Source organism: Gimesia fumaroli (genome assembly GCF_007754425.1).
In the GTDB taxonomy this organism is placed as follows: domain Bacteria; phylum Planctomycetota; class Planctomycetia; order Planctomycetales; family Planctomycetaceae; genus Gimesia; species Gimesia fumaroli.
In genome coordinates this window covers 173,014-230,684 of record NZ_CP037452.1, presented here as the reverse complement: position 1 = coordinate 230,684, position 57,671 = coordinate 173,014, and the positions used below count along the sequence as shown (strand labels likewise).

General features: G+C 52.0%; 41 protein-coding genes (2 of these 41 only partly in view). 30 read left to right on the top strand and 11 right to left on the bottom strand.

Annotation, left to right across the window (positions count from 1 at the left end):
- The 4 genes from Enr17x_RS00900 to Enr17x_RS00885 form a co-directional block, all read left to right on the top strand.
- Window positions 1-3,090, top strand: partial view of a CARDB domain-containing protein gene (locus Enr17x_RS00900; RefSeq protein WP_198000894.1) — the 3' portion only. 138 nt of this gene lie to the left of the window's left edge; only the last 3,090 of its 3,228 coding nucleotides appear in the window; its start codon lies beyond the left edge, outside the window; it ends in the stop codon at window positions 3,088-3,090.
- A gap of 372 nt (window positions 3,091-3,462) precedes the next feature.
- Window positions 3,463-5,106, top strand: a complete 1,644-nt coding sequence (locus Enr17x_RS00895; RefSeq protein WP_145305376.1) for a sulfatase family protein — start codon at window positions 3,463-3,465, stop codon at window positions 5,104-5,106.
- 337 nt (window positions 5,107-5,443) lie between these two features.
- Window positions 5,444-8,035, top strand: a complete 2,592-nt coding sequence (locus tag Enr17x_RS00890; RefSeq protein WP_145305375.1) for a PSD1 and planctomycete cytochrome C domain-containing protein — start codon at window positions 5,444-5,446, stop codon at window positions 8,033-8,035.
- A 2-nt stretch (window positions 8,036-8,037) separates the two neighbouring features.
- The gene (locus Enr17x_RS00885; RefSeq protein ID WP_145305374.1) at window positions 8,038-9,462 is read left to right on the top strand and encodes a DUF1501 domain-containing protein; all 1,425 of its coding nucleotides are present in this window, start codon (window positions 8,038-8,040) and stop codon (window positions 9,460-9,462) included.
- A gap of 9 nt (window positions 9,463-9,471) precedes the next feature.
- Here Enr17x_RS00885 and nrdR read toward each other — a convergent pair whose 3' ends face one another.
- From nrdR to Enr17x_RS00870, 3 genes are all read right to left on the bottom strand, one after another.
- On the bottom strand, window positions 9,472-9,927 hold the full coding sequence (nrdR, locus tag Enr17x_RS00880; RefSeq protein WP_145305373.1) for a transcriptional regulator NrdR: 456 nt from the start codon (window positions 9,925-9,927) through the stop codon (window positions 9,472-9,474).
- Between the two features lie 182 nt (window positions 9,928-10,109).
- The gene (locus tag Enr17x_RS00875) at window positions 10,110-10,292 is read right to left on the bottom strand and encodes a hypothetical protein (RefSeq protein WP_145305372.1); all 183 of its coding nucleotides are present in this window, start codon (window positions 10,290-10,292) and stop codon (window positions 10,110-10,112) included.
- 2 nt (window positions 10,293-10,294) lie between these two features.
- On the bottom strand, window positions 10,295-11,839 hold the full coding sequence (locus Enr17x_RS00870) for a sodium:solute symporter family protein (protein WP_198000893.1): 1,545 nt from the start codon (window positions 11,837-11,839) through the stop codon (window positions 10,295-10,297).
- A gap of 298 nt (window positions 11,840-12,137) precedes the next feature.
- On the opposite strand from Enr17x_RS00870, the gene Enr17x_RS00865 reads away from it, so the two are divergent.
- From Enr17x_RS00865 to Enr17x_RS00855, 3 genes are all read left to right on the top strand, one after another.
- Entirely contained in the window at window positions 12,138-12,341 is a 204-nt protein-coding gene (locus Enr17x_RS00865; RefSeq protein WP_145223733.1) for a small basic protein, read from the top strand.
- A 102-nt stretch (window positions 12,342-12,443) separates the two neighbouring features.
- The gene (locus Enr17x_RS00860; protein ID WP_145305370.1) at window positions 12,444-14,132 is read left to right on the top strand and encodes a GH3 auxin-responsive promoter family protein; all 1,689 of its coding nucleotides are present in this window, start codon (window positions 12,444-12,446) and stop codon (window positions 14,130-14,132) included.
- A 398-nt stretch (window positions 14,133-14,530) separates the two neighbouring features.
- Entirely contained in the window at window positions 14,531-15,076 is a 546-nt protein-coding gene (locus tag Enr17x_RS00855) for a GNAT family N-acetyltransferase (protein WP_145305369.1), read from the top strand.
- A gap of 3 nt (window positions 15,077-15,079) precedes the next feature.
- Here Enr17x_RS00855 and Enr17x_RS00850 read toward each other — a convergent pair whose 3' ends face one another.
- Together Enr17x_RS00850 and Enr17x_RS00845 are read right to left on the bottom strand one after the other, a co-directional pair.
- A complete protein-coding gene (locus tag Enr17x_RS00850; RefSeq protein WP_198000892.1) occupies window positions 15,080-16,507 on the bottom strand; it encodes a N,N-dimethylformamidase beta subunit family domain-containing protein in 1,428 nt (475 codons plus the stop codon).
- A gap of 119 nt (window positions 16,508-16,626) precedes the next feature.
- The gene (locus Enr17x_RS00845; protein ID WP_145305368.1) at window positions 16,627-17,811 is read right to left on the bottom strand and encodes an AraC family transcriptional regulator; all 1,185 of its coding nucleotides are present in this window, start codon (window positions 17,809-17,811) and stop codon (window positions 16,627-16,629) included.
- A gap of 326 nt (window positions 17,812-18,137) precedes the next feature.
- Between Enr17x_RS00845 and Enr17x_RS00840 the strand changes: the two genes are divergently transcribed.
- The 6 genes from Enr17x_RS00840 (at window position 18,138) to Enr17x_RS00815 (ending at window position 24,424) form a co-directional block, all read left to right on the top strand.
- Window positions 18,138-19,295, top strand: a complete 1,158-nt coding sequence (locus Enr17x_RS00840) for a TIGR03364 family FAD-dependent oxidoreductase (RefSeq protein ID WP_198000891.1) — start codon at window positions 18,138-18,140, stop codon at window positions 19,293-19,295.
- A 14-nt stretch (window positions 19,296-19,309) separates the two neighbouring features.
- Window positions 19,310-20,662, top strand: a complete 1,353-nt coding sequence (locus Enr17x_RS00835) for an MFS transporter (protein WP_145305366.1) — start codon at window positions 19,310-19,312, stop codon at window positions 20,660-20,662.
- On the top strand, window positions 20,652-21,224 hold the full coding sequence (locus tag Enr17x_RS00830; protein WP_145305365.1) for a phosphonate degradation HD-domain oxygenase: 573 nt from the start codon (window positions 20,652-20,654) through the stop codon (window positions 21,222-21,224). Before Enr17x_RS00835 ends, Enr17x_RS00830 begins: the two co-directional genes overlap by 11 nt.
- Window positions 21,225-22,031 carry a phosphonoacetaldehyde hydrolase gene (phnX, locus tag Enr17x_RS00825; RefSeq protein WP_145305364.1) on the top strand — a complete coding sequence of 269 codons (807 nt, stop codon included), beginning with the start codon at window positions 21,225-21,227 and terminating at the stop codon, window positions 22,029-22,031.
- 1 nt (window position 22,032) lies between these two features.
- Complete coding sequence (gene phnW, locus Enr17x_RS00820) at window positions 22,033-23,157, top strand: 2-aminoethylphosphonate--pyruvate transaminase (RefSeq protein ID WP_145305363.1); 1,125 nt, start codon at window positions 22,033-22,035, stop codon at window positions 23,155-23,157.
- Window positions 23,158-23,323: 166 nt separating this feature from the next.
- The gene (locus tag Enr17x_RS00815; protein ID WP_145305362.1) at window positions 23,324-24,424 is read left to right on the top strand and encodes a zinc-binding dehydrogenase; all 1,101 of its coding nucleotides are present in this window, start codon (window positions 23,324-23,326) and stop codon (window positions 24,422-24,424) included.
- 17 nt (window positions 24,425-24,441) lie between these two features.
- On the opposite strand, the gene Enr17x_RS00810 is transcribed toward Enr17x_RS00815, so the two are convergent.
- From Enr17x_RS00810 to obgE, 3 genes are all read right to left on the bottom strand, one after another.
- Window positions 24,442-25,653: a hypothetical protein gene (locus tag Enr17x_RS00810; RefSeq protein ID WP_145305361.1), complete on the bottom strand. Its 1,212-nt coding sequence runs from the start codon at window positions 25,651-25,653 to the stop codon at window positions 24,442-24,444.
- Window positions 25,654-26,096: 443 nt separating this feature from the next.
- Window positions 26,097-26,363 (bottom strand): hypothetical protein, encoded by a 267-nt coding sequence (locus tag Enr17x_RS00805; protein ID WP_145305360.1) that lies wholly within the window; start codon window positions 26,361-26,363, stop codon window positions 26,097-26,099.
- Window positions 26,364-26,365: 2 nt separating this feature from the next.
- Complete coding sequence (gene obgE / locus Enr17x_RS00800; protein ID WP_145305359.1) at window positions 26,366-27,367, bottom strand: GTPase ObgE; 1,002 nt, start codon at window positions 27,365-27,367, stop codon at window positions 26,366-26,368.
- Between the two features lie 558 nt (window positions 27,368-27,925).
- Between obgE and Enr17x_RS00795 the strand changes: the two genes are divergently transcribed.
- The 7 genes from Enr17x_RS00795 to Enr17x_RS00765 all read left to right on the top strand — a co-directional run bounded on the left by Enr17x_RS00795 (window position 27,926) and on the right by Enr17x_RS00765 (window position 40,152).
- Entirely contained in the window at window positions 27,926-28,966 is a 1,041-nt protein-coding gene (locus Enr17x_RS00795; protein WP_145305358.1) for a KpsF/GutQ family sugar-phosphate isomerase, read from the top strand.
- 62 nt (window positions 28,967-29,028) lie between these two features.
- Window positions 29,029-32,265: a hypothetical protein gene (locus Enr17x_RS00790; RefSeq protein ID WP_145305357.1), complete on the top strand. Its 3,237-nt coding sequence runs from the start codon at window positions 29,029-29,031 to the stop codon at window positions 32,263-32,265.
- Window positions 32,266-32,394: 129 nt separating this feature from the next.
- Window positions 32,395-34,014, top strand: a complete 1,620-nt coding sequence (locus Enr17x_RS00785) for a DUF1570 domain-containing protein (protein WP_145305356.1) — start codon at window positions 32,395-32,397, stop codon at window positions 34,012-34,014.
- A gap of 308 nt (window positions 34,015-34,322) precedes the next feature.
- On the top strand, window positions 34,323-35,285 hold the full coding sequence (locus Enr17x_RS00780; RefSeq protein WP_145305355.1) for a DUF1559 domain-containing protein: 963 nt from the start codon (window positions 34,323-34,325) through the stop codon (window positions 35,283-35,285).
- A gap of 111 nt (window positions 35,286-35,396) precedes the next feature.
- Complete coding sequence (locus tag Enr17x_RS00775; RefSeq protein WP_145305354.1) at window positions 35,397-35,831, top strand: carboxypeptidase-like regulatory domain-containing protein; 435 nt, start codon at window positions 35,397-35,399, stop codon at window positions 35,829-35,831.
- A gap of 311 nt (window positions 35,832-36,142) precedes the next feature.
- Window positions 36,143-38,578 carry a c-type cytochrome gene (locus Enr17x_RS00770; RefSeq protein ID WP_145305353.1) on the top strand — a complete coding sequence of 812 codons (2,436 nt, stop codon included), beginning with the start codon at window positions 36,143-36,145 and terminating at the stop codon, window positions 38,576-38,578.
- Window positions 38,579-38,613: 35 nt separating this feature from the next.
- Window positions 38,614-40,152: a DUF7133 domain-containing protein gene (locus tag Enr17x_RS00765; protein ID WP_390622558.1), complete on the top strand. Its 1,539-nt coding sequence runs from the start codon at window positions 38,614-38,616 to the stop codon at window positions 40,150-40,152.
- 8 nt (window positions 40,153-40,160) lie between these two features.
- Here the strand turns inward: Enr17x_RS00765 and Enr17x_RS00760 are convergent, their stop codons facing one another.
- Window positions 40,161-40,694 (bottom strand): hypothetical protein, encoded by a 534-nt coding sequence (locus Enr17x_RS00760; protein ID WP_145305351.1) that lies wholly within the window; start codon window positions 40,692-40,694, stop codon window positions 40,161-40,163.
- Between the two features lie 62 nt (window positions 40,695-40,756).
- The gene (locus Enr17x_RS00755; protein WP_145305350.1) at window positions 40,757-41,836 is read right to left on the bottom strand and encodes an NHL repeat-containing protein; all 1,080 of its coding nucleotides are present in this window, start codon (window positions 41,834-41,836) and stop codon (window positions 40,757-40,759) included.
- 313 nt (window positions 41,837-42,149) lie between these two features.
- On the opposite strand from Enr17x_RS00755, the gene Enr17x_RS00750 reads away from it, so the two are divergent.
- The 4 genes from Enr17x_RS00750 (at window position 42,150) to Enr17x_RS00735 (ending at window position 47,645) form a co-directional block, all read left to right on the top strand.
- Window positions 42,150-43,052, top strand: a complete 903-nt coding sequence (locus tag Enr17x_RS00750) for an efflux RND transporter periplasmic adaptor subunit (protein WP_145305349.1) — start codon at window positions 42,150-42,152, stop codon at window positions 43,050-43,052.
- A gap of 82 nt (window positions 43,053-43,134) precedes the next feature.
- Entirely contained in the window at window positions 43,135-45,300 is a 2,166-nt protein-coding gene (locus tag Enr17x_RS00745; RefSeq protein ID WP_198000890.1) for an HlyD family efflux transporter periplasmic adaptor subunit, read from the top strand.
- Between the two features lie 171 nt (window positions 45,301-45,471).
- Window positions 45,472-46,434 carry a D-alanine--D-alanine ligase family protein gene (locus Enr17x_RS00740; RefSeq protein ID WP_145305347.1) on the top strand — a complete coding sequence of 321 codons (963 nt, stop codon included), beginning with the start codon at window positions 45,472-45,474 and terminating at the stop codon, window positions 46,432-46,434.
- Between the two features lie 218 nt (window positions 46,435-46,652).
- Window positions 46,653-47,645 carry a cell division protein FtsQ/DivIB gene (locus Enr17x_RS00735; protein WP_145305346.1) on the top strand — a complete coding sequence of 331 codons (993 nt, stop codon included), beginning with the start codon at window positions 46,653-46,655 and terminating at the stop codon, window positions 47,643-47,645.
- A 16-nt stretch (window positions 47,646-47,661) separates the two neighbouring features.
- Here the strand turns inward: Enr17x_RS00735 and Enr17x_RS00730 are convergent, their stop codons facing one another.
- On the bottom strand, window positions 47,662-48,831 hold the full coding sequence (locus Enr17x_RS00730) for an Imm26 family immunity protein (RefSeq protein ID WP_145305345.1): 1,170 nt from the start codon (window positions 48,829-48,831) through the stop codon (window positions 47,662-47,664).
- Between the two features lie 401 nt (window positions 48,832-49,232).
- Here Enr17x_RS00730 and Enr17x_RS00725 point away from each other — a divergent pair, with 401 nt between their 5' ends.
- The 6 genes from Enr17x_RS00725 to Enr17x_RS00700 all read left to right on the top strand — a co-directional run.
- A complete protein-coding gene (locus Enr17x_RS00725; protein ID WP_198000889.1) occupies window positions 49,233-49,751 on the top strand; it encodes a phytanoyl-CoA dioxygenase family protein in 519 nt (172 codons plus the stop codon).
- A gap of 391 nt (window positions 49,752-50,142) precedes the next feature.
- Entirely contained in the window at window positions 50,143-52,098 is a 1,956-nt protein-coding gene (gene acs, locus Enr17x_RS00720; RefSeq protein WP_145305343.1) for an acetate--CoA ligase, read from the top strand.
- Between the two features lie 119 nt (window positions 52,099-52,217).
- Entirely contained in the window at window positions 52,218-53,000 is a 783-nt protein-coding gene (gene larB / locus Enr17x_RS00715) for a nickel pincer cofactor biosynthesis protein LarB (RefSeq protein WP_145305342.1), read from the top strand.
- A gap of 35 nt (window positions 53,001-53,035) precedes the next feature.
- Complete coding sequence (locus Enr17x_RS00710; protein ID WP_145305341.1) at window positions 53,036-54,538, top strand: PKD domain-containing protein; 1,503 nt, start codon at window positions 53,036-53,038, stop codon at window positions 54,536-54,538.
- Window positions 54,539-54,704: 166 nt separating this feature from the next.
- Window positions 54,705-56,564 carry a glycoside hydrolase family 88 protein gene (locus Enr17x_RS00705; protein ID WP_145305340.1) on the top strand — a complete coding sequence of 620 codons (1,860 nt, stop codon included), beginning with the start codon at window positions 54,705-54,707 and terminating at the stop codon, window positions 56,562-56,564.
- A 256-nt stretch (window positions 56,565-56,820) separates the two neighbouring features.
- Window positions 56,821-57,671, top strand: partial view of a neutral/alkaline non-lysosomal ceramidase N-terminal domain-containing protein gene (locus Enr17x_RS00700; protein WP_198000888.1) — the 5' portion only. The gene runs 586 nt beyond the window's last position; the window shows 851 of its 1,437 coding nt (coding positions 1-851); the start codon lies at window positions 56,821-56,823; its stop codon lies beyond the right edge, outside the window.

Here is a 57,671-nt window from a genome sequence, read left to right as displayed (position 1 = left end):
AGTATTGACGTTCCAGCTGAAGTGACACAAGGCGATCCGTTTACAGTTAACGTAATGGTACAAAATACTGGGAATGAAGATGCTGGCGCTTTCTCAGTGAATTTGAAATTGGAAAAAAATGGTAAAGCCATCTGGACGGCAAAAGGATCAAGCGCGGGCTTAGCTCCTGTCTCTGGCTTGGAAGTGGATGAAATAAAGGAAATTGTTTTTTCCGTTTCCTCACCCATAAAAGCATCCGGGAAACATAAACTGATTGTTATTGTTGACTCCCAAAATGACATCAAAGAAGGGAAGCACGGGAAGCAAAGTAAAAAAGAACTCGACAATAAAAAATCGACGACTTTGAAAATCAATGTGAAGAAGCCGGACTTTATAACCAGCTTTCAGAGCGTTCCAAATGGAAAAATTGCTTTAGACACTCCCACTCCGATCTTAGTCACCGTCCACAACAAGGGAGACATCGCAGGAAAGCCTAAATCGGTGAAACTGATCATCAACCAAGGAGCTAAAGAAGTTTATCGAAAAACAAACGCGGTTTCAGAAGAGATCGCCGCTGGAGGTAAATCAGATTCTGATGTTAAATTTGAATACGCGTTTAAGTCAGAAGGCGAATACACAATCATCGCAATTGTCGATCCGGCCAATAAAGTGAAGGAAGCTGATGAAAATAACACCAGCACAACCACAGTCTCGATTAAAGCTGATGTTCCTCTGAAAGATGCAATCAGTAATCGAATCTATAACGCGAATAGCAACGGAGTGATTGATGACAACTCAACCGCAGGACAACATTCTATTACGATTCCGCTGGCAATAGAACCAGGTTGGAAAATTGCCGAAGTCTCGGGTCGTTTGAAATCAGGAGCCTCCGCTCCCAGTAATTTAGTGCAGATTGCACCTGGTAACACAGGGATCATCATCTCTAATTCCGGCTTCTTTTTTGGGATCGTGGATGTTTTCGTAACGTTTAAGAAACAAAATTCTGATCTAACCGTAAACGCAACGGACATCCCTACCTTCTCTGTCAAATTCCAGAGGGTTGGACCAACTCAGACCGAAGGGACTTTTGGACAATTTGTTGCCGCCGATCTGCACGCCCACATGTTCAGCCACTTTGGGAAGGATGGTGAGCAGGGAAATTGGAAGAATTACCTGGCCCCTGAGAAACTGCAGGAAATCTTTCAGGAGATCGCTTTCGATAATATCAGCCACCTCCCCACCGCAGTGGCATTCACAGAACATTGGGGGGAATATTACGGGTATCACAAAGAAGAGCTGGCACAACTCAAACTAGCGATCGAACAATTTGGTACGAACAATAATACGCTGTTCATGGCTGGAGTCGAACATACCCTCGGCGAGAGGAAGCATCAAGGGGCTCCCTTTGACAGTGATGGTTCCAAAGGGTCTGGAAGTAGTGACTTATTAATCTTAAATCATTTTGCTCAATCGCTCATTAAAAAACAAGATAATCCAAAACAACTTTTGAACAACTTGGATTTGGAGAAAGTCTATAAAAAACTCCAATCAATTCACAACATTGATGCTTTCAATACGAAATTATTCGGTACGGAATTCTCTCGTGAGCATATCAATAAATATCAGGTCATTAAAAATCGCTACTCTTTTGCCGTCTATGACACTTTGCTCAATCAAGACTTCGATGTAATGCCTTTGATCTCGGGAGATGATCACAGCGAGTTCAAAAAAGAAACGTTTCCTCAATACCTGGAAGAAAAGAGTCCGAAACAGCATCACGGCGGTACCACGATTTTCCGTTTACTCCCAGGGGAAACACTTTCCAAACAGGCATTGCAGAATGCTGCTGAAGCGCGGCGGGGCTTTATTGTGTATGGCGACTCAGGGATTGTAGTTTCTGCCTTCGCGCTGACAGAAGCAGAGTACAATTCTACTGATTCGGAAGATTCAGAATTACAATTATCAAACATCCCGGCATCAGCCCAACAAATGGGGGCCCATGTTGACTTCAGTGAGATCCAAAACCTTTCCATTTTCCTGGAAGATTTCTCTCCCGCATCCTCCACAAATTTCTCTGATAAGTGGGCCACGCTACGATACTCGGATTCCGCAGGAACGATTTATACCAAATCAGTAAAGATCAACAGTCAGGGGGGGGCCTCTTTGAATGTCAGCGATTTGCCCCTCAATGAAGGTCAACAGCTGGAATGGGCGTATTGGGTGGTCGCTGATTCAGAATTCCCCCAGGATCTTACCGCATTCGATCTCACCGAGACTGCGAATCTGATTGTCACGTCTGCTTTCAAAGCATCAAATCAGAGCCAAACTGAGAGTCAAACTGAAAACTCGAATGAAACACAACCTGCCGAGGAACAACAGGAAACAGAAACGCCTCCTGTTATCAGCGAACCTGAGACGCCGGCAGAAACCTATGCATCCACTTCGGCCGTAAAACTCGATGGCAAAAATGACTACATTGATCTCGGCAATGACGCCAGCCTGCAACTGGCACACGAACAGACAGTCAGTTTCTGGGTCAAACCCGCCAATGGTAACGCACTACAGAAAATCATCTCCAAAGGGGATGGACTCAATTCCTATTCCTGGACGATCGGCGTCAATAACGGACACATCCATTTTGGGATGAGCGAGAATGGCAAAGCGGGATCACCCGGAAAATCGTCGTCCTTTCAGTCGATCGAAACAATACCCGTGGATCAGGTCAGCCACGTGGTCTGGTCGTTCAATCGCGGTGTGAACCGGGTGTTTATTAATGGCGTGGAAGTGGAACTCAAGCTCAACACCCAGAGGAACGGGGGCGCTCAGGCAATTTACACCGGAAATAACTCCGTGCAAATCGGAAAAGAGGCACTGGGGAATCGGTATTTACGTCACTTCGAAGGAGAAGTCGACGAGGTCTCAATCTGGTCGACTGAACTGACAGAATCTGATATTCAAGAAATCTATAACCACGGAATACCCGGCAATCTGTTATCCCATAGCCGGGAAGCATCCCTCGTCAGTTGGTGGGATATGGAAAACATCACAGAGACTTCTCAAGTCTCAGACCGTAAGGGAGATAATCACGGAAAAATGATCGGCATGGTTTAATTACAGCTTTTGCTTACCGGCACCAGAGTATCAAAAACCAGTTGAAACATCTCTCAAATTGAAAGGTGTTTCAACTGGATTAATAAATCCTCTGAAGATCGGACAATTGGACTTCAGCCCTGCCTTCACTCTCCTTTTTATCGAACGAAAGATTCCAGATCGAGTACCTGACTGGAGAGAGTTCTCCGAACCTGAATGCATCCAGTGTAAGACGGGATGGTATGACTCTAGTGAATATGGTCTGTTTGTACTGTTTGATATAAACGCAGTTGTTTCCTACAACACCCAACTTGACCCAGCGGCTCGTCTAGCTGATACTAACAGGAACCAATTTATCAATCGTCAGAACGATACACCTTGAGAGGTTCCATCATGCCAGCTGCAACAGCGCTCTGCCCGTTTGAAGTGAAATCAAGAACAGCATCTCTCGTGCTGACTCTTTCAGTTCTGTCTCTGATCCTCGTTTCACAAACGACGGCCTCTGCCGCGGAAAAGACAGGGGATCCCAATATCATTTATATCCTCGCCGACGATATGGGGTACGGCGACATTCGAGCACTCAACCCGGAGTGTAAAATTGCCACGCCGAACCTGGATCAGCTGGCGCAGGGGGGGATGATTTTTACCGACGCGCATTCCAGTTCGTCGGTCTGCACACCCACCCGTTATGGCATCCTGACGGGCCGCTACAACTGGCGTTCGCGTTTGAAAAGCGGCGTGCTCTGGGGATTGTCTCGGCGTTTGATTGAACCGGATCGGTTAACCGTTCCCGAAATGCTGAAGCAGCACGGTTACTATACTGCCTGTGTGGGCAAGTGGCATCTGGGTATGGACTGGACGCTCAAGCAGGGAGGCATCGCGACCGAACAATCCTTCAACAAAAAAACAAATCCCGGCTGGAAAGTCGATTACTCCAAGCCAATCCAGAACGGGCCCAACAGCGTCGGCTTTGATTATTTCTTCGGCATCAGCGCTTCGCTTGACATGCCCCCTTACGTTTATATTGAAAACAACAAGAGCCAGGGTATTCCAACCGTCACCAAAGCCTTCTTCCGTGAAGGCCCCGCGCATAAAGACTTCGAAGCCATCGATGTCTTGCCGCGTATCACTGAAAAAACGGTAGAGCTTATTGACGAGCACGCTACCGCGGCAAAAAAAGGAAAACCGTTCTTCATTTATTTTCCGCTGAATGCACCGCACACGCCGATTCTTCCTACACCGAAATGGCAGGGAAAAAGCGGCATCAACGCCTACTGTGATTTCGTGATGCAGGTGGATGATACCGTCGGTCAGGTGATACGGGCCCTTAAAGCGCAAGGCATCCACGAGAACACGCTGGTCATTTTCACCGCCGACAATGGCTGTTCGCCGGCTGCCAACTTCAAAGAGATGACCGACAAAGACCATTATCCCAGTTATCAATTCCGCGGACACAAAGCCGACATTTATGAAGGCGGACATCGCGTCCCGTTCATCGCCAACTGGCCCGCCCACATTAAAGCGGGAACTCACTCGGACCAACTGACGTGCCTGACCGATCTCATGGCAACCGCCGCCGACATTGTCGGAGCAAAGCTGCCTGATGCAGCGGGCGTCGACAGTGTCAGCATCCTCCCCGCGATGGAAGGCAAGGCCACCAAACCGCTGCGTGAAGCCGCCGTCCATCATTCGATTCGGGGCGCGTTTTCCATTCGCAAAGATCACTGGAAGCTGGAACTCTGCCCGGGTTCGGGAGGCTGGAGTTTTCCCAAGCCAGGCAAAGATGATCTGAGTGGCCTCCCCGCGATTCAGTTGTATGATCTAAACGCCGATGTGGGAGAACAGAAGAACGTGCAGGCAGAACACCCCGAGGTCGTTAAAGAATTAACAGCGTTGCTGCAGAGTTACGCCGACAAAGGACGTTCGACGCCCGGTAAACCTCAAGAGAACAACGGCGCGGTCGACATCTTCAAAGCGGGGACATCGGCACAAAAAATGAAGAAGCCCACCAAAAAACGCGCCAAAGCGAAATCTTGATCGAGGCCACAGAGCCCCGCACCAACGGGGCTCACCCTATCCTCTTTATAAATAATGCTTTACGCGGATTAAAAGTCGATCACATCAGACTGTTTTGATAGAAAAACTTGAAATTCCTGCGATTTACCGTTATTCTGAATCCTTGATTTTTCTTATGTAGAAAGATCAACCACACAAACTCTCCCAACAAATTTCAGCCCGTCAGACAGTGGTGTCTGGCTACCGTCCCCCGATTTCGGCGGTTCCGACGGACCGGCAAACCTTTCAATTGTCTCACCAGGTACGCCTCGAGATTATTGCAGTCTTTGTGGTACGGCCTGATAGGGATTGAACGCGTATGTATGGTTCTTTCGTTCCACGAACTCTCATCGTCGGGTTCTCGATTTTAAGTATCGTTACTCTGGCAGCGCCCCTTGCCGCGGAGAAGCCGGGAACGGCGCCCCCGATTGATTTTGAAAAATCGGTGCGTCCGCTGTTTGTCAAATATTGCCAGGACTGCCATGGCCCCGATGCCCGCGAAGGGGGACTGCGTTTAACAAACCGCAAAAACATTCTGCTCCGCAACGATTCCGGCGAGCCGGCGATCATCGTTGGTAAAAGCGACCAGAGTGTGCTCATTCATCGCGTTTCGACTCAGGACGAAAAAGAACAGATGCCGCCCGCCGATTTTGGTGAGCGTCTCACCAAACAGGAAATCCAGATTCTGAAACAGTGGATCGATCAGGGCGCAACCTGGCCCACCGAATCAGAAGCCCCCAAACACTGGGCTTACGTGCCACCGGTCAAAAGCCCGGTTCCCACCATCCGGGGATCGGCCCGCATCAACAACCCGATCGATGCCTACGTCATCGAAAAACTGAACCAGCAGACGCCGCCTCTCAAACAGGCGGCACAAGCCAGTCCCGCCCGTCTCTTACGACGCGTCTCCCTCGATCTGATCGGCCTGCCACCCACACCGGAAGAGGTGATCGCATTCGAAAAAGATCCGTCGCCGGCGGCCTATGAAAAGTATGTTGATCGTCTGCTCAAGTCGCCGCGTTATGGAGAAAAGTGGGCCCGCCAATGGCTCGACCTGGCCCGCTATGCCGACTCGAACGGATTTCAGGCGGATCAACTACGTGAGATGTGGCTCTATCGCGACTGGGTAATTAACTCGATCAATCAGGATCTCCCCTTTGATCAGTTTACGATTCAGCAGATCGCCGGCGACCTGATTCCCCAAGCGAAGCTCAGCCAGAAAATTGCCACCGGCTTTCATCGTTGCACCACCTGTAATGTGGAAGCGGGCGTGGACCCGGAAGAGAACCGCGTGAATCAGATCTTTGACCGCGTCAATACCACGGGGCTGGTCTGGCTGGGAACGACGTTTGAGTGTGCCCAGTGCCACAACCATAAATATGATCCCTTCACACAGCAGGATTATTACCAGATCTTTGCGTTCTTCAACAATACGCCGCTGGAAGTTGAACAGGTGGGTAAAAGTGTAACCTTTGATGTCACCGGCCCGAAGCTGGCGTTGCCCTTAAGCAAAGCCGAAGAAAAGACGAAAGACGAACTCAACAGCCAGCGACTCGCCCTGCAGAAGAAGTTGAATGCCCGCGAGAAAGCACTAGCGAAATCGGTGCCCGAATGGGAACAGACGACACTCGCTTTACTGGAGAACAGCGAAGAGAGCAGTAAAGTTCCCGTCGCCATCCAAAAGATTTTACGAACGGAAGCCGAAAAGCGAACGAGCAAACAAAAGAAATCGCTGACGCAGTTTCAGCAGAAGCAGGACTCGGCCTATGCCGATCTGCAAAACGAACTCAACCAGATCCGCAAAGAGTTACAAGCGATTGAGCCCGATTCCACACTGGTGATGGTCGAGATGGAAAAGCCGCGAATGAATAACATTTTCAAGCGTGGCGATTTTCTGAGTAAAGGCGCCGAAGTTGCACCAAACACGCCCGACGCCCTGCATCCTTTGCAGACCAAAGGCACGCCAGGCCGTCTCGAATTTGCGAAATGGCTGGTGGCGAAAGAAAATCCGCTGGTGGCCCGCGTGACCGTTAATCGCTGGTGGTCTCAATTCTTTGGACAGGGAATCGTCGCGACCCAGGAAGACTTCGGCAGTCAGGGAGATCCACCCACGCATCCTGAACTGCTGGACTGGCTGGCGGTCGAATTCATGGAACGCAACTGGTCGATGAAGCAGATTCACAAGTTGATCGTGATGTCGGCCACCTATCAGCAGTCGGCCAAAGTCACGCCCGAGTTGCTCGAAGCCGATCCTTATAACAAACTGTATACGCGCGGCCCCCGACTCCGTTTGTCAGCCGAAACCATTCGCGATAATGCGCTGGCGATCAGCGGGCTGCTTTCAACCAAAATGGGAGGCCCGCCCATTTATCCACCGCAGCCCAAAGGATTCTGGCGGCACGTTGGTCGCAATGCACCCAAGTATCTCACGTCGACTTCCGAAGATCGCTATCGTCGAGGCGTGTATGTCATCTGGCGACGCAGTGCCCCGTATCCCAGTTTTACGAATTTCGACGCCCCGGACCGGGGTGCCTGTGTGATCAATCGTTCGCGCACGAATACGCCGCTCCAGGCGCTCACGCTGTTGAATGACCCCGCGTATGTGGAAATCGGTATCGGCCTGGCGAAACGCCTGGCGACAAAAGGTCTGGGAACCGAGCTGAGTGACCGCGAACGAATGGCCTATGCGTTCCGTCTGTGCGTGGCCCGTGAAGCAAAACAAATGGAACTCGACCACCTGACCAAAGTCTTTCAACAGGAATTAAAATACTTCCAGGAGCACCCACAAGCGGCACAGAAACTGATTTCTGCCGATCATCGCCCGGAAGGCGTCGGTGCCTCGCGAATGGCGGCCTGGCTGTATGTCGCGAATATTCTGCTGAATCTCGATGAAACAATTACGAAGGGATAATCATGAACCAGCGTTTGCAACAACTTCTGAATTATACCCGTCGTGAATTTTTTCAACGGGCTGGCATGGGCGTCGGCGGCGCTGCGTTGACTTCTCTACTGGCGAACGACCTATTGGCAAAAACTCCCAGCGGAGCCAACCCAATGGCAGCCCGCGAATCGCATTTTGCTCCCAAAGCGAAAAATGTGATCTTCCTGCATATGGTCGGGGCGCCGTCTCATCTCGACTTGTACGATGCGAAACCTAAACTGCAGGAGCTGGATGGTGAACTGGTTCCCGACAAACTCTGGGAAGGACTGCGGCTGGCATTCATTCGCGAGCAACCCAAACTGATGGGCAGCCCGTTTGCCTTCAAACGACAGGGAGAGGCCGGCATTCCGATTTCCGAATTGATGCCGCACCTGGGATCGGTTTCGGACGAACTCTGTATGATCCATTCGCTGAAAACCGAGCACTTCAATCATGCGCCCGCCCAACTGTTTTTCCAGACCGGGTTCTCCCGCTTTGGCCGCCCTTCTCTGGGCTCCTGGGTGAATTATGGTCTCGGTTCAGAAAACAGCAATCTCCCCGGCTTTGTGGTTTTGATTACCGGCAACGTCGCAGGCGCCGGCAACAGTCTGTGGGGCAGCGGCTTTCTGCCCAGCATCTACCAGGGTGTCGAATTTCGTTCGTCGGGAGATCCGGTTCTGTTTCTATCCAATCCGAAAGGCATGACGGGCGAAGATCGCAAGCGCATCATCGACAGCGTGAATCACTTAAACAAAGTCCAGTTGGCCGATATTGGTGATCCCGAAATTGCGACGCGGATCAATCAGTATGAAATGGCGTACCGCATGCAGTCAGCGGTTCCCGAGCTGATGGATATTTCGGGCGAGCCAAAGCACATTCACGAACAATACGGCACCCAGCCGGGCAAAGCCAGCTTCGCGAATAACTGTCTGCTCGCCAGACGACTGGTCGAACGCGGCGTGCGATTCGTGCAACTGTTTGATCAGGGCTGGGACCATCATGGCAATCTGGCCAAGGGTCTAAAAAACAAATGCAAGCAAGTGGATCAACCGATCGCCGCGTTAATCCAAGATTTGAAACAGCGCGGACTCCTGGATGACACGCTGGTGGTCTGGGGCGCTGAGTTCGGTCGCACGCCGATGGTTCAGGGAGATCGCAAGACGCCCGGCCGCGATCACCACAAAGATGCCTACACGGTCTGGATGGCAGGCGGCGGTGTGAAACGCGGATTCGCATTCGGCAAAACCGATGAAATCGGATTCAACGTCGCCGAAAATCCGATGCACGTGAATGATTTTCATGCCACGCTGCTGCATCTGCTGGGCATGGATCACGAGCAACTGACGTTCAAGTTCCAGGGACTCGACATGCGGATCACAGGGGTCGCCGGCAATGTCGTGCCCGAGATCATCGCCTGATCGACTCGTTCAGTCTTCCGTTCTCAGCATCGGCTGGATTTCGGTGACGAAATCGTTGGCATCGGTGAAGTTGCGATAGACGGACGCAAATCGCACAAAGGCCACCCCATCGACGTTTTTTAAAACGGACGAAACATGCTCACCGATAAAACGGGAGGGAACTTCGCGATCAAAGTTCTCGTAGATTTCGGCCTCGATCTGTGAAACGATGGATTCAATATCATCGGGGCTGACGGGTCTCTTGTAGCAGGCGGTCTCAATTCCTTTGAGCATCTTGTTGCGATCAAAGGGGACGCGGGCGCCATCTTTTTTGATGACTTTCAGCGGCGACTCTTCGATCTTTTCGTAAGTCGTATAGCGTTTTCCGCAGGCCAGGCACTCTCGTCGTCGGCGCACACTGAAAGGTTGACTCAAACGTGAATCAATTACTTTCGTCTCACCGTCACGACAAAAAGGGCACATCATGAAGACGCGACTCCTGGTACTTAAGCTACAGAACTATCCCTTCACACTCCGGGAAAGTCTGCCTATCAATGTCTAAAAATAGCATGATCGTATCCGATTCACCAGTCAATTGTTCAGAAATCCCGAATTTTTGCGGGTTTACGATGACTGCCTGAGCCGCCGTCTAACTCGGTTTTTCCGCGTTATTCAATGGGTCGATCCAGAATTTCTTCATGCGCCCGCGACTCATCCACGTCGGCTTTCAAGTCGTTTAATGTTTCGTGGAGTTCTGTTTTCACGCCAAATGAAACGTAAATCAGCACCACCAGAAAGGCCAGACCACTGGTCAGCAGCAGGATCGTCCAGATCGTCATCCATACATACATGTTCAACTCTCATTCACATCAGGAGGAGTACCCGAATTCTGGGAATTCAGCTCAGTGGTTTTATCAGGAAATGCCAGTGAACCGGCAATATACAGCAGGGTCGAAAACAGAAACGTCAGCAGCGTGAGATGGGTCCCGTTCACATCCAGCGAGAACCGATGATTGATTCTTTCCACACAAGGCCCCATCGCCGAAAGTCCCAGCAAGCCTCCTAGAATCGCAGCCAATGCACCGGCCTGACTGCCCCGTTTCCAGTATAAGCCACCCACAACGGTGGGAATCGCCCCCGAAAGATAGACGGCACCCGTCACCGCCAGATATCCCCAGAGGTCGCTGCTGACTTCATACCACAGGCCCCAGATCAATAGCATGGCTCCAATGATGAAGATCGCAATACGCGTGACGAGAATCCGCGAACGCTGACTCATCGGACCGGCCAGCGGCGCGACGATGTCCTGTGTAATCACACCGCTCCAGCAGAGCAGGTAGCTGTCGTGCGTCGACATGAAGGCGGCGATCATGCCCGCGGTAACCAGTCCCAGTAACCCGGTCGGCACCACTTTCGCGAGGAAGAGCGGCATCGCCGACAACGAAGTAATCGAACTATTGGTTTCGACCGCCTGTTCAAATTCAGCAAATAGTTGGGGCTGGGAAGCGAAAAACGCGAACGTGCCAATGCCCCAGAATACCGGCAAGGCGCGGCGTGCCAGGAACGAAATCGAGCTTAATGTATAGAGTTTCTGTGCGACCGCGGCACTCTGACAGGAAAGCGTTCGCGCTGCGCTGGTCGGCCAGAGCATGGCCGCCGACCCGATAATGATCGTCATCTGAATGATTTGCAACCAACCAATGCCCGGCCCTTTCCCCGACGGATTCTCAGGGTGGAACGGGTTGAAGTAGCCGTTCTGTTCTGTCGTAATCGCCGCCAGTCCATCCCAGCCGACACTCCAGAAGACAACGCCGGTCACAATCACCATGCCAGTTCCCAGAATCAAAAACTGGATCAGGTCGGTAATCACTACCGAGACCATGCCGCCCAGTACCGTGTAAAACAGCACGAGCAACAACAGCCCCGTCATAATCAGTTTGAGGGACATTTCATCCTGCAGACCCGATATCGCCGTCAGAAACTGGGAGCCCGCTTTCAGAAAGAGCCCCATATTCAACACGCCGGAAACCACCATCACGATCGCCCCGACGACACGCACCTTCTGCGAATAGCGTTTTTCGTAATATTCGGGAATCGTCATGATCGAGGAATCGCGGAGCCGATATACAACAAAGCCGGTCAGACCGATGATTAATACCGATCCCGCTTCCAGAAAAGCGAGGTACAGGGACGCATATTGCTGCATAAAACCGAGTTCGGCCATGTACATCACGGTGACCAGCCCGAGTTCGGTGCCTGTCATCGTGGCCAGAGCCAGCCGTAAACGCAGTTTTCGCCCGGCCACCAGATAATCAGAAAGATTTCCGACGTAACGATTGGCCCACAAACCAATTACGATCGAAGATAACAGGTAGCAACCGACGATCGACCAGTCCACCCAGGTGAAATTTGTATCGTAAAGAGAAATGGTCTGGTCCCCTCGGTCCTGGTTTCGAAGCTGAATTTCCGATTTTCACGGAAAACAGCAGAAAGGTTTCATTTAGCAGCGGTTGCAATCAATGACGATTCCTTTTACCATATGTCGCTTCGCAAATCGTCACGGCTCCATGACCGTTTGACCAGCAGGCTGATTCAGCCCATCTTGCGAACGATACACCACTATGCCAATTTTGACAGTCAATTTCTAGAGTAACTGACTGCCTTCGAAATAACATCTATTATGAGGGGATGACACCGTGTCACTCGACAAAAGCTTGAAGAGTAAAAGTACGCTGGTCCGTGCACGCAACGTTTTGAAGCGCGCCGAGCGTATTGAAAAATTGAAATTCGAAGACCGCTGGGTCGAAGGACAGGGCGCCCTTGGTTTGCCTAAAGTCCGCGTCGAAAAAATTTCGATCGGCAAGAAGAAGAAAAAGAAGAAAGACGAAGACGAAGATTAATCGTCTGGTCTCGTAAGGGGAAGGAGAGTTCTCTGGTTCTGATAACTCTCCTTCACTTCAACCCTTTCTTACGCGCAGCACCATTCAACCGGGGAGCAAGGAATGCACGCCCTGTATCTGCTACGGGCTGCCGGAGGCACATTCACACGACGTCGCTATCGTCGTGCCGCCCATGCTTTTCTCGCTCAAACCCAAGACTGCTGCCAGGTCCAGCGACAGACGCTGCGCCGAATTCTGCGTTTGAACGCCGACAGTGATTTCAGCCGAGAGTGGAAGCTGGACGACTCCTGCACGATCGAAGACTTCCAGTCCCGCTTTCCCGTTTCTGATTACGAACGTTTCCGGCCGTATATTGACCGTGTCAAAAACGGTGAGACGTCCGCTTTACTGGGACCAGACAATCGACTGCTGATGTTTACGCTGAGCAGCGGCACAACATCGGATTCCAAGTTCATTCCGATTACCGAACCGTTTCTCAAAGACTATCGTCAGGGCTGGCAGAACTGGGGCATCCTGGCGTACGACGATTTCCCAACACTCAAATATCAGAACATCGTTCAACTCTCGAGTAATTTCGATAAGTTTCGCACGCCGGGAGGAACACCTTGCGGCAACATCAGCGGGCTCGTCGCCGCCATGCAGAACCCGGTTGTGAAATTGCTTTACACCGTCCCCAGCGAAGTCTCACAAATAGATCAGGCACACCTCAAATATTACACGGCCCTTCGCCTCTCACTGGCCGACCGACACGTGGGCATGATCACAACCGCGAATCCGAGCACGCTACTGCATCTGGCACAATTCACTGACCAGCACCGGGAATCACTGGTCCGCGATATCGCCGACGGCACACTGACGGGAGCCGACGAGCTGGATCAAACAATTTACCAGAAACTAAAACCGCGCTTACAACGCAAGCAGAAGCAGCGAGCCCGGGAACTGGAGTCAATCATCGAACGTACGGGGCACCTTTATCCGCGCGATTTCTGGCCCGGACTGTCTTTACTCGCGGTCTGGATGGGCGGCAGTGCCGGCGCGTATCTGTCCCAACTCACTCCTTATTATGGTGAGTTGCCGATCCGCGATCATGGCCTGTCTGCCAGCGAAGGCCGCATGACAATTCCGCTGGAGTCAGGCACCTCGACCGGCGTACTCGATATCACGTCGCACTTTTTTGAATTCGTGCCGGAAGACGAAGACCCGCTGACGACGACCAACGTACTCACCGCCGATCAGCTGCAGAGCGGCCAGAACTATTTTATTCTCCTCACGACCCCTTCGGGCCTGTATCGATATCATATCTGTGATGTCGTGCGTTGTACGGGCTTTTATCAATCGACGCCGCTCTTGGAATTCCTGCACAAGGGCGCGCACATTTCCAATCTGACAGGCGAGAAAATCACGGAATCCCAAGTCGTCGATTCCGTTCGGCAGGCGGTTCAAACAACATCTCTGGAAATTGGTCAGTATTCACTGATCCCCAAATGGGACGAACCGCCACACTATCAACTGTTGATTGAAGAACCCTCTGCTCTGTCTGCCACAGAACTGCCCGCGTTGTTGAACCAAATCGATGCCTTGCTGCAACGAACCAACTGTGAGTATGAAGAGAAACGCCAGTCCGGTCGCCTCGCACCGCTGCAACTCTGCCCGCTTGCCAAAGGAACCTGGCAACGCTTCGCGCAAGAACGACAGAAAAAACTGGGCGGCAGTATCGAGCAATACAAACATCCCTGCCTGATCCCTGAACTCGATTACGCGGCGCAAATTCTCGACCGCTTTTCAGACTGAAACCGTCGCGACCTTCCGTTCCGATATGCATCAGGAACGTGCGCCCGCTTCATTCCGCTTCCTGAAAGAATCGTGCTTCATCACATCAGCACCAGTGCATATAAGCGGTTTCAAAATGTTGCCTTTTGGCAACATCCTTCGTTTCTGGTTCTCTGAATTCGTCCGTTTTAAAAGTAGAAAAGTTGATTAGAACAACGGAACGTTCTAAGGGCTGATAACTAAATGACGCTTACATATTTAGTCAAATCGCTCAACAAAATTGAATATCGATACAACCCTCACTCTGATTCTGATATTTGTCTGAATTTCCAACAATATTTCTGAGAATTTCACGTTAGGTTCGTAATGAATGGAAACAATACTAAGTAGATACGTTTACCTCCAAAGAGGAACAGCAAGTGGAAACTTCCCGACTCATTCTCAGAAAGTGGCGTGAATCCGATCTGGATCCATTTGCAAAACTGAACGCTGACCCGGAAGTGATGCGATATATGCCGGCCACACTCTCCTACGAACAGAGTGCGCAGATGGTGGAACGTATCAAAACGCATTTTGACGAATATGGCTTCGGCCTCTGGGCGGTGGAACTCAAACAGGATGCCCAGTTCGCCGGTTTCATCGGACTGTCGGTTCCCCAGTTCACAGCGTATTTTACTCCCTGCATCGAAATCGGCTGGCGGTTGGCGGTCCCGTTCTGGAATCAGGGTTATGCCAGTGAAGGCGCACAGGCTGCTCTGGAATTTGGTTTCACAGAATGCTGTCTGAACGAAGTGGTTTCTTTCACGGTTCCCGCGAACAAGGCTTCACGCCGCGTGATGGAAAAAATCGGCATGACTTATATCGACAACTTTGACCACCCTACCCTGGCAGACGGTGATCCGCTCAAACGCCACGTGCTGTATCGAATTTGCAAAACCGACTGGGACAGCAAACAGCACAACTGACGCTTACTTTGACAAGCGATCCAGGATATTCTTTGTCACCTGTTGCACAATCGGATCTTTGCCGCGCAAGCCATGTGCCCAGTCCGTGCTGCCAACCGTGAAGACGGTACCTCCGTTGGTATACATTCCCAGAATCGCAGCGCCCACGCGATCTTTATCAAACCGTTCATACCACAGACTGTCACCCGGTGCCCATTTCGCAGGGCAGGAAGCGAGAATTTGAAACGTGCGTGGCGTACCATCCTTAAACGTGGGTACGGGCAGACCATCCTTCATCTCAAACTGGCAACCATCACACTCATATCCAACGATCGTATCTTTGCCGCCGAATTCGTCCCCCTGTTTGATACCCGTTTTTTCAAACACCCAATGCTCCGGCCGATGCACCTTATAAGCGCCCGAACCATCCATGAACTGGCCATGACTTTTATGATAACCACCATATAGAAAGCCGACGCCCGTTAACTGATTCTCAGGGCGATTGACCAGGTGATGGCTCCAGAGCGTCGATAACAGACGATGATCGCCGTCCGGAAACAACGGGTCCTGGTTATACCATTGCTTCCAGCAAGTCAGCGCACGTCCTTCATCTTCACTGCGCACCTGCCAGCAGACCGAGTTCCCACTGAAGAACGCAACGTTGCCCCCCTGCTTGATATAGTTCTCCAGATGATTACGCATCGGTGCCGACCAGTATTCATCGTGGCCGACACTCAACACCAGCTTATAATGCTGCAGCAGTTCCGGATGAAATTCCAGATCGCTATTCGCGGCGTAGTCGAGCTGGTAATCATTGCTTTCCGCCCAGACGATGAAAGGATATTCCCAGTTTCCAAATTGCCCGGCCAATGGTCGATCAAAGGAAACACGATGCCCCTGCAATTTGGCGCGGCCGTGATAACTGTAAAGGCTGGAGCCCCCCCAGTTGTTGTATGCGTTATACGTATTCGTACTGAGCTGAATCAGAATTTTAGTCTGCGTGCCCGGCAGTTTGGGACGCACGATGAAAAACAGATTTGTTTCCGCCGTGCGGGAATTCCGCTGAACGAACTTGCCGCCCCGATCACGGACCGCCAGGCGGACGTTGTAATAACCACTCTGCCAGGAATCGGGGATCGTCAACTCAAACGCGGCCGGCCAGCCACAACCGTGGGACGAGGCATTCTCCGGAACCGGATACGCGGCACCATTCTTGCGAGATTCCTTGAACACCGTCTTTTTTTCAGGCCCCAGCCGCGTGATCTCCACAGAATATTCCGGCTCGGAACTGGAGAGATGAAAAGCAATATGCTCCCCCGGCTGATAGCTCAACTGATTCGTATAACCTTCGATAAAAATCGAACCGGCATCATCATCCACGGCGAAGGCTGGAGATGCCGACAGCATCACAGAGCAAATAGCCAACAACACCCGGTAGCAGAATTGATTCATGGTCGTCTTCCTCAGTCAGTATGGCCCGTCTTGAATATTTTCTTCTCTTTCTTGATCGTAGCACTGGAGCAGACCCGTTACTATTCAGAATCCGGACAATTCCGGTTTGAAAAGTGGCATTATTCACCCGTCGGCTCTTTCAGTGAATGACTCGACTGCCGGTATTCCCGCGGCGACATTCCAGTCAGTCGGCCAAACATGCGAATCATCGCTTCCTGATGCTGAAAGCCACACCGGTCGGCGATCTGGGAAACGGGCAGATTGGTTTCCTGTAGCAATTTCGTGATGCGTTTTAATTTCTCCTGGCGAATTTCACTGGCTGGCGACCGATGCAGGGCTTTTTGAAAGCGATGTTCCAGAATCCGCCGGGAGACATTCAATTGTTGCGTCAGATCCGAAACCTGGATCGCTTCGTGTGCATGCTGGCGGATGAACTGAATTGCTTCCCGCACCAGATCATCATCGGCAAACAGGGTATCGGTGGAGGCTCGTTCTTGAATCTTTAGCGGAGGAATCAACGTCGGTTCCTCCGGTGCTGGTCTTCCCTGAATCATCTGGTCCAGTAATGAAGCCGCTTCGTAGCCGACCACATGCGGCGCCTGATCAATGCACGACAGCGGAACCGGGGACAGCGCCGACATCAGAGGATCGTGCTCGATACTGAGAATGGCGACCTGATCGGGAATTTCCAAATGATGGTTCACACAAACCGTCGCCACCTCGCGTCCGACTTTACTCGACCAGACCAACAGCGCCACCGGCTTGGGAAGCTCCCAGAGCCACTGTTTCAAGCGCTGCTGCTGTTTCTGATAGTCGGCTTCCTTCGTCAATTCATAATAGGGAAAATCGAAACAGATTCCCTCCGCCTGTTCCACCGCAGTCTGAAATTCCTGCTGGATGGTCTCGGGATAATGCGACGTCGGATCCGCGCCGATATAGCCGAACGAACGGAAGCCTTTCTCCAGAAAAAAGGTGGCCGCCAGACTCGCGCAGGCCCGCTGATCGGAAACGACTTTGGGAATTTTTGTCGAATGCTGTCCCAGCCATGATACATTCACCGCCGGTAAGCGGCGTTTGATAATCGACTGCTGAATCCGAGTATCCGTCAACCGGCAAATGGTGCCATGCCCTTCCCAAGAGGCGGGAAAGCGGAGCCGCTCTTTTAGCCCCCGGAACTCAATCCAGAAATCCCAGCCCCCCTGCTCGAATGCGTAATCGGCAATTCCCTGAATAATCTGTCGACTCCAATCGCTGGAAGTCTGGACTAACAAAGCTATTTTACGCCGTTCGGGAAATCTCACCATTACACCTGTTCTCAATCGGGAATCTGAAAAAGCGGCCTGTTTCTCTACAAATCATCGTATACAAAAACGATTGGCGTTTGTTAAAGAAGCTGTGAAGACCATGTAAATATTGTCAATTTAACTGCGTGTTTTATCATTGTATTCTGGCGTGAATCCTCGATACTTTTCAATGCACAATGAAGTTTGACTGTAGCCTGACGGGAATTTTCCTGGTTTCCGTCAGGCCGCGAACTTCGGTAGTGTGTCACAGCTGCCAGAAGGCAACCCTAAAAACACCACTGTCAAACACCACCACTATTTTCTCCTTCGCTTTTTGTTCACGAACCATGTCATCACCAGCGTCCCCAACAAAATATGATGTGATTGTGATCGGCGGCGGCGTGCTGGGTGCATTTCACGCCTTCTTTGCGATGCGGCGGGGCTTCAAGACTCTGTTGATCGAGCGGAATCTGTTTCCCAAGCAGGCGTCGATTCGGAATTTCGGTCTGATCATTCCGAGTGCGATGCCCGCCGGCATCTGGCGCGACCGGGCGCTGGCCTCGTGTGAGATCTATTCCAAGTTAAGCGAATTACTGGGCGTTCCACTCCGCCGCGTGGGAACACAGTATTTGGCGCATTCGGACGAGGAAGCGACGTTTTTAAAACGACTGGCAAGCGAACAGAACGACGTGCTTTGTCCGTCGGAATTTTTGAACGCGGAAGAAACAATCCGCACGAGCTGTTGCCTGAATCCGGAATTCTGCAAAGGGAGCCTGTTGTTCCCGCAGGATCTGCAATTGGATCCAAGCCAGTTTTTCCGCGCATTCGTGAACTGGCTTACCTGTGCTTCCGACTGTGATTACCTTCCGAAAACCACGGCAGTCTCGATTGAGGAACGGGCTCGGCACAGTCAGATTACCACCGCCGATGGCAAACAGTTTCATGCGAAACAGGTTTTTGTCTGTTCGGGAGCCGACCTGCAAACGCTCTATCCGGAAATCTATGCGACCGCGAATCTGCAGTACTGCAAGCTGCAAATGCTCAAACTGTCGAATCCCGAAAACCGGACACTGGGAACGAACATCGCTTCCCCCATCGCACTGACGCGTTATCCGGCGTTTCTGAACGCCCAGTATTCACAAGGCGTTTCGCTGGAACCACCTGATCAGGAATTACTGGACCAGGGAATTCAAATCTGGATCACGCAAAATGAAAACAACGAATTTATATTAGGCGACTCGCACGAATACACGGACGAGCCGCCGACCGAGTTTCTGTCTGCGGAAATCGAATCGCTGATTATTAATTATGCGCGAAAGATGTTTGTGAATCTGGATTTTCAGGTCACAGATCGCTGGTGTGGTATTTATACTGAGGAAAAGTCAGCAGGACTGTTCCAGCACACCATCAGTGATCGCGTGCAACTTGTCACAGGCATCGGCGGTAAGGGAATGACAACAGGGCCGGGGCTGGCTAAAGATAATATAGGCCAACTCTCTCTTTAACAAAGTAAAACCTGATGTCAAACAAACGCAATCGCAACTGGCAGCTGCTGACCCTGACAAGTCTGTTCCTGGGTTATGTCGGTTATTATATCTGCCGCTCGAATCTGGCAGTCGCAACGCCACTCATATTGAAAGAGTATGGCGGCGTGGGAATTACCAAAATCCAGATCGGCACTGTGGCTTCCGTCGGCGTGATGCTGTATGCGATTGGCAAACTCTTTAACGGATATCTGGCCGACTTCCTCGGCGGCCGTTTGATGTTTCTCGTGGGCATGATTTGCTCGATCATCTTTTCCGTTCTGTTCGGCCTCGCCTCAGGTCTGACCGTATTTATCATTGTCTGGGCCTGTAACCGCTATTTTCAGTCCATGGGCTGGGTCGCCCTGGTGAAGACGGCGTCACGCTGGTATCCCGTGAAATGGCATGCCACCGTGATGGCCATTCTCTCGCTCTCCTTTCTGTTCGGAGATGCCTTCGCCCGCGTCTACCTGGGCAGCCTGATTCTGTTGGGAGAGAAATATGCGTCGTTCGAGTTTCTGGCAAACTGGCGCACTGTGTTTTTTGTCGCCGCCGGCACACTGACCGCAATTGCTGTCTTTGTGTATTTCACTTTGAAGTCGAGTCCCAATGATGTCGGGCTGGAAGAACCCGAGGCCAACCCGATCAATGTGTTTGGCGCGGAAGGCAATCATGCCGAACGGATTTCGATTAAAGACGTGTTGAAGCCTTTATTTGCCAGTCCGTTATTCTGGCTGATCTGCATCATGAACTTCAGTCTGACGCTTGTACGGGAAACGTTTAATTTCTGGACCCCCACCTTTCTGAATGAAATCGTTAAGTTTGATATTGGTGAAGCGGCCATCGGCAGTATGCTGTTTCCCCTGGTCGGTGGCTGTTCCACATTGCTGGCAGGAGTGACGTCCGACCGTTTGCGGGGCCGTCACGGTCGCGTTGTGCTTCCCAGTTTGATTCTGCTGGTGTTATCACTGGGCTTACTGGCGACAATTGATGTCGCCGGCAAACCGGTGTTGGCACTCACCTTACTCTCACTGGTCGCCTTCTTTCTGATGGCCCCGTATTCGTTTCTGTCGGGTGTCATGGCCATTGACCTCGGAGGCAAACGCGGCTGCTCCACAGTGGCCGGACTCGTTGATTCCGCCGGTTATCTGGGCGCGATTTTATCCGGCCACACTGTCGGAATGATCGCCCAGTACTATGGCTGGAAGATGGCCTTTGGTGGTCTGGCCGGCATTTGTTGTACGGCGATTATCGCCGGAATCGTATATTGGCTGATTCAGGAACGGGATATGAATCTGGCAGAAGCGCTCTCATCGGAACCCGAAGCGGAGGCCTCTGATGAAACCTGATCAAATCGTGGAGGAAATCCGCACACGCTTCTGTGAAAAAGGGAGCGACATGTACGCTGGCGAAGCGGTCTCACAAACCGAACACGCGCTGCAAGCCGCATTCGCCGCCGAGCAGGCGGGCGAAACCCCGGAACTGATCGTGGCTGCGTTCCTGCATGACATCGGGCATCTCCTGCACAAACACGATGAAGACTGTGCGACACAAGGCATCGACGATCTGCATGAAACCATCGGCGCGCAGTGGCTCGTGCGCTATTTTCCTCCCGCGGTCACCGAACCGATTCGTCTGCACGTCGACGCCAAACGCTATCGCTGTGCCACCGATGCAGATTATGCGTCTCGTCTGTCGCCTCCTTCCGTTTTAAGCCTCCAGCTGCAGGGAGGCCCGTTTGATGCAGAAGAACAAGCGGCATTCGAACAAAATCCGTGGTCTCAAGATGCCCTGCGCCTGCGTACCTATGATGAAGCAGCCAAAATCCCCGGCTATGAAACGCCGGAACTCGAATATTTTTTAACCTATGTCCAGCGCGTCCTGAAACAACCGACCCTGGAAACCAACTGAATGAAAGTCATTATGTCAGCCAACAAAATCAGACTCGTTATTTTTGACTGGGCGGGAACCACCATCGACCATGGTTGTTTTGCCCCGATCTCTGCCTTCATCAAAGCCTTCCAGGCCTGTGGTGTAGAACTGACGCCCGCCCAGGCACGGGGACCGATGGGTCTGCATAAAAAGGATCACATCCGCAGTCTGTTTCAACTGGATCAGATCGCCGCCCAGTGGGAAGCGACTCACGAGCGTCCCTGGTCGGAAGAAGATGTCGAACAGATTTATCAAACGTTCATGCCACTGCAGGTCAAGGAAGCACAAGACTATACCGATCTGGTGCCCGGCTTGTGTGACACGATTTCAAGACTGCGAGAACGCGGCATCAAAATCGGTTCCACCACCGGTTACCCGCGGATCGTCGCCGAGCCGGTTCTGGCAGCAGCCAAGGCACAAGGCTACGATCCCGACTATTCCATGTGTGCCGACGAAGTTCCCGCAGGACGCCCCGCGCCGTGGATGATTTATCGGAACATGGAAGCACTGAATGTCTTTCCTCCGACATCGGTGGTGAAAGTCGGCGATACGGTCCCCGATATCGAAGCCGGATTGAATGCGGGCACATGGACAGTCGGACTGACGCAAACGGGCAGTGAAGTCGGACTGACGGTCGCCGAATTCGAAGCACTGGATAACGATCAAAAAGCGAGCGTGCTGCAAACCGCAGAAACCAAACTCAAAAACGCGGGCGCTCACTTTGTAATTCCCACGCTGAAAACACTTCCTGAAATCATCGAACAAATTGAAGCAGGTGCGCATTAATATGGACGCAGACATTCCTTATTTATTACTGACCCCCGGACCACTCACCACGACAAAGAGCGTGCGTGAGGCGATGGGCGTCGATTATTCCACCTGGGACGTTGACTACAATCAGCGCGTCGTCGAAATTCGCGAGCGACTGGTGCGACTGGCGACAAACAAACCCGGTTTTACGTCGGTCCTGATGCAGGGCAGCGGCACCTTCGCCGTGGAAGCCACCATCGGATCGGTGATTCCCACTGACGGAAAACTGCTGGTGATTTCCAATGGGGCCTACGGCAGCCGCATCGCGCAAATTACCCGTTGTTTGAAAATCCCACTTGTGGAACTTTCGTACTCGGAAACAGAATCGCCCGACCTGGATCAAATTCGCGCCACGCTGGCCGACGACACTGCGATCACACATGTCGCGATGGTGCACTGTGAAACGACAACCGGCATGTTGAACCCGGCCGCGGAAGTCGGGCAGATCGTTGCCGAGGCCGGCAAAGACTATATTCTGGACGCGATGTCTTCCTTCGGCGGGATTCCACTGTTGATGGAAGACTTTCATGTCGATTACCTGATTTCCTCGGCCAATAAATGTATCCAGGGTGTTCCCGGTTTTGGCTTTGTCATCGCCAACCAGAAGAAACTGGAACAGACGGCAGGCTATGCTCGCTCCTTAAGTCTGGATCTGTTTGACCAATGGAATGAGATGGAACACAAAGGGGGGAAATGGAGATACACGTCCCCCACGCATGTGGTGTGTGCGTTCCTGCAGGCGTTGAAAGAACTGGAGGCAGAAGGGGGCGTGGCGCAGCGGCATGCCCGCTATTGTGAAAACCAATCCACCTTAGTCGCAGCAATGCAACAGGCGGGATTGCGCACCCTCTTACCCCGAGAATTACAATCGCCGATCATCACGTCGTTTTATTATCCCGATTCGCCGCTGTTTTCTTTCAACCAGTTTTACGATGAACTGAAACACTGCCGGTATGTGATTTATCCGGGAAAAATCAGCCAGGCAGAAACATTTCGGATTGGAAATATCGGCAATGTGTTTCCCGCTGACATGCAACAGCTGGTGGAACAGATTGAACAGGTGCTGGATGCGATGGCGATTTCTTCCGGCAAGACGAAATAAAGGGAACCCGGCAGATAAAAGTACACTTTCGGTTTTCGAAAAGGGTGTTTATAAAAAGGTCTCTGTTCTTTTCTGATACTCAAACTAAAAGTCTCTACCAGATTCAAACTCGCGCCGTCTGAAAATCAGATCGCGTCAGCCAGATCATAGTAAGTCGTATGAAATCATGAGCGATCAATGTATCTCGATTGTCCTGACAGGCGACGATCCCCCTTTGCAACGTACTGTTGTTGAAAAGCCGGAACTGCAGCCGGGAGAAACTCTGGTGGAAATCCTCTGCTGTACGATTTGCGGGAGTGATCTGCATACATACGAAGGCACACGTTCGACCCCCTGCCCGACGATTCTGGGACACGAAATGATCGGGCGCGTGGTTGATTTCAATTCTGAGCTCCCAATTCGCGATTACCTCGACCGTCCTGTTAACATCGGTGATCGCATCACATGGTCTGTCGCGGTTTCCTGCAAAGAATGTGAAAATTGCCGCCGCGGCCTCACACAAAAATGCACTCGTCTTTTCAAGTACGGCCATCAACGTCTCACCGATCAGAATTATTTGAGTGGCGGCCTGGCCAGCCACTGTCATCTGGTCAAAGGGACGACCATTTTCAAAGTGCCGGAATCGTTGCCCGATCAGGTTGCCAGCCCGGCGAACTGTGCGACCGCCACCGTGATGGGAGCATTTCGCCTTGCCGGGGAAATTGAAAACAAGTCCGTGCTGATTCTGGGGGCGGGCATGCTGGGAGTGACCGCTGCCGCCGTCGCGCATTCACACGGCGCTACGGCAGTGATTGTCACCGACATCGAACCAGAGCGTGTCAAACGCAGTCTGGAATTTGGCGCGACGCATACGGTACTGGCCAAAAAAGAACAACCACTGCATGCGGAAATTCAACATCTGACTGACGGACGCGGCGTGGACCTTGTGTTCGACATGACGGGGGTTCCGGAAGTCATGGAAAGCGGCCTGGAATCGCTGGCGATTGGCGGTCGCATGATTCTCGTCGGTGCGGTTTACCCGGCCCGGCCGATTCAGTTCTCTGCGGAAACCATGGTCCGCAAGTTACTCAGACTGGAAGGCATTCATAATTATACTGATCTCGACCTGGCAAACGCGTTGAACTTTCTCGAGCGTTATCAGAACCAGTATCCGTTTCAGCGACTCAGCGAACATTCCTTTTCTCTGGAAGAAGTCCCGGCTGCGTTTGCAGAGTCAGCCAGTCACCGTTCGTATCGTGTCGCCATCCTGCCACATCAGTTTGATTAACTTAACCTGGACACAGTCTAAAAGTCGATTTCAGCCGACTGCCCCAGGTCAATCCCGCGTGCAGGACTGGCAACGCGACCGTACCGACTGTTCGGCTGCTGTTGTGCTCGACGACCAGGAGCACGTCGCGGTTGGGGACGAGCTTGAGCAAACTGCTCTCGTTCCTGTAACAGCGAGGTGCGCGGTGAACGCTGTGACTCGGGTGCAAAGGCAACCGTTTCGTTGATTTGATGACTCTCAGGTTGACGGCTACTTTCTGACTGACGTCCGCTGAAGGGAATCCGTGACTTAATCGGAAGCGGCCGTGATTTTCGGCTCTCTCGATCAGTTTGATCCAGGCTGGCCAACTCTGTTTGCTCGTTCATGGCTATTTCAAATTCGTCTTCACTCTCATCAGGACTCTGAGAACGAATCACAAGATCCTTGTTCACGGTCGCTGGCTTTGCTTTGGGATCGTTGGCTGCCAGCTGCTGACCGGCGGGAAGATTCAGAGCCGGGCTGCCTGCCATTATCCAGCTGCCCCAGTGCTGTTCGAGGGCTTCTACATTTTTGTATTTGTATAACTTGGCGATGGCTTCGTCCCAGCCATTCTTATGGGCGTCTTCCAGAAACATCAGATAGCGTTTTTTGCCGCCGGTCTGCAGCAGGAAGTCGGCCAGGGAATACCCTTCCGCATACAGCGTCAGCACCTGTTGCATTTCCGAGGGATATTCGGTCATGGAAAGCAGATGCCTGAGGGGAATCCGTTTGTTCGTTCCCATCACCTGACGATTCAACAATCGCTGACGTTTTTTCTCTGATTCATGTTCCACGATCGTCGCAGCACCTTCGTCGGCCCAGCGAGGCAGCGGTCGACGAAAGTGGCATGCGAAGATTGTGTGATTGACTTCATGTGGTAAGACCGAATCCAGAATGCGTTCCAGTGATCCCTGGATCTGCATGTCCCAACCAAAGACTTCTCCCCGGTCGAAGGAAAACGTGGTCGCACCACCGGCACCATAATTACCCACTTTGACCTTGATTGGACAGGGGGCATACCATTTGGGAAGTTCATGTCCCAGCCAGGTAATGGCCAGTTCCTTACGGTAGATCTCAGCAGCATCGCCCACCTGTTTGGCGATTTCCGGCGTCGGTGCATGAGTGATGAAATTGGATGTTTTGTAAGAGGCTCCCAGCGATAAGAATGCTGCCAGGAATAAAACGAAACAGCGACAAAGTTGAGCTTCCATGCCCTCTTGTTCCTTTTGGATTGCAGCCGAAGATGCGGGTCTTCGACTGACACACTCTCAATTGATTGTAACGGGATAGTTTTGGGTCGATCACTCGAAATGGGGTTTTGAGATATGATCGTGGGAAGAACCTGAGGTTCCGGTTGCCTGAAACGATGGTTGGTGAATTCCATTCATACGAAACGCAGCGAGTCAGGTGAAAGATGGTTAATGCAAACGGGAGGCCAATAGTTCGAAAATCACACCGAAGCGGGATTCAAAGCAGAGCCAAGATGCGCATAAGGCATGACTCGCATGCCACTTACGGCATACACACAAAAAAGTTTGGCAGCAGAACCTTCGTCAAAAGAGACGTGTCAAAACATTGTAGAAATTGCAAAGTCGCCCTGGGAATGAGAGGAAATGCAAATTTTACAATTCAGAAATCGATGCGGACACAAGGCTTAAAAACGGAGTCGCGCGAAACCCCAGCCTAAGAAGAAGCCGACCAGCATCAGAATGCCCAGCTCGGTAATTCGCTCGGTCTGGCTCTGTGCGGAGTTGAAAAATGCCTGGTAAGCGAACCCCAGTACCATGAATAACGCGGCACCGAATTTACCAAAACGGACCCGAACTTCGCCGGGCGCCTCTTCTGGCTCACCCGGTTGCTTTGGAGAAGCCGCTGGTTCTTGACTGGGATCATCTGACTGGGACGGGGGCTCCTGCTCCACGATCAGGCCTCGACTTCCAGATTTTGCAGTTCATCAATAATCATTCGAACCAGTTTTTCGAGATTGGCGCCGGTCGCAGAGGAGATTTGCATCACCGGATGTCCTAATTCTTCTTCCAGCAGTTCAGCCACGGGGGCCGCATCAGGCAGTTCGCTTTTGGTCACCACCAGAATTTCCGGCCGTTCCATCAGCGTGGGATCATAAAGCCGCATCTCTTCCCGAATCTGACGGTAGTTCTGAATCGGATCGGTCTGGTCCATGGGTGACGGTTCAACCAAATGCACGAGGAGCCGCGTCCGCTCAACATGCTTCAGGAATTCATGCCCCAGCCCAACGCCTGCATGAGCACCTTCAATCAAACCGGGGATATCGGCCATCACGAACTGGTGATCAAAACCAACGCGAACCAAGCCTAAATTGGGATATTTCGTGGTAAACGGGTAGTCTGCAATTTCGGGGTGCGCCTTGGAAAGCCGGCTCAGCAGCGTCGATTTACCAGCATTCGGTTTCCCGACCAGGCCGACGTCAGCGATCAGTTTCAGTTCGAGTGAAATATCACGCTGATCTCCCAAGCCGCCCTTTTCAAACTCACGGGGTGTCTGATGAGTGGCGGTCGCGAAATGACGATTGCCGCGCCCCCCTTTGCCCCCTTTGGCAACCACCACGCGATCACCGCTCTGCTTCATGTCACGTAGGAGATGACCACGTTTACTATCCAGCACCAGAGTTCCCGGCGGGACCATAATGATTGCGTCCTGCCCCGATTTCCCGGTCTTCAAGCTTCCCGACCCGTGTCCGCCGCGTTCGGCATTCCAATGTTTGTGACCGATGATATTAGCGAGACTGCTGACATTCTCATCAGCGAGCACCACCACATCACCCCCTTTGCCGCCATCGCCCCCATTGGGACCGCCGCGCGGGACGTGGGCTTCCCTTCGGAAACTGGCACACCCGTCTCCGCCGTCGCCCGCTTTACAATATATATCTACTCGATCTACAAACATAATGACCCGTCTACTGACACTTTTGAATTCCAGACTTTCCTTCCCCGAAAAGAATTCCGACCTGGAACCGTTACCGGACCTGATCTGAAGGGAAAGGCGCTTTATAACGCCGGTCACAAAGCTCAAAGAGAATGCGTTTTGTATCTTCTTTTAATTTAACAACTTATGAACCATACGAGGGCACAGTTTTCGCACTTTATTTTCGAGTTGTGGAAACGAACCACCCTGCCTGTTCCAGCATGACAACGCGAAAGATCGTCTCAGGGACAACCTGCTACAAAGTACCACAGGGAGTAATCATTGTAGATGGTCTCCTTAAAAATACGAGAGCCGATTCGTGCATTCTTCCACAATCCCGACCAGGAATGGGGAGCCGCAACGATTCTCCTGACAATCTCGGAAACATACCTCTCACAACCATAGCTAATAAATCATTCCCAGATAGTCACTTACAGCATTTTTTGCATTGCAATTTCGGATTGACCTGTTTTCGACCTCACTTTATACTCCCGCTCCCCTGAACATGCCCGCAAGGATGCGACATAAGGATATGGCGTGATGAGTTCCCTTCCTGCAAGGTCGGTAATCGAGTTTTCCCAGTTTGATCAGTTACGAGATGCGCGCGAGATTATTTTCTGCGAGGCGGATGCGCTGCGCCAGATGGGCCATGCCCTGGGAACCGAACTCTGCGACGCCGTCGAATTAATTCTGTCCCGCAAGGGCGCTGTCATCTTAACGGGCATGGGCAAAGCAGGGTTGATCGCACAAAAAATCTGCGCCACACTCTCTTCGACGGGCACACGTTCCCATTTTCTGCATCCCGCGGAAGCCATTCATGGCGACCTGGGCTGCTTGCATTCCGATGATACCGTACTGGCACTTTCCAATAGCGGCGAAACAGAAGAACTCAGACGGCTGCTCCCCCTGTTTCAGAAAATGAATCTGCCGACAATCGGCATCACGGCCCGCAAAACAAGCTCGCTCGGCCGTGCCTCTCAAATCGTATTGTGCCTGGGAGATTTGAAAGAAGCAGGCCCACATCAGTTGGCACCATCCACCACAACGACGGCGATGCTGGCGATGGGCGATGCGCTCTCTCTGGTCCTCAGCAAAGCCCGCGGATTCACACCGCTGCAGTTTGCCACCTTTCATCCCGGAGGGAATCTGGGACGAAAGCTGACGCAGATCAATGAAGTCATGCGTCCGCGAGACGAAGTGCGAGTAACACAAGAAACCAGTTCCATCCGCGAAACCTTTGTCCGCTTGAGTTGCCCTGGCCGTCGTAGCGGTGCAGTGATCATTGTCGATGAATCGGATCGGGTCACAGGGATCTTCACCGACAGCGATCTGGCCCGGCTGCTGGAAGAACGCCGCGATGCACAACTGGATCGACCGATCTCTGAAGTCATGACGGCGCAACCGACTACCATTCAATCCGACGCTTCTCTAGAAGCGGCCGTCGAGCTGTTAAAAGCACGCAAACTCAGTGAACTGCCGGTCGTCGATCAACGGCAGCATTTAGCAGGTCTGATCGATATTACCGATGTCATCGGCTGGCAGCCACAACTGGCACCCGCTACAGACAAACAGGCGGGATAACCCGCTTTCGATATTCCTTTCTGACAATCCTCTCTTACATTAGAAACGATTTTTCCAATTCCATGACCGGAGCCATTCAATATAACAGGAATGGATTTTTCGATCGCCTGATATCAAACCGGCTATTGCTGACCTGGGTCACAACACTCTCATTAACCGGCGCGTATCTTGTGTATGCGCAAACGTTGCGGCTGGTCATCAAGGAAAAAATCATTCGACGTGAATTTCCCAAAGAGGTCTTCACGTCTCCCGCCTATTCATCGGGAAGTAACGAGAAGGCCAAAACATTTCTACCTGAGATTCCCTGGGCCGCCGATGCCCGCTATCAGTTTAAAGACGAAAACGTTTATATCTATACGGAAAGCTGGACACAGGAAGAGAAAAAGAAAGCGGCCCGGTTAAAGCCGTTTGCGATGTTGATGTTCGACCGCAAAAAAGGGGAATCCGAAGCCCCGTTTGCTTTAATGAGCGAAGAAGCACTGGTCCGCTTTGAACAGCCATTTGGAATCAAACATACCGACCCCGGTCGGATGATCGCTGGCTCTCTGGAAGGCGATGTAAAAATTACAGGCCCCAACGGACTGATCATTTATGGCCGTAATTTCTTCTATGATGAATCGTCCATGAATATCTGGAGCGACCACGAAGTGCGTTTCGCGTATGGAGACCATCGTGGTCGCGCCCGTGGCATCGAAATGAAACTGATTCCTTCCGCCGAAAAACCGAAGGAACTCAAGCCGGCCGCGGAAGGCATCCGCGAAATTGTGCTCCGCCGCGACGTTCACATGATACTGGCATTGAAAAAGAAGGAAGAAGCAAAAGCTTCCGAGACCGGTATCTCACGTTTTGCCACAGTCAAAAGCACAGGCAGTTTCACGTTTAATCTGGAAACGAATCGGGGCACGTTCACAGATAGCGTACGCGTACATCATCCGACCAATGCCTATCAGGCGGATACACTGGATTGCGATAAGCTGCAACTGCAGTTTGTTCGCCTGGCAGAAACCGATGAAGAGAATGGAGAAACGGTTCCTGAACAGACAGAAAACAAACAAGCATTCGACCATAGCAGTGGCAAGCTGGAATTTCAGGAACTGGTGGCAACGGGCACAAACGTCTTACTGATTTCTGAAGAAAAACAGTTTTCGGGAAGAATGACCCGATTCTCCTACAATGAACAAAGCAAAATGATCGTCCTCACGGATGAACGGGCCGTTCGCGTTTCGCAGCAATCGTCGAAACTCCAATGTCCTGAGATTATGATCCATCAGGATGAGGAGGGACGTCTGGAAACCTTTCTCTGCAAAGGAGCCGGCTGGATTAAACACGCTGATTCCCAAACCGGCCAAATCATGATGACGGCGCAATGGGCCAGACAAATGAAAAAATCGATCGATCCGGAAACCCAACTGGAGATGATCGAACTGCAGCAAAATTGCGATGTCAGACAACCTGCCGAGGAATTTGCATTGTTGGCGCAAAATGTCCGACTCTGGCTGAAAGGAGATCTGCCTTCACTCAAAGAGGCGGAATCACTCCAACAGGGAACGCGTCAGTCTGATGCTGGTAATAATGTTCAAAGCAAACTTGACCCCTATAAAATGATTGCAACACAGGATGTCACGATCTACAGTCCTCAACTTCGCGGAAAAACCAAACGGCTTGAAATCTGGTTTGATCAGGCGACAACGCCGCAGTCAGTTCCGAACGCTCCACTCAGCCAACAGCCGCAGTTAAGAAGTGCACCGGTCAAGCAGGTCGCATTTGCCGTTGATGATGCGATTCCTTCGCGTGCGGGCCGTTCAAGAAATGTAAGCGGCCCATTCTCTGATCCAGGCAGACGAAGTGTTCCCTCCCGTCAGCAGTCGCATTCTCCAGAGGGACGAGCAGTCCTCCCGCCAAGAAAGAACTCTGTATTTCCGCTGCAGGATCAATTATCCGAAGAACCACCTGAGCCGGTGGTGGTGCTTGCCGACCTGATGAAAATTCGCATGAAGAAAAATTCAACCGGAAAAGCAGAAGTGGCTGAGGTCTGGACCGAAGGGAATGTTTCGGTGCAGCAGCTGCAGGGCAAAGCAGAAAAGCCGCTGCATATTACAGGAAACCAGCTGCACATTGAAAACAAAGGCGAGAACGATCAGATTCTACATGTGATCGGTAAGCCGGCGAAAATCAATGCACAGGGTTCTCAGATTGAGGGCGAGAATATTTTTCTTTACCGCTTGGCCAACAAGGCGAAGGTCGAGGGGAAAGGCTTGTTGCTGCTGCCGGTGCGTGGCGGCAAAAAATCGGCCGCCGGTCTCTTATCAGGCGCGGATGGCATCACCCAGGAACATAACCTGACAGAAGCCGGTCTGAACGAAGAAAATAACCAGGACAACGTTCTGGAAATTCACTGGGACCAGGAAATGGTCTTTGATGGATTGACGGCAAATTTCTTCGGCAAGGTCAGAACCAATATGGGAGACAACCGCCTGCGATGCCAGGAGATGGAAGTCATTTTGTCCGACCGTGTCTCGTTTACGAAAAAACAGCCGAAAGACCAGAAACCCAACGTGCATTTCATTACCTGTCGGGACGGCGTCGAAGTCGAAAGCAACGAATATCTGGAGAACCGCCTGGTCGGTATCCGCAGTGCCAGCTTCTGGCAGATGCACGTCGATCAGGAAACGGGCAATGCGGAAGCCCGCGGTCCAGGCTGGCTGGAATTGTGGAGACGGGAAAACTCCGGACAGCCCCGCTCTCAAACAAAAAGCTCTCAAGCCAATTTGCCTCAAAAAACAGACTCCGACAACTGGACTTACACGCGAATCGATTTCAACGGCAAGATGGCCGGCAATGTGGAACAGCGCAGTACGACATTCGATGATCGCGTGCAAATTACCCACGGTGGTGTGAAGCGACCGCTGGACACGATCGATCCAGATAAACTGCCTCCCAACGCCGGCTGGATGCGGAGTAACAGCCTCAAGCTGATTCAGCATGAAATCAGTGGCCAGAAGAAAAAATATATCTCGATGCTGGCGAAAGGAAATGCAGAACTGGAAGGGAACGCACTCGTCAAAAACAAAAGGACGCCGACGAATCAATCCTTCAGTGCCAGCGCCGACACCATCAGCTTTGACGAATCGAAAGACCTGTACATGCTGCGTTCCTTCGGTAATCGGAAAGCAACCCTGCGACGGTTTTCACGCGTTGGCAGCGATCCCACTCAAAGTGTGGCACAACAAATCGAGTTTGCTCCCGCTCATGACCGGGTCACATTACACGGCGTAACCGGAATACAAGGGTTGCCCTGACCTGCTTTCAGCATGATTTTATAGAATCATTCTTTTTTCCACTGTCCGTCTCGCATACAATCCATTGAGGGAGTTTGCTTTCTGTCGTAGCGTCTCCTTCGTCTGAATTCAATCAGGGAAACGGTAACCATGCCTGTCCAGAAAGATCAACCTTCACGATTCCCATTCGAGCCAGCACTATCTGTCGTGAAACAGGCAGTTGGCGCGGGGCATATTGGTCGATGGTATCGGATGTTGCTGATCGTCTCACTGATGCTGGTTCTGTCTCAACAGACATTTGCGCAAAACCCACGTGCCAGGACAGCCTACCAGCAACAATACGAGGCACTGCAAAATAACTTTCAGAATGATCTGAAACAACTGGCCGCCCGTTGCCAGCAGGAGCAACAGTTCGAAGGCGTTCAGACGATCGCCCAATTGCTTAAAGTATTACAGGATTTCGATCCGCATTCCCATCCACTGCCGCGCGCAGTGCGGACCGACATTCCCCTGAATCTACCGCCGGCAGAACGCAGCTGGCGTTTGAAACTGCGCAACCTTCGAGAACAACAGGCAAACGATCTGTTTGTCTTCTCACGCAAAGTCTTATACGCTGGCTTCCCCAGCTATGCTTATGATCTGATTCTGGAAACGGCTTACCACAACCCCGACCATCGCTCGGTTAGACTGATCCTGGGTTATGTGCGTAACGGCGATGAATGGATGACTCCATTCGAAAAAGAAATGCAGGATCGCAAACAGCAATGGCATGAGAAATATGGCTGGCTACCGGCCTCACACATCGCCCGTTATGAACGGGGAGAACGGTATGTGAACGGTCGCTGGAAGTCGGCCGCCCAGGAAGCAGAAATCCGACGCGACTTCCGCAACGCCTGGGAAATCAAGACTGAACATTTTCTGATCAAAACGAATCACAGCCTGGAAATGGGCGTGAAACTGGCGACAGAGATGGAAGAGTTTCATCGCTACTTCCATCAAACCTTCGTCGGCTTCTTTAAGACGCCGGAGCAATTACGAAAATTATTTGAAGGTGCCCGGAATCCCTTTCAAAGACGAAACAAAAATTCCCAGCACGTCATGCACTACTACCGAACCCGCGACGAATATCTGCAACGCTTACAGAAAGAGATCCCCCAGATTGCTTTAACGCACGGCATCTATCTGTTCGGCGATCGGATCTCGCACTTTTATCATCGCCCGGATGCAGAAGGCGATCTGGGAACCCTGTATCACGAAGCCACGCATCAACTGTTTTACGAAACCGGTTCGCTACGCAGCAACAGGCAGGTCGGCGAGAAAAATCATTTCTGGGCCATTGAAGGCATCGCCTGCTACATGGAATCGTTCGAGAAAAACGGCAATGTCTTTCGATCCGGCAACCCGAATCATATCCGCTTCAACGCTGCCCGGTATCGGCTGCTGGAAGACGAATATTATGTTCCCCTGGAAACGTTTGCCGCTATGGGTCGCCAAGCCTTTCAAACCAGTCCTAACATCAGCCCCAATTACAGCCAGGCATCGGGACTGTCTCACTTCTTCATGCACGCCAAACAGGGAGAATACCGGGACGCCTTCATCAATCAGATGGCACAGCTTTACAGCTTCAACTCCCGCATTCGCAACAACGCAAAAACACTGGAAGAACTGACCGGCCAGTCTTACGCCGAGCTGGATCACGAGTACAAAGCCTACTCCGCAGCGCTGCAAAAAGCCCTTGATGAACGCGCATTAAGCCTGCAGACTAAATAAGTATTCTTAATATACTTATTTCGCGTTGTGGTAGTGTCGATCTTCAACTCACCCCTGTCTCAAATGCACTCGAATTGCGGCCCAACAAGTCGTCATATCCAACAAAATCGCAACAACCATGCACACCTAGCCACTTTGGGGGATTAAGGAGACTTGATCTCTCCTGTAACAACGCATACTATTCCTTATTGAGTGATTTACCTTCCGACTTAGGCTGTTTTTCATTCCCGCCTGATACGCCTATTCAGTCCGCTTTTTCACTTTTAAACCTTCCGCCTTTTTCCCAAGTTTTTTATCTGGAAAGTACAATGAAGAACCCACAATCAACGAACGTGAAGCGAGGTTTTACGCTGATCGAATTGCTGGTCGTGATTGCAATTATCGCAATCCTGATTGCCTTGTTGTTACCCGCCGTTCAACAGGCACGCGAAGCAGCCCGGCGCAGCACCTGTAAAAATAACCTGAAGCAAATCGGCCTGGCTTTACACAACTACCACGAAACTCATAGTGTCTTCCCTCCCGGCGGCCTGGGAACTCATGGCCCGACAGCGTGGATCCACATCCTGCCTTTTGCCGATCAGGCAAACGTGTATAACAAGCTGGTATTTGAAGGAACATATTTCTGGTTTGGTGGTGGATCAAGCATCCCGAATTCACCGGCCATCAACGATACGAAACCACCTTACATGGCTTGCCCTTCGAGTGCTTTAACACAGACCTATGCCGCCAAGACTGGCAGTACCACCACAAATGTTTTCATCTCTTCCTACATCCTGATTTCAGGAGCCGTTGGACTTGATCAAATTCAGGATGACTCTTATTCCAAAGGTGGATTCACTGGTAAAGGCATCCGCTCCAATGGGGGTTCATTTACATTCAGAAGTTCATACCGCATACGTGATTTTCTGGATGGAACCTCGAACGTCGCGATGGTGGGAGAACAATCCGGCTGGGGACATGATGCCACCGGCAAAAAAGTCGATATTCGTTCCGCAAAGAGCAATGGTGCCTGGATGGGGCCGAACACACCCATCAATCACGATCCCCGTTGTTACAATACAACCACACTTCGCTATCCCATCGGTTATCAGAATACGGGAACCGGAATTGGTAATGACGCTTGCAACAATCCGATTCAATCACAGCATGTTGGCGGAGCGCATCTGCTTTTAGGTGATGGAGCCGTGCGATTTGTATCAGCAAATTCGGACTTTGACACCATCCGCTATCTCTGCTGCCGTGCGGATGGCCATGTTCTCGGCGAATTTTAATTCGCTTTTGTTAACGTCAACAAACTAAGTCTCAATCGATGTGGTGTGCTCACAACTTGAGGACACCACATTTTTTTTCGTATTCAAGACAACTCATCTCCGGAATATAAAATGAAACCGATTTGCGCTACCATCATCAATCCACTTTTAATCTTGAGCATCGTAATCCTGGCCGGTTGCCAGGGTGGAACATCAGAACATGGTCCTACCGGATCGCTGTCGGGAAAAGTGACTTATAAAGGTGAGCCCGTGAAAGAAGGTATGGTTCAATTCAATAACCCCGACAAAGGTTTTGGTGGCCAGGCTGTGATCAGTGAAGAGGGAACCTACACCGTGAGCAATAACGTCGGCGGACTGGTAACCGGGACCTATCAAGTAAGCGTTGTTCCGCCGATGATTGAAAAATCATTCGGCCCAGACACACCTCCCTCGGAAGTGCCCAAAGAGATGCCCAACATTCCACAAAAATATCATTACCCCAAAACCAGCGGCTTGAGCATCGAAATCAAAGAAGGCGAAAACACTTTCGACATCGACATGCAGTAACGTGGCTCTATCATTCCCAAAACAGGTTATGCTATTTCAATGCATAACCTGTTTTTATTGATATTCACAACACAAGAGGCCTCTTTTCCATTCTTTACTATTGACGCCGCGCCGCCGTCGAAGCGATACATGAGCCATCTGAAAAGAGGCCCGGCAGATCAATTTCTCCTGGCTCACGTTTCCAATTGAAAAACTGCCGTCAACACTGATTGATTTGAGTCCGGCGCTGCTTTATGATCGGGTGATTCCCTGTTGTTCGCATTGAAGAGAAACCCGCGCTGTTAAGCTGCTCGCGAAGAAAGAACTCGATCATGCATCGGCCACTGATATATTGTTGGTCAGGAATTCTACTCCTGCTCATCGGAACGTCTGCCTATGCTGAACCGGATGCGGCCCCGTTTGTCTCCGGTTTTGATCGGTTTGCCCGTCATGCAGAAATTGAACCTGAGGTCGGCGGCAAACTGTTACTGAGTGAACTCAGCTGCACCGCTTGCCATCAGACAGACCAATCTGACCTGGCGCCCAAAGGGGGGCCGCGATTGACGGGGGCGGGGAACCGACTGCAGCAGCAATGGGTCAAGGAGTACCTGGCAGCACCGCATGCGGTCAAACCAGGTTCCACCATGCCCGACGTGCTGCAACATTTACCGGCGGAAGAAAAACGTCAGACGATCAAAGCACTAGCGGCGTTTCTGATGGCCCAAGAAACAGAGTTTCCGACGATCAAAGCGACCGGCGCCAATCCGGTACCTTACGAATTCTGGAAGAAAGGCAATGTCGAACGAGGTCAGGAACTGTATCACAAGATCGGCTGCGTCGCCTGCCATGAACCTGATGAAACATATGAGCCGGGTGAAACCAAAATTTCCCCCACCGATCAAATGCTGGCCCAACTCGACCCGGAAGATATCATCGAAATGGGGCTGGCCGCGAAAATGCGTCCCGTCAAATCGGTGCCTCACGGAGATCTGCCGACTAAATACACGCGACAAGCATTGACGTTTTTTCTACTGAATCCGGAACAGACGCGCCCCGCGGGTCGCATGCCACAACTGAAATTGAAAGCCGTTGAAGCCGCCGACATCGCCGCGTATCTGTTGCGTAATCAGAAAACAGAACCAGCAGAGAACGCCGCCAACAACGATGCCGCACTCATCGCAGAAGGGCAAAAACGGTTTGTTCAACTGCAATGCGTGAATTGTCACGCAGCGCAAAATCTGAAACCAAAACAGTTCGCAAAACCACTGGTTCAATTGAACGCCAAAGCGGCGACAAGTTGTATTAGTCAGTCTCAACCCGGCATGCCCGCTTACCCGCTGGATCAACAACAGCAGGCGTCTATTCAGCAGGCACTGGCATCTCTGCCTCTGAAACACAAACCAGAACCCAAACAACGTCTGGCCTTTCAACTACTGCAACTGAACTGTTATGCCTGTCACGTACGGGACAAACAGGGGGGCGTTGGTTTTAATCGCAAGCCCTATTTCGAAACCGTCAATCATGTGGACCTGGGTGATGAAGGTCGTATTCCTCCCACGTTGACGGGCATCGGCTTTAAGCTGCAAAAAAAATGGCTGGCAAAAGTGCTGAGCGGCAAAGGGGACCTGCGATTTCACATGCATGCCCGCATGCCCGTTTTTCCCAAATCTGTCGTCGGTTCACTTCCGTCCGAGTTTGAAACAGCCGACAACAGCCAGAAGCTTCAGCAGGACAAACAAGTCTTTCCCGATCATGGCAAGCTGGCGTCTGCCGGTCGCGTGATGCTGGAAACCGGCTGCATCCAATGCCATCCGATTCGAGGCGAAAGTATGCCGGGCGTGGTAGGCACCGACCTGGGTGACGTCACCAATCGCGTGCACCCCCAATGGTTCCACGATTTTCTGCTCAACCCGGCTTCGCTGAAACCCCGCACCCGCATGCCGACATTCTTCCCCGACGGTAAAAGCCAGATTAAAACGTTACTCGACGGCAGCGTGGATCAACAGATCGCCTCACTCTGGTCTTATCTGAAAGCGGGAGAGAAACAGCCGCTGCCTGAAAAAATCCTGGCTGCGAAATCAAAGAACTATGAACTCGTGCCTGAAAAGAAACCCATCATTCTGCGGACCTTTATGCAGGAGGCAGGAACGCATGCGATTGCCGTGGGCTTCCCGGAAAAAGTACACGTCGCCTTCGATGCCGAACAGGTCCGACCGGCGATTTTCTGGAAAGGCCGCTTCCTCGATGCGCAAGGCACCTGGTTTATTCGCTTTGCCCCGCCGGCGATTCCATTAGACAAGAATCCGATTCTCCTGCCAGCCGGAGCACCACTGGCACTCTTGAAAAACCAAGGCCAGCCGTGGCCGGAATTCTCTGCGAACGATAACCCGTATCAGTTTCAGGGCTATCGCGTTGATAAAGCAGGCATCCCCACCTTCCTGTATCGCTTTAGCGAATATGAGATTGAAGACCGCTTCGCCCCCGGAAAAAAACAGAGCCTCAAGCGAACCATCAAGATCAAAGGCACACCCAGTTCTGGAGCACTATCAAAACTCTGGTTCCGTGGTTTAGCGGGGGATTCTCTGAAACAGATCAAACCGGGCACAATGAAAAATCAAGCTGGCCTGACGGTTTCCGTTTCGAACGCATTCGCGAAAACGAGTCAACTCCGCACGATCAAGGACGAAACGGACTGGATCATTCCGCTTCCCGCCACTGACAACAACACAGCAGACAGCACCACAATTGAGGTGACTTACCAATGGTAAAACAATCATACATCTTTCTGCCGCTGATCTTCGCAATGCTTGTAGCGACTCTGATTCAAACCAACCAGAGCTTCGCACAGAGCGAAGAGGATTACTATCGGCTCGTTTCCATCATCACGCCGAAAGCGCAAACCGAATCGCGGTCGAAGAACTGGAAACCCGCACCCGGCGATCTGGTGCTGGAAGTCAGCGGCTTAGCGGTTCTCGATGACCGGCGTGTGGCCGTTGCGATTCGGAAAGGGGAGATCTGGATTCTGGACGGTGTCTATGATGAACCGCCCAAAAATGTCACCTACAAACGCTTCGCCTCCGCCCTGCATGAACCGCTGGGACTGATCTGGAAAGACGGCGCCTTTTACACGGTGCAACGCAGCGAACTGACGCGCATTCGTGATACCGATGGAGATGGAACCGCTGATGAGTATCTGACTGTCGCCAAAGGCTGGGGCGTGACAGGTCACTATCATGAATACGCTTACGGCCCCGAAGTTGATCCTGACGGAAATCTATGGCTGACTTTGAATATCGGACTGGGACTCAAGAAAGAGCACAAAGCCCGGGCCGTGACTGATCCGACGCTCGGCTTTTCGCAAGGCCGCTGGCGGGGCTGGGGCATGAAATGCACGCCCGACGGAAAACTGATTCCCGTCTGCGCGGGGATGCGTTCGCCTTCCGGCCTGGGTGCGAATCGGGAAGGCGATATGTTCTACACTGATCAGCAAGGCAACTGGGTCGCCACGAACACACTGCATCACATGCGCAAAGGGGCCTTCTTTCACCATGTCGAAGCGCTGGCTTCCATGAACCTGGAAGGCTCGCCGATCAAGGGCATCAAAACGATTCCGAACGGGCTCCCTTTTCCCGAAGCGGTCAAACGCATGCCGCAACTGAAACCGCCCGCGGTCTGGTTTCCGTATAAAAAAGCGGGGCAGTCGGCGACGGACATCATGCTCGATGACAGCGGCGGCAAGTTCGGTCCGTTCGACGGTCAGTTTTTTGTCGGCGAATTCACACAAGCCTCAATGCAGCGCGTCTTTCTGGAAAAAGTGGACGGCGAATACCAGGGCGCCTGTTTTCCCTTTCGGGAAGGCTTCGCGTCGGCCGTCTTGCGAATGGATCAGGGAACCGACGGATCGGTATTTGTCGGCCTGACCAACCGCGGTTGGAGCAGTCTGGGAACCGCCTCGTATGGATTACAGCGTCTGGTCTGGACGGGCAAAACGCCATTTGAAATCAAAGAGATGCGGGCACAGCCGGACGGCTTTGAACTGGTTTTCACTGAGCCTGTGGATAAGAAAACGGCAATCGACCCGAAGTCTTATAAGTTGAAAAGTTATACCTACAACTATCACTCATCCTACGGCAGCGATGAGATTCTCAACAAAGAGTTAACGCTTGACGCCATTACCGTCTCGGATGATGGAATGCGCGTCCAATTAAAAACAAACGGCCTGCGCCCCCTTTACGTGCATGAACTGCGGGCCGAGGGCGTGAAGAATAGCCGGGGGCAACCATTGTTGCACCCGCAAGCATATTACACGTTGAATCGCATTCCCAAACGCGACGGGCGTTGAGAGACGCTTCAATTCAAAAAGCCGCGTTCGCGTAATTCCTGAATGTTGCCGGGCGCACTTTCCCAGACCCGTTCGGCCGCGTACCGCATGATGGCGATGCCCCCCATGCCGGGCGGGGCACTCAAGATGGCGACATGCTCTTCTTCCTCGTCATCGAGCTGCTTGTTTAATTTGGCAACCGCTTCCTCGATACTGTCGCTGACGATCCGCTCGGGGCCACTGGTATTCGAGAACTTCAGATTAGAAAAGCCAGCAGTACGGGACAGCAGAAACGCCGCCAGGTCGGCTTCTTCCTGCTCTTCGAAGAAGTTGCGAAACTCCGGTTCCATATGATCGGGGGTGATAATCATCGGACGGGTGATGCTGACTTCGCCTTTCCGAATTGTCACCGTCGAGCCGGGCTCAGCAGCGCCGCAAACCAGATAATAGGGCAGCTTCTGATCGCCGAATGTAAACAGAGAAAAATTCACGGGACGCTCAATCCGTACCGCAGTCCATATTTCGAAGAAGCGCTGTTCATCGAACTCGTGAGAAAAATCCATCAGGTTCCAACCGGGGAGAAGAGAAAAACGGAGGGTTTGAGCTTCTTGATCAAAGACGTCTGTCAGCTAAGCTTTTTCAACTTACTGACCCGGCCGACTGAGACCCATTCCGTGACAAACAGATTGCCGTCGTGATCAAAGCAGGCATCGTGCGGGTGAATAAATCGTCCGGCTTCCCAGGTTTGGGGCTGCTTACGAATTTTAAAGCCATCCAGTACTCGATTCGTCCAGTCCTGGTTATAGCCTAAATGCGTGATGACTTTGTTCTCTTTGTCAAACAGGGTGACCCGTGCATGCAGATCGGAAACGACCATCGTTTCACCCTGTATATCAATATCGGCTGGAAAGCTGACCGTATTGACAAAACCGAGATGTTTTCCATCCAATGTGAAATATTGCAAACGGTGGTTGGCCCGGTCGCAGACCGCAATTTTCGGTGTGCCGTCCCGCTGATCGAGCCACATCCCGTGAGGCGTTTTCATCTTACCGGGCTCGGTCCCGCTGCCGCCCCAGCTGAATTCGAATTTGCCGTCTTTCGTATATTTATGAATGTAGTGCGATCCATATCCGTCGCCGACATAAAATCCCCCATCGGGGGCAAAGGCAATGTTGGTGGGACTGTAGCGATTTTTGGCATTCTTGTAATGTTCGGGCGTGGCAGGTCGGCCGATGGTCCAGACCACGTCCCCTTTCAAGTTCGTCTTGGCGACAATTCCATGTTTCGTATCCGAGAGATACAAAAACTCTTCTGAGCCTTCTTTGCGAACATCAATACCATGCCCGCCGCCATGATATTCCTTGCCGAACGACCGCACGAATTTTCCAGAAGGATCAAACACGACGATCGCATCCATGGGCTCTTTTGAGTGTGAGCGATGTTTGATATAAATCAAGCCGGCTTCGTCGACACACACGCCGTGTGTTTCGCCCCATTGAATGTGTTTGGGCACTTCTCCCCAACCATGAGTGGCCTCGTATTGGAATGCGCCTTCACCCAGTATTGGATTCCTGGTGCCCGCTTTATCTTCCGCACCGAGAATCGCGGGCGCGAAAAAACTTCCGACAACCGCGCTACCGGCGGTTTTCAGGAACTGACGGCGAGAGTCGGATTGTTGCGAGTGCTGTAAGGAACGCTGATCCATAGGATTAACCTGGTTTGAAAGTTTTAACAAGTTTCTATTTTTCCACAGTAAGCGATACCGCTTTGTTTCCTCGATCTTAACGGACACATTACCCTGTTCTCAATTGTGGATCGCAAAAAATAGGGTATTCTGACAATGTTCTCCGCACATTCCCCCCCGGTTTCGGACTGCTCCAGAAGAGTCTTTGCAATTAAGATGGCCTTTGGCGGACGGTTGTGGTATGAGAGAAAAAAACAGCTGAAAAGACCTGACTCTGTTCTGTCTTCCACTTCATGAATTCCTGCTACTGCTTTGTCATAAGGAATGGAATGCCATGCCTGCCACGCGAACTTTGACTTTTTTGTTCACCATCTGTGCCCTGATTTTACTAGCTACAGGCGGTCCCGTTTCTGCCGATGATCAAACCAGCGGGTCGAACGAGTTGCGTATCGATTCGGTTCTGGTCAGCCTGATCGAACAGGTGGAAGTCCCCGCGCGCGAAGTCGGTCAACTCAATCAAATGTTGGTGAAGGAAGGTGCGTCGGTTCAGAAAGGGGACGTCCTGGCACAGATTGAAGCGACCGAAGCGATGCTGTTAATGCAGCAGGCGAAACTCGAATTTGAAATGGCGCTTCTCAAAGATGAAAACGACGTGAATCTACGTTTTGCGCAAAAGTCGCATGAGGTCGCGAAAGCAGAACTGCAGCGGGCTGAAGATTCAATCAAAAAATATCCCAAAAGCATTTCCAAGACCGAGCTGGACCGTTTGAAACTGACTGCAGATAAAGCAGAACTGGAAATCGAGCAAGCAGTCGAAGAAGCCAAAACTACGCACCTGGAAGCCAAATTGAAACAAAACGCGGAACAGATCGCCGAACTGGCCGTCCAGAAACGAAAAGTGGTCTCGCCGATCACGGGCATGGTGGTGCAGATTATGACCAGAGAGGGCGAGTGGGTCCGCCCCGGCGATACGGTTTTGCGAATCTTGAAACTGGATCGTCTGCGGGCTGAAGGACTGATCAACGCATCACAGTTGCTGGATCGCGACTTGAAAAATCGCCCCGTGGTGCTGCTGGTCAATCCGGGGACGAAACAGCAGGTCGAATTCAAAGGCAAAGTTTCGTTTGTCAGTCCTGAAGTCAATCCGGTCAATAATCAGACGCGTGTCTGGGCCGAGATTGAAAACCCGGACCTGAAACTAAAACCGGGCATGCGTGCCTCATTGATTATCAAATAAACTTCATTCGATTCAGAAAGCCACTCTCGTCCCCATGTCGTACGGCCTTCAAGATTTTTCGAATCAGGCGCTGCGTCTGCGAATGCGATTGGATCTGCAGGTCCAACCACTGCAATTCGGCGGTACGACCTATTGGGGCATCAAAGATCCGGTTTCGCTGCAATACTACCAACTGCGCGACGAAGAATATTTTATTCTGAAACAGCTGGACGGCGCTGCTTCCTTCGAGGCAATTCGGCGGCAATACGAACAACGCTTTCTGCCTCAAAAGCTGGATGCGTCACACCTGCAGGGATTTTTATCGCGGCTGCATCAGTCGGGGCTGATCATTGCCGATGCGATTGGCCAGGGTGAAATTCTGCTGGAGCGGCAGACCGAAAAACAGCGCCAGGCACTCCGTTCCCGCTTCATGAACCCGCTGGCGATTCGGTTTCGCGGCATCGATCCTCACCGTTTTTTAAACTGGCTGCAGCCCGCAGCGTCGCTCTGTTTCACTCCCCTGTTTCTGCTGGCATCTCTGGTGCTGATGATAGCAGCGACCACATTAATTTTAACCCACGCCGATACTGTGGTCGCACAACTGCCCGACTTCACAACGTTCTTTGAAGCGAAGAATCTAATCCTGCTGGGCGTGAGTCTGGCGCTGGTGAAAATCGTACACGAACTGGGACACGCACTGGCCTGCAAACAGTTTGGCGGTGAGTGCCATGAAATGGGTGTGATGCTGCTGGCATTCATTCCCTGCCTGTATGTGAATGTCAGTGATGCCTGGACGATGCCCAATAAGTGGCATCGGATCATGGTCAGTTCCGCGGGCATTTTTGTGGAACTGGTCATCTCGTCGGTCTGTGTATTTCTGTGGTGGTTCTCCTATCCGGGTCTGTTTCATTCGCTCTGTCTGAATATTGTTTTTGTCTGTTCGGTCAGCACCCTGTTACTGAATGGCAACCCCCTGCTGCGTTATGATGGTTACTACATCCTGTTGGACCTGATCGAAGTTCCCAACTTGAGGCAGCGGGCACAATCGATCGTGTCCAATCGCCTGCATCACTGGTTCTTCGGACACAAGGCCGACATCTTGCTCAAAGAGCCGCGGCGGCTGAGACGATTTTTATTTGTGTACGGGGTCGCCTCGATGGTGTATCGCTGGTTTATTGTAATCGTGATTCTGTCCGTCTGTTATTATGTTTTGGAACCGTATGGTCTGGAGATCATTGCCCAGGTCATGGGAGCCTTTGTTCTGATGGGAATGTTAATCGTGCCTTTGAAGTCCGGTCTCAACGAAATTCAGGAATATTCCAAAGCAGGTCAAATTCAATGGCAGCGTTTTCTGGTTCGTACCACAGTCGTCCTGCTCTTGCTGGCAGGCCTGATCTTCATTCCCCTGCCTCATCGGATCACGGCTCCCGCACTGATCGAACTCAAAGACGCCAAGCCAATTTATGTGACGGCCCCCGGCTTTCTCAAAACAGCAGCAGCACCCCAGGTGGAACTCAAGCCTGGCACACTGATTGCGGAACTGCAGAATGATCAAATTGAACAGGAAATTCTGAAACTGACGGGTCTGATCAATGAGCAGGAAATCCGCATCTCCACGCTGCAAAAACGCCAGCTGGATGATCCCGAAGCGGCCCAGGAACTTCCCACCGCAGAAGAGCAACTGGCCGACCTGAAAGAACAACTCCAGCAAAGGCAAACCGACTTGCAACGGCTCAGCCTGAAAGCGCCAATCGCCGGAACCCTGATTCCCGCGCCTCCCCAACCGGTTTCGCAGGAAGCGGGCGCACTTTCCAGTTGGTCGGGCTCTCCTCTGGACCCGGAAAATCGGAACTGTTTTCTGGAACGGGGAACCTGGCTCTGCTCGGTTGGCGATCCCGATCTGCTTCATGCACGCCTGATTGTCGACCAGGAAGACGTCGAGTTTATTTCAACTGGACAATCCGTGCGGATTCTGCTGGATGAATACCCGGGAACGATTTTCAAGGGCATCGTTCAAGAAATTGCGGAAATCGACATTGAAGACCTGCATCCCAACCTGATCCATCGCGAAGAAATCACCACGGAACTGGATCCCAATGGTAAACGGGAATTGAGCAACACCTCGTATCTGGCCCGCGTCAGCCTGGAGGCACTCCCCGAGCAACCGTTGATTCACTCTTCAGGGCAGGCGAAAATCGCGGTTTCGCCGGAATCGCTGGGGAAAAAAGCCTATCGACAGCTCAGAAAAACGATTCGTCTGCTCCAATAGAACACCACCTCATTCTGTGCAGTTTTCTTATTTTAATATTTGTTTTCGGTTCCAGATCGGCGTTTCCAGATTGGTGCCGAATTGCTAGAATCCTGCGATTCACGATAAAAACACGAACATTTCATTATAAAACTCGCATTAAACAGAGTCCGGCGGCATGGAGGCTTCCCGATGACCGATTCACAAACCAACCCCCTTCCCCCTTTGAATATTGTTGTTCTCGCTGGTGGGGAATCGGCTGAACGCGAAATTAGTCTGCAGAGTGGCGAAACCGTGTCACAAGTCTTGTCGTCGCGCGGACATCAGGTCAAAACCGTTGATCCATCTCTGGTTGATCTCGATGAATATGACTGGAGCAACTGCGATGTGGTCTTTATCGCCTTGCATGGAACGTACGGAGAAGATGGCACGATCCAGTCAACTCTGGACCGTCTGGGAGTTCCCTATTCAGGTTGTGATGCGGCAACTTCCAAACTGGCTTTCAGCAAGTCGGCTTCGAAAGAACGATTTATTCAACATAATGTGAGCACTCCTTCATACGTCTTGATTCACGAATCGGATAACGCGCAGCGCATCGAACAGCATGCCCGCAGCATGGGTTATCCGTTGGTGGTGAAGCCCGACGCACAAGGCTCCAGCCTGGGTGTCTCAATTGTGCAGACTCCCGAAGAACTGCCACAGGCACTGGCGCGGTGTTTTCACTACGACTCATTCGGCATTCTGGAATCAGCCATCAAAGGGACCGAATGGACGGTCAGCGTGGTCGACGGCCAGACCCTGCCATTAATTCAGATTCAGACACCACATGAATTCTTTGACTATGAAGCCAAGTATCACGAAGATTCAACGCAGTATCTGTTCGAATTCGAACTGCCCACGAATGTGATTCAGTCCATCATCAAAACGGGCGTGAATGCCTGTGAAGCATTAGGGACTACGGGCATTGTCCGCGTGGATCTCCTGCTGGACCGTTTTCAACAGCCCTGGGTTCTGGAAGTCAATACGATCCCCGGCTTCACCGACCACAGTCTGGTTCCCAAAGCGGCTGCGAAAGCGGGCATCGACTTTGGTGAATTGTGCGAACGTGCTCTTGCAGAATGCCTGACCAAGGCCGCCCAGAAGCCGCACAATTGATACAGTTTTACTAAGTGGCTCGTTTCACTGAGGAATCCTGACTTTTCTACGGAGCGCCACAACTCTACTGGCGTCAGATTGCGATAATCATACTAGAGGAGCGGTGCGCTCGCCCCCAGTTGCGCGCTCTGTGTTCGTACTGCTGCGATCGCGTTCGCAGTCAGTGCCCGGGAAGAATTCCAGTTCTGATCAGAAGTCAACACAATCAATAAGAGCGTATGAGCCCTAAAAAAACGAAAAAAAAGCGGCCTGTGAAAAAGAAGGTCGAAGAGATCGAGGAAGAATTCGAGGACGAAGAGGAAGAGTTCGAAGAAGAAGCCTCTCTGCTGAGCCCCTCGACTCTGCTTCATGCGCTGTTCCGTCCCAAGGTGTTACTGGCGCTGGCGGTTGTCGTGTCAGGACTGTTTTTCTTTCCCAAGCTCAAACAACAGATTCCCGATTTATCACAGCGCGAAGAATATCAGATCGCCACCAAAGATCTCTCACTGATTCCGGCACCACCCCATTATGTGCCGATTGACATCGTCGATCAGGTCATCAAACGGGGCCCCCTGCCGGAGCAGGTCTCTCTGCTTGATCAGGGGCTCGTCCTGAAAGTCGCCGAAGCATTCGAAAAACATCCCTGGGTGCAAAAAGTCGTTTCGGTGCGCAAGACCAATACCGTGGAAGTGGAAGTGGTGTTCCGCAAGCCGGCAGCGATGGTCGAAGGTAAGCAGGGACTGTTTCCGGTAGACAATGAAGGCGTGCTGTTACCGCCCGAAGATTTCTCGGTCTCTGACGCCCGGCGGTATCCGGTGATTACGGGAATTCAATCGGCGCCCGAAGGGCCTCCGGGAACGTCTTGGGGTGACCTGACGGTAACAGGAGCGGCACAGCTGGCAGAAGCACTTGGACCGCACTGGAAAGAGTTGGAGATTGTTTCCATCGAAGCCCCGCCGCGCACGACGGCCGTGCTGTCGCTCGATGATCTGATTTACCGCTTGATTACAGCCGGCGGCTCGGAAATCGTCTGGGGGCGCTCGCCCAAAAGTCAACGTCGTGGCGAGTTACGTGTCGATCAGAAAATCGGCAAGCTGGAAAAATACTATCGCGACTACGGTGGCTTTGATCGTCCGCACGGCCCGTATGAAATCGACATTCGGCACTGGCAGGAAATTTCGCGCCGCCCACTCCGACAGCAAAGTAACCAACGCACGCTGATGCGGCGCTGATGCAAGTATCGACTGTCTATTTCTGTTGAGACGCTTCAATAAACACTTCGGGAGGAATGCCCCCTGTGGCGGCGGCCATCTCGGCGTATGTCATCTCAGGACTCAATCCACAACGCGCAAGAATCTCTGGGCGCAATTCAGAATTGCAGCGAAATTTCCCCAGAACATGAGCCAGTGACTCGGCATCTCCCTGGATCGCTTTCCGAATCGATTCAGGCATCAGACCAAAGGCACAACCGGTTACCGGAGCTTGCTTCAATTCCTCTTCCGTCACTTTGATTCGAACAAAGACTCCCCCTTTCTCGAAATAATGTTCGACGGTCTTATCACCCGGATGCCAGTTACTCACTCCTTCGGGGAAATCGAGCTCTTCCGGTAACACGACTGCGTTTCCGATGATCGGAAATGTGCCTTCGTAAATATTTTCATGCATCATCAGCTTGGTACACAAAACCGGCTGCGCGTTCACCTGCTCCGGTTCGAGAGGCGGGCCCGCATAGTCGTAAATCGCGACCAGCAGACCACACCCTTGCAAGGGGCCGTTCAAACCTGCGTAGGGATACGGTTCTGGTTTGTCTTTAAAGAAACCCTGTTTTCTGAGACGAAACACATCGAGCAGAATTTTTCCGTAACCGACCTCGTCATCGTCGAAGCGGATTTCGAAAATGTCACCCGGTTGATAACGCACCCGCCGCCGCTTCTTGCCGCGTTTCTCATCCAGTTTCTGCAGATAATCGGAAGGGCAGGACTGAATATATTCATCTACCCAGTCTGTCAACTGGTCATAGTTGGTGATTCCATGATCATCCAACGAAACAAAGGTCTCATTGGAAGCGATGTGGGTCATGTAGAGATGCTGAAAATCAAAGCTTTTCCCTCTCCAACCAAAGTAACAGACAAACGAAAACCCGATGGACTTGCGGTCTAAAATATTCGAGGGAGTCAGCGGTTTGGGTTTACCCCGTTTCGTCGCGGGCAGAAGTTTTTCGCGCGCATCGGTTTGGAGTTCGTAATCATACTCCTGATAGCCATATTCCTTGCTATATTCGTAGCAGATGACCTTGCGAATGAGATCGCCATCGAAGTAGACGATCATATCTTTCAGCTCAACAGGATCCCACTTCTTTTTGACCGGCTCCAGACCGAAGTATTTCCGTTGCTTGTTGGTGAGCGTAAATCGAGACATCGTTGATTCCTTCAGTAGTTAAGATCCAGCGATATTTTTTGATCGTACTGAACACAATTCGGCAGTCAATCAAAATGATTAAAAAACAGCGGCTGGATTTTCTGGAATACAGATGAAACTTGACACAGAAAGCGATAGATTAACAGGCGGAGATCAAACCAAGTGCCTGTCATATTCCGCTGAGAGAAGCGAGAAAGGGTCTGCCATGAAAGACATCGTTCAGAAATACCGTGAACAGGGCTTCGTACATCTACCGCAATTCTATTCATCTGAAGCACTTGTGGAAATTAGAGCTGCGGTCGAATGCTATAACCGGGACGTCGTTCCCACGGTTCCTGAAAGTGATGTGGTTTATGAAGCGGACGGCCAGGCAATTCGCAACTGCTGGCGAATGCACACCCATGATCCCGTTTTTGCAAAACTCCCGGCTGCAGACTCTCATCGCCGCGCTGGTGAATGGCACGCCACTTTGTATGGGCGTGGAAACCTTCAACAAGCCAGCGAAGGTCGGCTCGGGCGTGCCCCCGCATCAGGACAATGCTTATTTCTGCCAGGAGCCGCCGGATGTGCTTACCGTCTGGGTCGCGCTGGACGATGTCACCCCGGAAAACGGACCCGTGCAATATCTGGCGGGCTCGCATCAAGAAGGCCTGCGCGAACATACGCCGTCCGGCGTCAAAGGAAATTCATTCGGGCTGGCGGAAGCCGTTGATGAAGTCAGCGTCTCCGTCGCGCTGTTACAAAAAGGGGATATTCTGATTCATCACTGCCAGACAATTCATTTCAGCGCACCGAATGTGAGTGACTATCCGCGGCTAGGCTTGCTGATGGTCTTTCGCGGCGAACACACACAAGACTCTCCTGAGATGAAAGATGCCTATCACAGGGCTCGGGCTCTGATGGAATCGAGCCCGAGCTAAGCGGCATGCTTGAGCTGACACTTCAAAGTCTGTTCATATCAAGTGTTCACATTTCGGCGTGAAAACAGACCAATTCGAGAAGAATTCGGGAAATAGAATTACTTTCCCATGATTTAAACCGGCTTGAACAGTGCGTTCTGCTTGATTTTCCCTCTTTTGACGCTTAGATAAGTTGAATCAAAGGGCCTTTCGGGTTCTGATAGGAAGCAATTGTCCGTTTGTTGACTTCAAAAAAATAGTGCCCTAAAATCGCTAACTTAGCATTGTTTAATAATTCAACGGAAAGAAACAGGGAGAGAATCGAATCTTCGTGCCTGAGCGATCAGGTCGTTGATCAGCATTTTTCGGTTCTTATTTCGCTCGCCAAATAAAACAAAGGGGAATGACAACGATGAGTGACCAGGCTAACGAAAACATTGAAAGTGTTCTTCAGGAAACTCGCTCATTTCCGCCACCAGCCGAGTTCGTCGAACAGGCCAACATTTCCAGCATGGAAGAATATCAGGAGATGTGGAACCGGGCAAAGGATGATCCCACTGGCTTCTGGGGGGATCTGGCACAGGGACTGGAATGGTCTCAGCCTTATGAGAATGTCCTGGAAGGCGAAATGCCCGAAACAAAATGGTTCACGGGCGGCAAGATCAATGCATCAGTCAACTGCATCGACCGCCACCTGGATAGCTGGCGCAAAAATAAAGCGGCCATCATCTGGGAAGGTGAGCCCGGCGACACCCGTGTGTTGCGTTATCAGGACCTGTATCGCGAAGTCTGCAAGTTCGCGAACTGCCTGAAGAAGCTGGGCGTCGAAACCGGTGACCGCGTGACACTTTACATGCCGATGGTACCGGAACTGGCGATCGCCATGCTCGCCTGCTCGCGCATTGGTGCAACACACTCGATCATTTTCGGCGGTTTCAGTGCCGACGCGATTGCCGACCGCAACAACGATGCGCAGGCCAAGTTGGTCATCACCGCCGATGGTGGCTGGCGCCGTGGCAAGAATATTCCTCTGAAAGCCGCCGTCGATCAAAGCATGGAAAAATCTCCCAGCGTGGAAAAAGTTGTCGTCTACCGTCGCACCGGCTGTGAAGTCGACATGGTTCCCGATCGCGATTACTGGTGGCACGATCTGATGGAGGACGCCTCTACGGAATGTGATCCGGTCGAACTCGACAGCGAACATCCGCTGTTCATTCTTTATACCTCAGGAAGTACAGGCAAACCTAAAGGCGTGCAGCACTCAACCGGCGGATATCTGCTGGGTGCGAAGATGACCTCCAAATGGGTCTTCGATCTGAAAGAAGACGACACATACTGGTGTACCGCCGACATCGGCTGGATCACCGGGCACAGTTACATCGTTTATGGTCCATTGGCCAACGGTGCTACCACCGTGATGTATGAAGGCGCTCCCAACTGGCCCGATGAAGGTCGCTTCTGGGAAATTGTGGAAAAATATCAGGTCAACATTTTCTACACTGCCCCAACGGCGATTCGCGCGTTTATCAAATGGGGCGATGAATGGCCAAACAAATACGATCTCTCCAGCCTGCGTCTGCTGGGAACCGTGGGTGAGCCAATCAATCCAGAAGCCTGGATGTGGTATCACACCGTCATCGGCCAGGAACGCTGCCCAATTGTTGATACCTGGTGGCAGACCGAAACCGGCGGCATCATGATGAGCCCGCTGCCCGGCGTGACCGCGACCAAGCCCGGTAGTTGTACGACTCCCCTGCCCGGCGTGGTGCCCGACATCGTCTCCGCGGAAGGAGAAAGTCTGGGTGACAACCAGGGTGGCTTGCTCGTAATGCGTCAACCGTGGCCGCATATGCTGCGAACCTTGTACGGCGATCACGAACGTTTCAAAGAAGTTTACTTCAGCACCATTGAAGGCTGTTATCTGGCTGGCGACAGTGCCCGTCGCGATGAAGACGGTTACTACTGGATTATGGGCCGCATCGACGATGTGATCAACGTTTCCGGCCATCGCCTGAGTACGATGGAAGTGGAAAGTGCACTGGTTTCGCATCCCAAAGTGGCGGAAGCCGCCGTGGTTGGTTATCCGCACGACCTCAAGGGCGAAGGCATTTGCTGTTTTGTGACACTGAAGACCGAAGATGGTACTGATGAACTCAAAGCGGAACTGAAGCAACATGTGCGCACGCAAATTGGCGTCGTGGCGACCCCAGATCAGATTCGCTTTGCCGCTGCTCTTCCGAAAACACGCAGTGGTAAAATTATGCGGCGTCTGTTACGCGACATCGCTGCCGGCCGCGAGAGTGTGGGCGACACGACGACACTGGAAGATTTGAATGTGCTCGCCAACCTGAAACAGGGTGATGAGTAATCGATTCTGAAGCGTCATATTAGAACGTAGTGCGTCAGCACAAAAACGCTATTTCGCAGGATGGTCTTTTCAGACCATCCTGCTGTTTTATATCCTCTTTAAATAACACAGGTGCTCTGATGTCCGATGACTCACTCTCGCAACTGTTTGAGCAGGTCCGTCAAGGATCGCTTTCCGTGGAACAGGCGATCTCACAGCTTCAGGACCAGGAGCAGCATAAGTCGGCCATTCTGCCTTCAGCGAACATCGATCTGGATCGCAGTTCGCGCTGCGGTTATCCCGAAGTCATTTTCTGCGAAGGCAAAACATCTACGGCACTCGTCGAGATCTTTACTCTATTGCTCGAATCGAAACAACGATGTCTGGGCACGCGGATTTCGGATGAACAGGCGGAAACCGTCCTCAAACAGTTTCCGCAGGCGATTTATAATCAAACGGCGCGGACGATTCGCATTCCGGAAAAAGATGCCGCCTTCGATGAAGAACTGATCGCCGGAGAAATCGCCGTTCTGACCGCGGGAACCAGTGATCGACCTGTGGCAGAAGAGGCCATCGAAACGCTGATCTGGATGGGCTATCAACCCGACTTCATTCTGGATGTCGGCGTCGCAGGGCCGCATCGCCTGCATGAACAACTGCCGCGGATTCAGAATGTTTCTGCAATTGTGGTTGCCGCTGGTATGGAAGGGGCGCTCCCATCGGTTGTCGGAGGCTGGGTCTCCTGTCCGGTGATTGCGGTTCCGACCAGCGTCGGTTACGGCGCGAGCCTGGGCGGCATCGCGGCCCTGTTAGGCATGTTAAACTCTTGTGCCGCCAATGTGACCGTGGTTAATATTAATGCAGGCTTCAAAGCGGGCTTTATCGCCGGCTTGATCGCCGACCAGAAACGCGCGACTTCCTGAGACTTCGTCCTGCCGATTGAAAAGAGAGCCCGGCCATGAAACAATCCCACCTGCGTTCTGTGCTGTATCTGTCACTGCTGAATGTCCTCTGTGTCTGTTTGATTGCGACTCCCCTTCAAGCTGCTGAAGAGAAACCGGCTGTAGAGCCGATTGTGCGGGTTGTCGATTTAGATGTCGGCGAATCCACCACGGTCACACTCAGTAATGGTGCGCAGGTCAAAGTCAAACTACAGGATCTCAAAGAGACCCGCGACCCGATCCGACAGGCGATCCGCAGTGCGATCGTCACCGTAGAAGTCGACGGCGAAACAATGGAACTGGAATCGGGCATGTACAATCTGCCGCAGACGATCGGCAAAGTACAGATCGACTGCTCCATCACCGGCGGTTACAACTCAAACGGTACCCCTTCGTTCTGGGGACTTGATAAAGACGCCCGTCTGCGATTCTGGCCCGCTGGTTCGCCGCTGATCAAGCCGGGCTCGTTCATCTATCCCGTCGATCAACGCTGGTTTGCCACGCGTACCTGGTACGACAATGAACCGGTCGACGGGGGCACGAAAATCCTGCCGAAAATCTATTATCATAGCGGCCTCGATATCGGCGGCGCAGAGAAACTGACGAAGGTGATCGCCGCCACCGATGCGATTGTGGTCTCATCGGGCAATGACGTGCTGGACGGACACAAAAAAGACACGCCCGTCTCGCCACGATATGACGTGGTTTATCTGCTTGATGCACGGGGCTGGTATTACCGCTATAGCCATCTGCACAAAATCAACAATCACATTCGCCCCGGCCGTTTGATCAAACAGGGAGAAGAGATCGGCATCCTCGGTAAAAAAGGAGCCAGTGGCGGCTGGTCGCATCTGCATTTTGAAATCAAGAGCCGCCAGCCTTCGGGGAAATGGGGCACGCAAGCCGGCTATGCGTTTCTATGGGAAGCCTATCGTAAACAATACAATCCCAAACTTGTCGCGAATACACGTCGCAAACATTTTATCAAAGCCGGTGATTCCACGGTCCTTAAAGGAACGCAATCCTATAGCGCCGATAACAGCATTCAGAGTTATAAATGGACCTTCACCGATGGCACGACAGCAACCGGCGCGGAAGTCAAGCGAACTTACAACAAGCCGGGCGTCTATAGTGAAATCCTGAAAGTCACCGACAAAAGAGGCAACGTCGATTTTGATTTCGCCGAAGTGCATGTACTGGACCCAAAGAACATGGAAAAATATGTGCCGCGAATTCATGCCTCGTACTGGCCTTCACTCAAGAACAGAGTCGGCGAGCCGATTACATTTAAGGTTCGCACATTCGGCAACACGAGCGGAGAAGAAGTCTGGGACTTCGGTGATGGCAGCCCGACCGTCAGCGTGAAATCGGACGGCAATGTGAAGCCGTTGAACGAAGACGGTTACGCCGTCACACAACACACGTATCAGAAACCGGGCGATTATCTGGTGAAAGTGGAACGCAGCCGCGAAGACGGTGTGACAGCAGTCACACGGTTGCACGTGCGGGTTGAGCCGTAAATCACAGCGTCCGCGAAACCGGTTCGGATTTCACGTTTTATTCCGGATGTATCAGCGGATTCTCTGCTGGCATTTGGTCTGCGGCGGTTTTACAATGGCTCTTTTACCACTTATATTCTTCGAAATCTAACTCTCGCTTGTTCTCCCTGCCCGGAATCTGCCTTCCATGAAATATCCCCTGCTGACGTCCTGTTTGACACTCTGCTTAATGAATACACTTCTATTCGATTCGCTTTTCGCGGCACCGATTGAAGCCCGCAAACCAGATTTGACGATCGACTTCAAAACGCCGGTCAAAAAACGGCTGCAGTCGTTACAAAAACACCGTGCCCTGATTCACTCGGCCATTGGTGTCACCCGTAAAGAAACACCGATCCCCTGCGTTTATTCAAAAGAGGACCTGGACTTCCATACCGGGAAAACGCGGATTCTACTGATTGGTGGTCTCGATGGATCGAAGTCATCTGTCGATGCAGTGATCAATGCAGTTAGCTGGTTTTATGGATCCCCCGATGCGGCGCCGTTGCGAGAACAGTTTTCCCTGTCCGCCGTTCCGATTGCGAATCCGGATGGCTGGGTCTTGCAGCGAGGACCGAAAAATGCCTCGCATGGAAATCCGACCCGTGGCTATCCGCCTATGGGTGCCGCCTATCACAGCCCAACGAAACCAGAAACCGAATACCTGTGGCGCTGGATTGGCATGCACGCACCCGATCTCGTGATTGATGTTCGCGAGGGCAATCAGTTTCAGTGGGTGATTCCCGTGGATTCCCTTTCCGCGGCGCGCAAGCTGGGTAAACATCTGCAGCCGCAAATTCGACCCGTGTTTGGCTGGGAACTGGTTTCCAGTCTGGCTTATAAATCTCCTTCAGACATTGGTCGTTTACCTGCACTCGCCGTGGAAGTTCCTCAACAGAACGCGCCCGCATTTCTTCCCGCCCTGTTAACAGGAATTCAGCAAAGCCAGTTCCAGGGCCCTTCCCCGGCACGGTTGGAACTGATGCGGCGTCTGCAACGCACGCCGATTCAAGTCGCCACGCAACTTTCCAAAGTGTACGGCAATGATCTGGGACGCTTATCCTACCTGCCTGTGGTTTCACTGATCAGCCAGATTCGATTGGGAGAACTGACGGGCGACCATAGTCGATTGCCGCACGTGGAACAGATCACGCAGAAGTATCTTTCCAAGAACCCGAACCCTCTCAGTAACCGTGGCGGCGGCGGTATGATCGCCGGGCATCTGCTCTTTTCAGAACTGGCCAAAGCAACCGGGAACCAGCAATATCTCGAACTCGCAAAACGCGCTGCCGATCTGGGCTTTAATGAACAGGGGAATTTTCGTCAGTCGATGCCGTATCATGTGGAAATGAGTGATGCGGTTTTCATGTCGTGCCCCATCCTCGCCGCCGTCGGCCGTTTAACGGGAGAACCGCGGTATTATGAAATGGCGTTGCGCCACTGGCGATTCATACAGAAACTGGACCAACGACCGGACGGCGTTTATCGCAATTCGCCGCTCAGTGACGCCGCCTGGGGACGCGGGAACGGCTTCCCCGCGCTGGGACTGGCTCTGGTCCTTTCCGATCTTCCATTGAATTCTCCGTTGCGTCAACAGTTCATCGAAGGGCATCGTCAGCATCTGGAAGCACTTGCCCGCCATCAGGACCCAACCGGCATGTGGCATCAGGTGATTGATCATCCCGAAAGTTATCGCGAGATGACCAGCACCTGCATGATTACGTTTGCGATGATTCGTGGCGTCCGGGAAGGCTGGCTCGATGAAAAACAGTATGCTCCGATCATTGAACGGGCCTGGAACGGAATCAAAACCCGCGTCGCCTTCGATGGCGCACTCGTTGATGTCTGCACGGGAACCGGGAAACAGACCAGTGTCCGCGGTTACTTCGACCGCATGGCAATCCTGGGGAATGATGCTCGCGGCGGGGCGATGGCATTTCTCGTCTCTAATGAAATGGCCCAGTGGCTCAACGAACGGGCTAATGCCGAACAGCAGAAACTGGATTGAGGATACACGGTTCTGGAACGTACATTCTTCTGACGTTCTATGAACATCGTCGCTGATTTAAACACTGTCGGGCAAGCCGACAGTGGCACACGCCGGCTTGATTTTTATTTGCTGTGCAATGCAATTGAGTTGTCTTTTGTTTCAGTGATGAATCCGGGCTTAAAATTCCTGTTGTGTCTGGAAATCCCGCTGATGGATGGGTTATGCTGGAGGTTGCGTTGTTTCTCCCGCCGACGTTTTGCCAAAGAGGACTCCCATGCCATCACGAATTGTCTGCCTGTTGCTCCTGCCTGTCTGTTGTCTGATCCAACACTTTTCTATCATTGAGATCGAAGCTGCGGAGCCTGGTCTGCGGGCGGGTGCTGCTGTGGTGGATATTACGCCGCCGGTGGGAGTTTCACTGGATGGCGTGATTTCCAAAAATGGGCCGGTGACGGGAATTCATGATCGAATTTTTTCCCGGGCGCTGGTGCTCGATGACGGCAAGACAAAGATCGCAATCTGCGTGAATGATCTGTGTATGGTAGAACGCAGTTATTTTGAACGCGCGAAGGCAATCGTGTTCAAGCAGACGGGACTGCCCGTCGATCGCATTCTGATGACGAGTACTCACACGCACGCCGCACCACGTGTGCCCTATGGTCGTGCGAGCAAGCAGGATGACGTCTACTATGACGGGCTGATCCAAAACATGGCACAAGCCATCATCACAGCCCAGAAAAACCTCGCACCGGCGCAGGTGGCCTGGGGTTCCTTTGATGCGGGCAAGTATGCCGCCTGTCGACGATTCCTGGCGGAGAAAGGGAGCGTGTCGCTCAATCCGTTTGGCGTGGCGGGTGAGCAGATCAAGTCGGTCGCGGGACGCAGCAAACAGATCATTCAGCCGGCAGCGCCCATTGATCCGCAGTGTTCGATCCTTTCCGTGCAGCATGCCGACGGCACACCGCTGGCGATTTTAGGCAATATGAGCGTTCACTATTGCGGCGGTTATCGCAAAGGGCAGATCAGTGCCGACTACTTTGGTGCCTATGCAAAACACCTGTCGAAAAAACTGGCGAAGCAAAGTTCGCATCCTCCGTTTGTCGGTATGCTTTCGAATGGCACAAG

What these genes read in the sequence shown, in the direction of transcription:
- Enr17x_RS00895 (WP_145305376.1), top strand. Translation starts at nt 3,463, where the DNA reads ATGCCAGCTGCAACAGCGCTCTGCCCGTTTGAAGTGAAATCAAGAACA.
- Enr17x_RS00890 (WP_145305375.1), top strand. Translation starts at nt 5,444, where the DNA reads ATGTATGGTTCTTTCGTTCCACGAACTCTCATCGTCGGGTTCTCGATT.
- Enr17x_RS00885 (WP_145305374.1), top strand. Translation starts at nt 8,038, where the DNA reads ATGAACCAGCGTTTGCAACAACTTCTGAATTATACCCGTCGTGAATTT.
- nrdR (WP_145305373.1), bottom strand. Translation starts at nt 9,927, where the DNA reads ATGATGTGCCCTTTTTGTCGTGACGGTGAGACGAAAGTAATTGATTCA.
- Enr17x_RS00875 (WP_145305372.1), bottom strand. Translation starts at nt 10,292, where the DNA reads ATGTATGTATGGATGACGATCTGGACGATCCTGCTGCTGACCAGTGGT.
- Enr17x_RS00860 (WP_145305370.1), top strand. Translation starts at nt 12,444, where the DNA reads ATGCACGCCCTGTATCTGCTACGGGCTGCCGGAGGCACATTCACACGA.
- Enr17x_RS00850 (WP_198000892.1), bottom strand. Translation starts at nt 16,507, where the DNA reads ATGAATCAATTCTGCTACCGGGTGTTGTTGGCTATTTGCTCTGTGATG.
- Enr17x_RS00845 (WP_145305368.1), bottom strand. Translation starts at nt 17,811, where the DNA reads ATGGTGAGATTTCCCGAACGGCGTAAAATAGCTTTGTTAGTCCAGACT.
- Enr17x_RS00840 (WP_198000891.1), top strand. Translation starts at nt 18,138, where the DNA reads ATGTCATCACCAGCGTCCCCAACAAAATATGATGTGATTGTGATCGGC.
- Enr17x_RS00835 (WP_145305366.1), top strand. Translation starts at nt 19,310, where the DNA reads ATGTCAAACAAACGCAATCGCAACTGGCAGCTGCTGACCCTGACAAGT.
- Enr17x_RS00830 (WP_145305365.1), top strand. Translation starts at nt 20,652, where the DNA reads ATGAAACCTGATCAAATCGTGGAGGAAATCCGCACACGCTTCTGTGAA.
- phnX (WP_145305364.1), top strand. Translation starts at nt 21,225, where the DNA reads ATGAAAGTCATTATGTCAGCCAACAAAATCAGACTCGTTATTTTTGAC.
- phnW (WP_145305363.1), top strand. Translation starts at nt 22,033, where the DNA reads ATGGACGCAGACATTCCTTATTTATTACTGACCCCCGGACCACTCACC.
- Enr17x_RS00815 (WP_145305362.1), top strand. Translation starts at nt 23,324, where the DNA reads ATGAGCGATCAATGTATCTCGATTGTCCTGACAGGCGACGATCCCCCT.
- Enr17x_RS00810 (WP_145305361.1), bottom strand. Translation starts at nt 25,653, where the DNA reads ATGGAAGCTCAACTTTGTCGCTGTTTCGTTTTATTCCTGGCAGCATTC.
- obgE (WP_145305359.1), bottom strand. Translation starts at nt 27,367, where the DNA reads ATGTTTGTAGATCGAGTAGATATATATTGTAAAGCGGGCGACGGCGGA.
- Enr17x_RS00795 (WP_145305358.1), top strand. Translation starts at nt 27,926, where the DNA reads ATGAGTTCCCTTCCTGCAAGGTCGGTAATCGAGTTTTCCCAGTTTGAT.
- Enr17x_RS00790 (WP_145305357.1), top strand. Translation starts at nt 29,029, where the DNA reads ATGACCGGAGCCATTCAATATAACAGGAATGGATTTTTCGATCGCCTG.
- Enr17x_RS00785 (WP_145305356.1), top strand. Translation starts at nt 32,395, where the DNA reads ATGCCTGTCCAGAAAGATCAACCTTCACGATTCCCATTCGAGCCAGCA.
- Enr17x_RS00780 (WP_145305355.1), top strand. Translation starts at nt 34,323, where the DNA reads ATGAAGAACCCACAATCAACGAACGTGAAGCGAGGTTTTACGCTGATC.
- Enr17x_RS00775 (WP_145305354.1), top strand. Translation starts at nt 35,397, where the DNA reads ATGAAACCGATTTGCGCTACCATCATCAATCCACTTTTAATCTTGAGC.
- Enr17x_RS00770 (WP_145305353.1), top strand. Translation starts at nt 36,143, where the DNA reads ATGCATCGGCCACTGATATATTGTTGGTCAGGAATTCTACTCCTGCTC.
- Enr17x_RS00765 (WP_390622558.1), top strand. Translation starts at nt 38,614, where the DNA reads ATGCTTGTAGCGACTCTGATTCAAACCAACCAGAGCTTCGCACAGAGC.
- Enr17x_RS00760 (WP_145305351.1), bottom strand. Translation starts at nt 40,694, where the DNA reads ATGGATTTTTCTCACGAGTTCGATGAACAGCGCTTCTTCGAAATATGG.
- Enr17x_RS00755 (WP_145305350.1), bottom strand. Translation starts at nt 41,836, where the DNA reads ATGGATCAGCGTTCCTTACAGCACTCGCAACAATCCGACTCTCGCCGT.
- Enr17x_RS00750 (WP_145305349.1), top strand. Translation starts at nt 42,150, where the DNA reads ATGCCTGCCACGCGAACTTTGACTTTTTTGTTCACCATCTGTGCCCTG.
- Enr17x_RS00745 (WP_198000890.1), top strand. Translation starts at nt 43,135, where the DNA reads ATGCGATTGGATCTGCAGGTCCAACCACTGCAATTCGGCGGTACGACC.
- Enr17x_RS00740 (WP_145305347.1), top strand. Translation starts at nt 45,472, where the DNA reads ATGACCGATTCACAAACCAACCCCCTTCCCCCTTTGAATATTGTTGTT.
- Enr17x_RS00735 (WP_145305346.1), top strand. Translation starts at nt 46,653, where the DNA reads ATGAGCCCTAAAAAAACGAAAAAAAAGCGGCCTGTGAAAAAGAAGGTC.
- Enr17x_RS00730 (WP_145305345.1), bottom strand. Translation starts at nt 48,831, where the DNA reads ATGTCTCGATTTACGCTCACCAACAAGCAACGGAAATACTTCGGTCTG.
- Enr17x_RS00725 (WP_198000889.1), top strand. Translation starts at nt 49,233, where the DNA reads ATGATCCCGTTTTTGCAAAACTCCCGGCTGCAGACTCTCATCGCCGCG.
- acs (WP_145305343.1), top strand. Translation starts at nt 50,143, where the DNA reads ATGAGTGACCAGGCTAACGAAAACATTGAAAGTGTTCTTCAGGAAACT.
- larB (WP_145305342.1), top strand. Translation starts at nt 52,218, where the DNA reads ATGTCCGATGACTCACTCTCGCAACTGTTTGAGCAGGTCCGTCAAGGA.
- Enr17x_RS00710 (WP_145305341.1), top strand. Translation starts at nt 53,036, where the DNA reads ATGAAACAATCCCACCTGCGTTCTGTGCTGTATCTGTCACTGCTGAAT.
- Enr17x_RS00705 (WP_145305340.1), top strand. Translation starts at nt 54,705, where the DNA reads ATGAAATATCCCCTGCTGACGTCCTGTTTGACACTCTGCTTAATGAAT.